Source organism: Oceaniradius stylonematis (assembly GCF_003149475.2).
In the GTDB taxonomy this organism is placed as follows: domain Bacteria; phylum Pseudomonadota; class Alphaproteobacteria; order Rhizobiales; family Rhizobiaceae; genus Roseitalea; species Roseitalea stylonematis.
The window spans coordinates 1-57,040 of the sequence record NZ_QFWV02000001.1 but is presented as its reverse complement, the minus strand read 5'-3'; the positions used below and the strand labels follow the sequence as shown (position 1 = coordinate 57,040).

At 62.4% G+C, this 57,040-nt stretch carries 52 protein-coding genes, 2 tRNA genes and 3 pseudogenes (1 of these 57 cut by a window edge); 24 read left to right on the top strand and 33 right to left on the bottom strand.

All coding sequences use genetic code 11. The features are described from left to right. From DEM25_RS00275 to DEM25_RS00255, 5 genes are all read left to right on the top strand, one after another. Nucleotides 1–1,358, top strand: the 3' portion of a protein-coding gene (locus tag DEM25_RS00275; protein WP_109768754.1) for an ABC transporter substrate-binding protein. It extends 1 nt beyond the left edge of the window; 1,358 of the gene's 1,359 nt are visible here — the last part of the coding sequence; its start codon straddles the left edge of the window (only 2 of its three bases are visible, at nt 1–2); its stop codon occupies nt 1,356–1,358. A 109-nt stretch (nt 1,359–1,467) separates the two neighbouring features. Beyond that, nucleotides 1,468–2,700, top strand: a complete 1,233-nt coding sequence (locus tag DEM25_RS00270) for a carbohydrate ABC transporter permease (RefSeq protein ID WP_109768740.1) — start codon at nt 1,468–1,470, stop codon at nt 2,698–2,700. Beyond that, nucleotides 2,700–3,857, top strand: coding sequence for a carbohydrate ABC transporter permease (locus DEM25_RS00265; RefSeq protein WP_109768739.1), 1,158 nt, complete (start codon nt 2,700–2,702; stop codon nt 3,855–3,857). Before DEM25_RS00270 ends, DEM25_RS00265 begins: the two co-directional genes overlap by 1 nt. Nucleotides 3,858–3,887: 30 nt before the next feature. Next, complete coding sequence (bglA, locus tag DEM25_RS00260) at nt 3,888–5,558, top strand: beta-galactosidase BglA (RefSeq protein WP_109768738.1); 1,671 nt, start codon at nt 3,888–3,890, stop codon at nt 5,556–5,558. Nucleotides 5,559–5,593: 35 nt separating this feature from the next. After that, nucleotides 5,594–6,712 (top strand): ABC transporter ATP-binding protein, encoded by a 1,119-nt coding sequence (locus DEM25_RS00255; RefSeq protein WP_109768737.1) that lies wholly within the window; start codon nt 5,594–5,596, stop codon nt 6,710–6,712. 69 nt (nt 6,713–6,781) lie between these two features. Here DEM25_RS00255 and DEM25_RS00250 read toward each other — a convergent pair. The 5 genes and pseudogenes from DEM25_RS00250 to DEM25_RS00230 form a co-directional block, all read right to left on the bottom strand. Next, nucleotides 6,782–8,510, bottom strand: a pseudogene (locus DEM25_RS00250) (IlvD/Edd family dehydratase). Nucleotides 8,511–8,555: 45 nt separating this feature from the next. After that, nucleotides 8,556–10,137: pseudogene (locus DEM25_RS00245) on the bottom strand (glucose-6-phosphate isomerase). A gap of 75 nt (nt 10,138–10,212) precedes the next feature. Continuing rightward, nucleotides 10,213–10,659, bottom strand: coding sequence for a DMT family transporter (locus DEM25_RS00240; protein ID WP_109768734.1), 447 nt, complete (start codon nt 10,657–10,659; stop codon nt 10,213–10,215). 66 nt (nt 10,660–10,725) lie between these two features. After that, nucleotides 10,726–12,435 (bottom strand): long-chain-fatty-acid--CoA ligase, encoded by a 1,710-nt coding sequence (locus DEM25_RS00235; RefSeq protein WP_109768753.1) that lies wholly within the window; start codon nt 12,433–12,435, stop codon nt 10,726–10,728. Between the two features lie 205 nt (nt 12,436–12,640). Next, entirely contained in the window at nt 12,641–13,186 is a 546-nt protein-coding gene (locus DEM25_RS00230) for a DUF924 family protein (protein ID WP_109768752.1), read from the bottom strand. A 251-nt stretch (nt 13,187–13,437) separates the two neighbouring features. Between DEM25_RS00230 and DEM25_RS00225 the strand changes: the two genes are divergently transcribed. Both DEM25_RS00225 and DEM25_RS00220 read left to right on the top strand, forming a co-directional pair. Next, the gene (locus tag DEM25_RS00225) at nt 13,438–14,364 is read left to right on the top strand and encodes a transketolase (RefSeq protein WP_109768733.1); all 927 of its coding nucleotides are present in this window, start codon (nt 13,438–13,440) and stop codon (nt 14,362–14,364) included. A gap of 11 nt (nt 14,365–14,375) precedes the next feature. Next, entirely contained in the window at nt 14,376–15,380 is a 1,005-nt protein-coding gene (locus tag DEM25_RS00220; RefSeq protein WP_109768732.1) for a transketolase family protein, read from the top strand. A 74-nt stretch (nt 15,381–15,454) separates the two neighbouring features. Here DEM25_RS00220 and DEM25_RS00215 read toward each other — a convergent pair. Next, nucleotides 15,455–15,528 (bottom strand) — tRNA-Gln (locus DEM25_RS00215). A 212-nt stretch (nt 15,529–15,740) separates the two neighbouring features. Between DEM25_RS00215 and DEM25_RS00210 the strand changes: the two genes are divergently transcribed. Further along, nucleotides 15,741–17,267 (top strand): Ppx/GppA phosphatase family protein, encoded by a 1,527-nt coding sequence (locus DEM25_RS00210; protein ID WP_245412700.1) that lies wholly within the window; start codon nt 15,741–15,743, stop codon nt 17,265–17,267. Nucleotides 17,268–17,277: 10 nt separating this feature from the next. Beyond that, nucleotides 17,278–17,970: an RlmE family RNA methyltransferase gene (locus DEM25_RS00205; protein WP_109768731.1), complete on the top strand. Its 693-nt coding sequence runs from the start codon at nt 17,278–17,280 to the stop codon at nt 17,968–17,970. A 66-nt stretch (nt 17,971–18,036) separates the two neighbouring features. Here DEM25_RS00205 and DEM25_RS00200 read toward each other — a convergent pair whose 3' ends face one another. The 3 genes from DEM25_RS00200 to DEM25_RS00190 form a co-directional block, all read right to left on the bottom strand. After that, nucleotides 18,037–18,750, bottom strand: a complete 714-nt coding sequence (locus DEM25_RS00200) for a DNA helicase (RefSeq protein WP_109768730.1) — start codon at nt 18,748–18,750, stop codon at nt 18,037–18,039. Nucleotides 18,751–19,023: 273 nt separating this feature from the next. Beyond that, nucleotides 19,024–20,067 carry a permease gene (locus DEM25_RS00195; protein ID WP_109768729.1) on the bottom strand — a complete coding sequence of 348 codons (1,044 nt, stop codon included), beginning with the start codon at nt 20,065–20,067 and terminating at the stop codon, nt 19,024–19,026. After that, nucleotides 20,064–20,375: an ArsR/SmtB family transcription factor gene (locus tag DEM25_RS00190; protein WP_109768728.1), complete on the bottom strand. Its 312-nt coding sequence runs from the start codon at nt 20,373–20,375 to the stop codon at nt 20,064–20,066. The genes DEM25_RS00195 and DEM25_RS00190 overlap by 4 nt, the downstream gene beginning before the upstream one ends. Before the next feature lie 157 nt (nt 20,376–20,532). On the opposite strand from DEM25_RS00190, the gene guaB reads away from it, so the two are divergent. Both guaB and DEM25_RS00180 read left to right on the top strand, forming a co-directional pair. Further along, the gene (gene guaB / locus DEM25_RS00185; protein ID WP_109768727.1) at nt 20,533–22,035 is read left to right on the top strand and encodes an IMP dehydrogenase; all 1,503 of its coding nucleotides are present in this window, start codon (nt 20,533–20,535) and stop codon (nt 22,033–22,035) included. Between the two features lie 8 nt (nt 22,036–22,043). Then, the gene (locus DEM25_RS00180) at nt 22,044–22,580 is read left to right on the top strand and encodes a hypothetical protein (RefSeq protein WP_109768726.1); all 537 of its coding nucleotides are present in this window, start codon (nt 22,044–22,046) and stop codon (nt 22,578–22,580) included. 5 nt (nt 22,581–22,585) lie between these two features. Here the strand turns inward: DEM25_RS00180 and DEM25_RS00175 are convergent, their stop codons facing one another. The 3 genes from DEM25_RS00175 to DEM25_RS00165 all read right to left on the bottom strand — a co-directional run bounded on the left by DEM25_RS00175 (nt 22,586) and on the right by DEM25_RS00165 (nt 25,594). After that, the gene (locus tag DEM25_RS00175; protein ID WP_120222603.1) at nt 22,586–24,130 is read right to left on the bottom strand and encodes a hypothetical protein; all 1,545 of its coding nucleotides are present in this window, start codon (nt 24,128–24,130) and stop codon (nt 22,586–22,588) included. Nucleotides 24,131–24,202: 72 nt separating this feature from the next. After that, nucleotides 24,203–24,733, bottom strand: a complete 531-nt coding sequence (locus tag DEM25_RS00170) for an ASCH domain-containing protein (RefSeq protein WP_147393249.1) — start codon at nt 24,731–24,733, stop codon at nt 24,203–24,205. Between the two features lie 123 nt (nt 24,734–24,856). Continuing rightward, nucleotides 24,857–25,594: a hypothetical protein gene (locus DEM25_RS00165; RefSeq protein ID WP_109768723.1), complete on the bottom strand. Its 738-nt coding sequence runs from the start codon at nt 25,592–25,594 to the stop codon at nt 24,857–24,859. 74 nt (nt 25,595–25,668) lie between these two features. Between DEM25_RS00165 and DEM25_RS17515 the strand changes: the two genes are divergently transcribed. Next, nucleotides 25,669–26,124, top strand: coding sequence for a hypothetical protein (locus tag DEM25_RS17515; protein ID WP_109768722.1), 456 nt, complete (start codon nt 25,669–25,671; stop codon nt 26,122–26,124). 45 nt (nt 26,125–26,169) lie between these two features. Here DEM25_RS17515 and DEM25_RS00160 read toward each other — a convergent pair whose 3' ends face one another. Further along, nucleotides 26,170–27,009 (bottom strand): hypothetical protein, encoded by an 840-nt coding sequence (locus DEM25_RS00160; protein ID WP_147393248.1) that lies wholly within the window; start codon nt 27,007–27,009, stop codon nt 26,170–26,172. A 204-nt stretch (nt 27,010–27,213) separates the two neighbouring features. On the opposite strand from DEM25_RS00160, the gene DEM25_RS00155 reads away from it, so the two are divergent. From DEM25_RS00155 to guaA, 6 genes are all read left to right on the top strand, one after another. Further along, nucleotides 27,214–27,492 carry a hypothetical protein gene (locus DEM25_RS00155; RefSeq protein WP_109768720.1) on the top strand — a complete coding sequence of 93 codons (279 nt, stop codon included), beginning with the start codon at nt 27,214–27,216 and terminating at the stop codon, nt 27,490–27,492. Between the two features lie 71 nt (nt 27,493–27,563). Further along, nucleotides 27,564–28,856, top strand: a complete 1,293-nt coding sequence (locus DEM25_RS00150; RefSeq protein WP_109768719.1) for an RsmB/NOP family class I SAM-dependent RNA methyltransferase — start codon at nt 27,564–27,566, stop codon at nt 28,854–28,856. Between the two features lie 86 nt (nt 28,857–28,942). After that, nucleotides 28,943–29,467 (top strand): TspO/MBR family protein, encoded by a 525-nt coding sequence (locus DEM25_RS00145; protein WP_245412699.1) that lies wholly within the window; start codon nt 28,943–28,945, stop codon nt 29,465–29,467. A gap of 58 nt (nt 29,468–29,525) precedes the next feature. Next, nucleotides 29,526–30,137 carry a 5'-methylthioadenosine/S-adenosylhomocysteine nucleosidase gene (locus tag DEM25_RS00140; RefSeq protein WP_109768718.1) on the top strand — a complete coding sequence of 204 codons (612 nt, stop codon included), beginning with the start codon at nt 29,526–29,528 and terminating at the stop codon, nt 30,135–30,137. A gap of 37 nt (nt 30,138–30,174) precedes the next feature. Further along, nucleotides 30,175–30,609, top strand: a complete 435-nt coding sequence (locus tag DEM25_RS00135) for a GFA family protein (RefSeq protein WP_109768717.1) — start codon at nt 30,175–30,177, stop codon at nt 30,607–30,609. Beyond that, nucleotides 30,606–32,168 carry a glutamine-hydrolyzing GMP synthase gene (guaA, locus tag DEM25_RS00130; protein ID WP_109768716.1) on the top strand — a complete coding sequence of 521 codons (1,563 nt, stop codon included), beginning with the start codon at nt 30,606–30,608 and terminating at the stop codon, nt 32,166–32,168. Before DEM25_RS00135 ends, guaA begins: the two co-directional genes overlap by 4 nt. Nucleotides 32,169–32,216: 48 nt before the next feature. Here guaA and DEM25_RS00125 read toward each other — a convergent pair whose 3' ends face one another. From DEM25_RS00125 to DEM25_RS00110, 4 genes are all read right to left on the bottom strand, one after another. Further along, nucleotides 32,217–33,542 carry an aspartate aminotransferase family protein gene (locus DEM25_RS00125; protein WP_109768715.1) on the bottom strand — a complete coding sequence of 442 codons (1,326 nt, stop codon included), beginning with the start codon at nt 33,540–33,542 and terminating at the stop codon, nt 32,217–32,219. A 3-nt stretch (nt 33,543–33,545) separates the two neighbouring features. Next, the gene (locus DEM25_RS00120) at nt 33,546–33,977 is read right to left on the bottom strand and encodes a universal stress protein (protein WP_109768714.1); all 432 of its coding nucleotides are present in this window, start codon (nt 33,975–33,977) and stop codon (nt 33,546–33,548) included. A gap of 20 nt (nt 33,978–33,997) precedes the next feature. Further along, nucleotides 33,998–36,634 carry a TRAP transporter permease gene (locus DEM25_RS00115; protein ID WP_109768713.1) on the bottom strand — a complete coding sequence of 879 codons (2,637 nt, stop codon included), beginning with the start codon at nt 36,632–36,634 and terminating at the stop codon, nt 33,998–34,000. 90 nt (nt 36,635–36,724) lie between these two features. After that, on the bottom strand, nt 36,725–37,693 hold the full coding sequence (locus DEM25_RS00110) for a TAXI family TRAP transporter solute-binding subunit (protein WP_109768712.1): 969 nt from the start codon (nt 37,691–37,693) through the stop codon (nt 36,725–36,727). Between the two features lie 313 nt (nt 37,694–38,006). Here DEM25_RS00110 and DEM25_RS00105 point away from each other — a divergent pair. Further along, nucleotides 38,007–38,083: transfer RNA gene (locus tag DEM25_RS00105), tRNA-Arg, on the top strand. 511 nt (nt 38,084–38,594) lie between these two features. Here DEM25_RS00105 and DEM25_RS18400 read toward each other — a convergent pair. The 12 genes and pseudogenes from DEM25_RS18400 to DEM25_RS00055 form a co-directional block, all read right to left on the bottom strand. After that, nucleotides 38,595–39,545: pseudogene (locus DEM25_RS18400) on the bottom strand (recombinase family protein); the annotation flags it as partial. Between the two features lie 29 nt (nt 39,546–39,574). Further along, nucleotides 39,575–39,970, bottom strand: a complete 396-nt coding sequence (locus DEM25_RS17510) for a hypothetical protein (protein ID WP_109768710.1) — start codon at nt 39,968–39,970, stop codon at nt 39,575–39,577. Then, on the bottom strand, nt 39,967–40,698 hold the full coding sequence (locus DEM25_RS00095; RefSeq protein ID WP_147393247.1) for a hypothetical protein: 732 nt from the start codon (nt 40,696–40,698) through the stop codon (nt 39,967–39,969). Before DEM25_RS00095 ends, DEM25_RS17510 begins: the two co-directional genes overlap by 4 nt. 171 nt (nt 40,699–40,869) lie before the next feature. Next, on the bottom strand, nt 40,870–41,535 hold the full coding sequence (locus DEM25_RS17505; protein WP_147393246.1) for a hypothetical protein: 666 nt from the start codon (nt 41,533–41,535) through the stop codon (nt 40,870–40,872). A 442-nt stretch (nt 41,536–41,977) separates the two neighbouring features. Further along, nucleotides 41,978–42,940 (bottom strand): IS1595 family transposase, encoded by a 963-nt coding sequence (locus DEM25_RS00090; RefSeq protein ID WP_109768706.1) that lies wholly within the window; start codon nt 42,938–42,940, stop codon nt 41,978–41,980. A 141-nt stretch (nt 42,941–43,081) separates the two neighbouring features. Beyond that, nucleotides 43,082–43,600 (bottom strand): hypothetical protein, encoded by a 519-nt coding sequence (locus tag DEM25_RS00085; RefSeq protein WP_109768705.1) that lies wholly within the window; start codon nt 43,598–43,600, stop codon nt 43,082–43,084. Beyond that, nucleotides 43,593–44,189, bottom strand: coding sequence for a hypothetical protein (locus DEM25_RS00080; RefSeq protein ID WP_109768704.1), 597 nt, complete (start codon nt 44,187–44,189; stop codon nt 43,593–43,595). The genes DEM25_RS00085 and DEM25_RS00080 overlap by 8 nt, the downstream gene beginning before the upstream one ends. Beyond that, nucleotides 44,186–45,496: a type IV secretory system conjugative DNA transfer family protein gene (locus tag DEM25_RS00075; protein WP_158585121.1), complete on the bottom strand. Its 1,311-nt coding sequence runs from the start codon at nt 45,494–45,496 to the stop codon at nt 44,186–44,188. The genes DEM25_RS00080 and DEM25_RS00075 overlap by 4 nt, the downstream gene beginning before the upstream one ends. 83 nt (nt 45,497–45,579) lie before the next feature. Then, nucleotides 45,580–45,855: a hypothetical protein gene (locus tag DEM25_RS00070; RefSeq protein ID WP_158585120.1), complete on the bottom strand. Its 276-nt coding sequence runs from the start codon at nt 45,853–45,855 to the stop codon at nt 45,580–45,582. Between the two features lie 29 nt (nt 45,856–45,884). Further along, on the bottom strand, nt 45,885–46,265 hold the full coding sequence (locus tag DEM25_RS00065; protein WP_109768701.1) for a hypothetical protein: 381 nt from the start codon (nt 46,263–46,265) through the stop codon (nt 45,885–45,887). Then, entirely contained in the window at nt 46,262–46,804 is a 543-nt protein-coding gene (locus DEM25_RS00060) for a hypothetical protein (RefSeq protein WP_147393245.1), read from the bottom strand. The genes DEM25_RS00065 and DEM25_RS00060 overlap by 4 nt, the downstream gene beginning before the upstream one ends. Before the next feature lie 47 nt (nt 46,805–46,851). Further along, on the bottom strand, nt 46,852–48,135 hold the full coding sequence (locus DEM25_RS00055) for a hypothetical protein (protein ID WP_109768699.1): 1,284 nt from the start codon (nt 48,133–48,135) through the stop codon (nt 46,852–46,854). Nucleotides 48,136–48,249: 114 nt separating this feature from the next. On the opposite strand from DEM25_RS00055, the gene DEM25_RS00050 reads away from it, so the two are divergent. Beyond that, nucleotides 48,250–49,059, top strand: coding sequence for a hypothetical protein (locus tag DEM25_RS00050; protein WP_147393244.1), 810 nt, complete (start codon nt 48,250–48,252; stop codon nt 49,057–49,059). Here the strand turns inward: DEM25_RS00050 and DEM25_RS00045 are convergent. Continuing rightward, a complete protein-coding gene (locus DEM25_RS00045; RefSeq protein WP_109768697.1) occupies nt 48,992–50,068 on the bottom strand; it encodes a hypothetical protein in 1,077 nt (358 codons plus the stop codon). The two genes, DEM25_RS00050 and DEM25_RS00045, sit on opposite strands and share 68 nt — an antisense overlap. 488 nt (nt 50,069–50,556) lie before the next feature. On the opposite strand from DEM25_RS00045, the gene DEM25_RS00040 reads away from it, so the two are divergent. Next, the gene (locus DEM25_RS00040) at nt 50,557–51,468 is read left to right on the top strand and encodes a ParB/RepB/Spo0J family partition protein (RefSeq protein WP_120222599.1); all 912 of its coding nucleotides are present in this window, start codon (nt 50,557–50,559) and stop codon (nt 51,466–51,468) included. Between the two features lie 890 nt (nt 51,469–52,358). Here the strand turns inward: DEM25_RS00040 and DEM25_RS00030 are convergent. Continuing rightward, a complete protein-coding gene (locus DEM25_RS00030; protein WP_109768695.1) occupies nt 52,359–52,655 on the bottom strand; it encodes a type II toxin-antitoxin system RelE/ParE family toxin in 297 nt (98 codons plus the stop codon). Further along, nucleotides 52,645–52,830 (bottom strand): hypothetical protein, encoded by a 186-nt coding sequence (locus DEM25_RS00025; protein WP_109768694.1) that lies wholly within the window; start codon nt 52,828–52,830, stop codon nt 52,645–52,647. The genes DEM25_RS00030 and DEM25_RS00025 overlap by 11 nt, the downstream gene beginning before the upstream one ends. A gap of 408 nt (nt 52,831–53,238) precedes the next feature. Between DEM25_RS00025 and DEM25_RS17690 the strand changes: the two genes are divergently transcribed. From DEM25_RS17690 to DEM25_RS00010, 3 genes are all read left to right on the top strand, one after another. Next, nucleotides 53,239–53,412: a hypothetical protein gene (locus tag DEM25_RS17690; RefSeq protein ID WP_158585119.1), complete on the top strand. Its 174-nt coding sequence runs from the start codon at nt 53,239–53,241 to the stop codon at nt 53,410–53,412. A gap of 279 nt (nt 53,413–53,691) precedes the next feature. After that, on the top strand, nt 53,692–54,792 hold the full coding sequence (locus tag DEM25_RS00015) for a ParB N-terminal domain-containing protein (protein WP_109768692.1): 1,101 nt from the start codon (nt 53,692–53,694) through the stop codon (nt 54,790–54,792). Nucleotides 54,793–54,795: 3 nt separating this feature from the next. After that, complete coding sequence (locus DEM25_RS00010) at nt 54,796–55,887, top strand: hypothetical protein (protein WP_147393241.1); 1,092 nt, start codon at nt 54,796–54,798, stop codon at nt 55,885–55,887. Here DEM25_RS00010 and DEM25_RS00005 read toward each other — a convergent pair. Further along, the gene (locus DEM25_RS00005) at nt 55,884–56,765 is read right to left on the bottom strand and encodes a DNA adenine methylase (protein ID WP_109768690.1); all 882 of its coding nucleotides are present in this window, start codon (nt 56,763–56,765) and stop codon (nt 55,884–55,886) included. The genes DEM25_RS00010 and DEM25_RS00005 overlap by 4 nt on opposite strands. Nucleotides 56,766–57,040: the final 275 nt, after the last annotated feature.

Genomic DNA, 57,040 nt, shown 5'->3' with positions numbered 1-57,040 from the left:
TGAAAAGAACTCTTCTGGCCGGCGTGGCCGGTCTTGCCGTGCTGGCCGCCGGCAGCGTCCAGGCTCAGGACCTCGTTTTCCCCGTTGGGGAAGGCGATTTCAGCTGGGAAAGCTACAATGAATGGGCTGAATCGGCGCCTGATCTGAGCGGCCAGACCGTGACGATCGCCGGCCCCTGGCTGCAGCCGGAGGACGAGGTGTTCCGTTCGGCGATCGCCTATTTTGCCGCCGCCACCGGCGCCGAGGCGATCTACACGGGCTCGGATTCGTTCGAACAGCAGATCGTCATCGATGCCGAGGCCGGCTCTGCGCCGAACGTTGCGGTCTTCCCGCAGCCGGGCCTTGCCGCCGACATGGCCTCGCGCGGCCTTCTGTCTCCGCTGCCCGAAGGCATGGGAGAGTGGGTTGCCGAGAACTACGGTGCCGGCGAAAGCTGGGTCGATCTGGGCACCTATCCCGACCAGGACGGCAACGACCAGCTCTTCGGCTTCTTCTACAATGTCAACGTCAAGAGCCTGGTCTGGTACGTGCCGGAGAACTTCGAGGATGCCGGCTATGAAGTCCCTGAATCGATGGAAGAGCTCAAGGCGCTGACCGAGCAGATCGCCGCCGACGGCGAAACGCCCTGGTGCATCGGTCTGGGTTCGGGTGCCGCCACTGGCTGGCCTGCAACCGACTGGGTCGAGGACATCATGCTGCGCACCCAGCCGCCGGAAGTCTATGACGGATGGACGACGAACGAAATTCCCTTCAACGACGAGCGCGTGGTGGCCGCCATCGAGGAATTCGGCTGGTTTGCCCGCAATGACGACTTCGTCTCCGGCGGTGCAGGCCAGGTGGCCTCGACCGACTTCCGCGATTCGCCGAAGGGTCTGTTTGCATCGCCGCCGCAGTGCTACATGCACCGCCAGGCATCGTTCGTGCCGGCCTTCTTCCCCGAGGGCATCGAGTTCGGTGAAGATGTCGACTTCTTCTACTTCCCCGCCTTTGCCGAAAAGGATCTGGGCAACCCGGTTCTGGGCGGCGGCACGCTGATGTCGATCACCGATCCCTCCGAGGCGACCAACCACCTCATGGAGTTCTTCAAGCTGCCGATCGCCCATGAGATCATGATGGCGCAGACCGGTTTCCTGACGCCGCACAAGGGTGTCAATGCCGACACCTACATGAACGATGCGCTGAAGGGGCAGGGCGAGATTCTCGTCAACGCCACCACTTTCCGCTTCGACGGGTCCGACCTGATGCCCGGCGGCGTGGGTGCCGGTTCCTTCTGGACCGGCATGGTCGACTATACGGGCGGCAAGGATGCCCAGGCCGTGGCCGACGAGATCCAGGCCAGCTGGGAGGCGCTGAAATAAGCGCCGCATCCACCTAAGCTGGGCGGGGGGCGGTTCGCCGCCTCCCGCCGCCAAAGACAACGAGCGCACGCCGGACATCGCGCCGGTCGTCCAGCGCCGGGAGGGCACCATGAACCCAGCATTGCAGGGTCTCATCACGATATTGGTGGGCGTCGGCGGCTGCGTCGGATATTTCTACTTTTCCAACCAGATCCTCGACAAGGTGATCTTTCCCGCCAAGGGACCGAAAGCCGGCGACAACATCAACCGCGCCAACCAGGTGCGCCCCTGGCTGTTCCTGTTTCCCGCCATCTTCGCGCTCGGGCTTTATCTCGGCTATCCCGTCTTCGAAACGCTGCGTCTGTCGCTGACCGACAGGACCCAGGGCGGCGCCTTCGTCGGGCTTGCCAACTACAACCAGATGATGGCGGAGCCCAAATTCTGGGAAGCGATCCGCAACAACATGCTCTGGCTGATCGTCGTACCCGCCGCATCCACCGGTTTCGGCCTTCTGGTCGCCCAGCTCACCGACCGCATCTCCTGGGGCAACATCGCCAAGTCGCTGATCTTCATGCCGATGGCGATCTCCTTTGTCGGCGCCTCGGTCATCTTCAAGCTGATTTATGACGCCCGCCCGGCCGACACGCCGCAGATCGGCATTCTGAACGCGATCTGGATGCAGTTCGACGGCGGCTTCGGCTCGCTGTTCGTGCTTCAGTTGCTGCCGACCATCGTGCTGCTCGGGTTCGCCGGCATTGTCGGCTACACGACCTTTCTGCTGGTCAATCCGATCATCGACCGCGAAGGCAGAAGGGCGGTGCCGTTCATCCCGTTGCGGCTGATCGGCGCGCTGCTCGGCGTCTGGCTGGTCTGGATGTCATTGTCCTCCCTGGTCGGCGTCTGGACGGCCCAGCCGCCCTATGGCGAGCCGCAGCAATGGCTGACGCTGCCCTTCTGGAACAATTTCTTCCTCATGGTCGTGCTGATCTGGATCCAGACCGGCTTTGCCATGGTCATCCTGTCGGCGGCGCTGCGCGGCATTCCCGAGGAGACCATCGAAGCGGCGATCATCGACGGCGCCAATCCGTTCCAGATCTTCTTCAAGATCAAGATCCCGCAGATCATGGGCACCATCGTCGTCGTCTGGACGACGATCACCATCACCGTGCTCAAGGTCTTCGACATCGTGTTCGCCATGACCAACGGCCAGTGGGAGACACAGGTTCTCGCCAACTACATGTACGACAAGCTGTTCCGCGCCAATGACTGGGGCGTCGGTTCGGCCAGTGCGATGGTGATCATGCTGCTGGTGACGCCAATCCTGGTCTGGAACGTCTACAACGCCCGCAAGGAGATGCGCTGATGAGTGACACCGTCGGTACCAAATCCGCTCTGAGCTGGGCCGTTCACCTGTCGGTGGCAGCGCTCGTGCTGCTCTGGCTGTTCCCGACCGTCGGCCTGCTGATCTCCTCGTTCCGCACCGCCGACCAGATTTCGGCATCGGGCTGGTGGGCCTCGCTGTCGACCTCCGAGCAGGTCATCCAGGTGCGCACCGGCGGCCGCGATGCCGCGCGGCAGGAAGACGGTGTGTTCGTCGTCGAGGGCAACATTCTGACCGATGCCGAAGACGCGCCCGGCGCCGTTGAATTGGTCAGCTATGGCGTTTCCTCGCGCGCGGTCAGTGCCTATGAGATCGGCGAGACGGCGGAGTTCGGTGACGGCGAGACGCTGACCCTGAACGCCGACGGCACCTATCTCTACACCAGCGTCGAGGAGCCGGGCCGTCGCGGCCAGCGCGTCTTCGTCACTGCGCTTCTGCCGCCCGATTTCACGACCCAGAACTATCAGACCGTACTGTTCTCCGGCACCGGCCAGGACAATATGGCAAAGGCATTCTTCAACACGTTGACCGTGGTGATACCGGCGACGATCATCCCGATCCTGATCGCCGCCTTCGCCGCCTATGCGCTGGCATGGATGGAGTTTCCCGGAAGAGCGCTGTTGATCGCCGCGGTCGTCGGGCTACTCGTCGTGCCGCTGCAATTGGCGCTGATCCCGCTCCTTCAGCTTCACAATGCGGTGGGCATCGGCAAGGGTTACCTGGGTGTCTGGCTGGCGCACACCGGCTTCGGCCTGCCGTTGGCGATCTACCTGTTGCGCAACTACATGGTCGGCCTGCCGCGCGACATCATCGAAAACGCCCGCGTGGACGGCGCGACCGACTTCCAGATCTTCGTGCGGATCATCCTGCCGCTTTCGTTCCCGGCGCTCGCCTCGTTCGCCATCTTCCAGTTCCTGTGGACCTGGAACGACCTGCTCGTCGCGCTGGTCTTCCTGATCGATGCGACCGGCGAGACGACCGTGATGACCCGGCAGATCGTCGAACTGCTCGGCACGCGCGGGGGCAACTGGGAAATCCTCGCAACGGCCGCGTTCGTTTCGATTTCGGTGCCGCTCGCCGTCTTCTTCGCCATGCAACGTTATCTGGTGCGCGGCCTTCTGGCCGGCTCGGTGAAATAGGAAAATCGATCCGTGAACGTCATATACGACATGCCGGCCGAAAAGGCCCCCGGACTTGTCACGAGCCACGAAACCGACCGCGACTGGTGGCGCGGCGCGGTGATCTACCAGATCTATCCGCGGTCGTTCCAGGACACCAACAATGACGGCATCGGCGATCTGCGCGGCATCACGCGCCGGCTGCCCTATGTCGCCTCGCTCGGTGTCGACGCGATCTGGGTCTCGCCCTTCTTCAAGTCGCCGATGGACGATTTCGGCTACGATGTCAGCGACTACCGCGCCGTCGATCCGATGTTCGGCACGCTCGCCGACTTCGACGCGATGATCGCCGAGGCGCACCGGCTCGGCCTCAAGGTGATGATCGACCAGGTTCTGTCGCACACCTCGGACCAGCATCATTGGTTCCGCCACAGCCGCATGGACAAGACCAACCGCTATGCGGACTGGTATGTGTGGGCCGATCCCAAGGATGACGGCACGCCGCCCAACAACTGGCTGTCGATTTTCGGCGGTTCGGCCTGGGAGTGGGACACCAACCGGCGGCAGTATTATCTGCACAACTTTCTCAAGAGCCAGCCGGACCTCAATTTCCACAATCCCGACGTGCAGGAAGCCCTGCTGGCCGATGTGCGCTTCTGGCTCGATCGCGGTGTCGACGGCTTCCGGCTGGACACGGTGAATTTCTACTTTCACTCGACCGGACTTGAGAACAATCCGCCGCTGGCGCCCGAATTGCGCAACGCCACTATCGCGCCGGACGTCAACCCCTACAATCATCAGGACCATCTGTACGACAAGAGCCAGCCGGAGAATCTCGCCTTCCTGGAACGCTTCCGCGCGCTTCTGGACGAATATCCCGCCGCTGCCGCAGTTGGCGAGGTGGGCGATGCGCAGCGCGGCCTGCAGATCGTCGCCGACTACACTACCGGCAGCGACCGCATGCATATGTGCTATTCGTTCGACTTTCTGTCCTCGACCCGGCTGACAGCCGAACGTGTGCGCGAGGTCGTCCAGGAGTTCGAGGATGCGGCGCCGACAGGCTGGTGCTGCTGGGCGTTTTCGAACCATGATGTGGTCCGCCACGGCAGCCGGTGGGCCGACCATGTCGTCGACCGCAACGGCTTTCTGAAGATGAATGCCACGCTGATCCTGACGCTGCGCGGATCGGTGTGTCTCTACCAGGGCGAGGAACTCGGACTGACCGAGGCGGTGCTCGATTTCGAGGATTTGCAGGATCCTTACGGCATCCAGTTCTGGCCGACCTTCAAGGGGCGCGACGGCTGCCGCACGCCCATGGTGTGGAGCCACAACGAGCCCAATGCCGGCTTTTCGGAGGGCAAGCCCTGGCTGCCGGTGCCCTACGAACATCTGACCAGCACGGCCGACCTGCAGGCGGAGCACGACGACAGCATTCTGCAGCACTATCGCCGGATGCTCGCCTTCCGCGAACGCCATCAGGTCTTCGCCAAGGGCTCGATCGCCTTTGCCGATGCGCCGGACAATGTGCTGATGTTCGTACGCGAGCATCAGGGCACCAGGATGCTTGTCGTCATCAACATGAGCGACCGGCCGCGTTCGGTCGAACTCGACGACAAGGGCTGGCAGGCCGTCGAGAACAGCCCGCACGGCGATGTGCCGCGCGAGGGCGACACACTCGAATTGGCGCCCTTTGGCGCGTTTTTCGCGACCATGGAAGCATAGGAACCGGCGCAACCGGCTGCCGGCGGGAGGAGACTATGGCTGACCTGAAACTGACGAAGATCGTCAAGTCATATGGCGATGTCGAGGTGCTGCACGGCATCGATCTGGAAATCGAGAGCGGCGAGTTCGTCGTCTTTGTCGGCCCGTCGGGTTGCGGCAAGTCGACCCTTTTGCGCACCATCGCCGGGCTCGAGCGGATCACGGCCGGCACGATGGAAATCGACGGGCGCGTCGTCAACAACATCCCGCCGTCCGAGCGGGGCATCGCCATGGTGTTCCAGACCTATGCGCTCTACCCGCACATGACCGTCTACGACAACATGGCGTTCGGCATGCGGCTGGCCAAGAAGTCCAAGCAGGAGATCGAGGATCGCGTCAGGAACGCCGCCGACATCCTGCAGCTCGGACCCTACCTTGACCGGCTGCCCAAGGCGCTGTCGGGCGGCCAGCGCCAGCGGGTCGCCATTGGCCGCGCCATCTGCCGCGACCCCAAGGTGTTCCTGTTCGACGAGCCTTTGTCGAACCTCGATGCCGCGCTGCGCGTTGCCACCCGCATCGAGATCGCCAAGCTGAACGAAACCATGCCCGACACGACGATGATCTACGTCACCCACGACCAGGTCGAGGCGATGACGCTGGCCGACCGGATCGTCGTCCTGCGGGGCGGCTATGTCGAACAGGTCGGCGCGCCGATGGACCTCTACCACAAGCCCGCCAACCTGTTCGTCGCGCAGTTCATCGGTTCGCCGGCGATGAACATTCTCGATGGCTCGGTCGCTTCGGCTTCGAGCGGCAAGGTCGCCGTCGACGTCGAAAGCGGCGGCAAGGCGACGGTGCCGATCGCCGGAACGGGCGCCAAGGCCGGCGATGCCGTCAAGCTCGGCGTCCGTCCCGAGGACCTGCGCATCGCCGGAAAGGGTGAAACGCCGATCGTCAACGGCATGATCGACATTGTCGAGGCGCTCGGCGAAGTCACGCTGCTTTATGTGCAGGTCGAGGGTCACGAGGAAGCCGTGCTGGCCAAGCTGCCCGGCTACCATCAGGTCGAGCGCGGCACCGCCATTTCCCTGACCGCCGATGCCGAACAGCTCCATTTGTTCGACTCCGACGGCCATTCCATGGCGCGCAAGGCCGAGGCCAAGGAAGCGGCCTGACGCCCATCTCCGGGATAAAGCCGCCGTCCCTGTGAATGTGGGAGGGCGCGCCGGTCCGCTAGCAGTCCGTCAATGGCTGTCGCGCGGCAGCCCTTTGGTCTCGTCGATGCGCTGAAATTCAACCGCCGGGTCCAGCACCATGCCCTCGTCGAACTGGCAGACCATTGAGCGCTGGATCGCCTGCCACGGCGTCTGGGACGCCGGATAGGCATAGCCGCCCTTCGCGTCGAGCGCCGCGCGGCGCGCTTCCAGTTCAGCATCATCGAGCAGAACGTTCACCGTGCCGGCTTTCAGATCGACCCGCAGCCGGTCGCCATTTTCGAGCAGCGCAAGAGTGCCGCCAGCCGCCGCCTCGGGCGAGGCGTTGAGGATCGAGGGCGAACCGGACGTGCCCGACTGGCGCCCGTCGCCGATGCAGGGCAGGGAGGTGATGCCGCGTTTGATCAGCGCGTCCGGCGGCCGCATGTTGACCACTTCCGCCCCGCCCGGGTAGCCGATCGGCCCCGCCCCGCGCATGACGAGTATGGTGTTCTCGTCGATGCCTTCGGTCGNCGTCAGGGTTCGACAGAAAGCGTTTGCGGAAGTCCTCGGAGATGACCGAGGTTTTCATGATCGCCGAGCGGAACAGATTGCCTTTCAGGTTGATGAAGCCCGCTTCGCTCTTCAGCGCGGTCGCGACCGTCCGGATGACGTCTTCGTTCCGGTTCTCGGCATCGGCGCAATTGTCGGCCATCGTCCGGCCATTGACGGTGATCGCGCCCGGATGCGGCAGAAGATCGTTGCGGATCAGTTCGGCCACCACCGCCGGCACGCCGCCGGCGCGGTGATAATCCTCGCCCAGATACTCGCCGGCCGGCTGCAGATTGACGAGAAGCGGCACGGCATGGCCGAGCCGCTGCCAGTCGTCCGGCGTCAGTTCGAGACCCAGATGCCGAGCCAGCCCGTTCAGATGGATCGGCGCATTGGACGACCCGCCAATCGCCGAGTTGACGACGATGGCGTTCTCAAAGGCTTCCCGCGTCATGATGGCCGAGGGTGTGCGTTGTTCAAGCACAGCCTCGACCGCCATACGGCCGGTCTCGTAGGCCATCTGGCCGCGCTCGCGATAGGGCGCCGGAATCGCCGCCGACCCGGGCAGCTGCATGCCAAGCGCTTCGGCAAGCGAATTCATCGTCGTCGCCGTGCCCATCGTGTTGCAATAACCGACCGACGGCGCTGAGGCCGCCGCCGCGTCCATGAACTGGTCATAGTCGATCTCGCCGGCAGCGAGCTTTTCGCGGTACTTCCAGATGATCGTGCCCGAGCCGGCCCGCTCGCCCCGATGCCAGCCATTGAGCATCGGCCCGACCGACAGCGCGATGGCGGGGATGTTGACGGTCGCGGCGGCCATCAGAAGGGCAGGCGTGGTCTTATCGCAGCCGATCGTCAGCACCGCCCCGTCGATCGGGTAGCCGTACAGGACCTCGACGCAGGACAGATATTGCAGATTGCGGTCCAGTGCCGCGGTCGGCCGCTTGCCGGTCTCCTGGATCGGATGGACCGGGAATTCGAGCGGCACGCCGCCCGCCGCGATGATGCCGTCGCGCACCCGCTTGGCCAGTTCGATATGGTGCCGGTTGCATGGCGCGATGTCAGAACCCGTCTGCGCGATGCCGATGATCGGCTTGCCCGACTGCAGCTCCTCGCGCGTGATGCCGTAGTTCAGATAGCGCTCCAGATAGAGCGCGGTCATGTCCGGATTGTCCGGATTGTCGAACCAGGCCTGGCTGCGCAGTCTGGTGGTGCGCTTGCTGTTCATATGCGTTCCCCTTTGCCCTACCGGTATGGGCAAAGGGGACGCCGATCAAGCGTCGGCTTGCCCGCCCGCCCGCAAAGCCCGGACATGGGCCACCAGCGCGGCGGTCGACGCGTCGCGCTGGTCGGCTCCGTCGCCGGTTTCGACCACCGGCAGCAGGGCGGTCGCCAGTTCCTTGCCCAGTTCCACACCCCACTGGTCGAACGCGTTGATGCCGAAAAGCTGCGCCTCGACGAAGACGCGGTGTTCGTAAAGCGCTATGATCCGTCCCAGCGTAAAGGGGTCGAGCCGGTCATAGACCAACGTGGTCGAGGGCCGGTTGCCGGTGAACACCTTGTGCGGCGCCAGCGCATTGGCCGCCGCTTCTTCCATGCCGTTGGCCAGCAATTGGTCGGTCGCTTCCTTCAGCGTGCGGCCCTTCATCAGCGCCTCGGACTGGGCAAGACAGTTGGCCAGCAGCAAATGGTGATGATGGGCCAGATCGTCCTCGTGCCCGTTGGCGGCGACGAGGAACTCGACCGGGATGATGTCGGTGCCCTGGTGCAGCAGCTGGAAGAAGGCGTGCTGGCCGTTGGTGCCCGGCTCGCCCCACACGANGCTGCAGATAGGCCGGCAGGCGCGCCAGCCGCTGGTCGTAGGGGATCACCGCGCGGGACGGATAGCCGCTGATCGCCCTGTTCCAGTAGCCGATCAGGCCGGCCATGACGGGCAGGTTCTGCCGCATCGGCGCGGTCCTGAAATGGGTGTCCATGGCGTGCGCGCCGTCCAGAAAACGGCCGAACCGCGTCGGTCCGATCGCCATCATGATCGGCAGGCCGATCGCGCCCCACAGCGAATAGCGCCCGCCGACCCAGTCCCAGAAGCCGAAGGTCCGGTCGGCGCCGATCCCGAAATCGGCCACCTTGTCGAGCGCCGTGGAGACCGCGCAGAAATGCGCCCCGACGGCATCTTCGCCAAGCTGGCCGACCAGCCATTTGCGGGCGGTCGCCGCATTGGTCATCGTCTCAATGGTGGTGAAGGTCTTCGAGGCGATGATGAAAAGGGTGCGGGCCGGGTCGAGCCCGGCGAGCGTGTCTCCAATGTCGGCGCCGTCGACATTGGAGACGAAATGACAGCGCGGTCCGTCATGGAAGGGCGAAAGCGCGCGCACCGCCATCGCAGGTCCCAGATCGGAGCCGCCAATGCCGATATTGACGACGTCGGCGATCGGTTCGCCGGTGGCGCCGCGGATCGCGCCGTCGCGCACGCCATGGCAGAAATCGGCCATCGCGGCGAGCACGGCATTGACGGCTGGCATCACGTCGGCGCCGTCGACCATGACCGGATCGCCGGACCGGTTGCGGAGCGCGGTGTGCAGGACCGCGCGACCCTCGGTCGTGTTGATCGCTTCGCCGGCGAACATCGCCGCGCGCCGGCCGTCGACGTCACAGGTATCCGCAAGTCTTTCGAGCAGGTCCAGCGTCTGACCGTTGACCCGGCATTTCGACCAGTCGAGCAGCATGTCGTCGAGCCGGGCGGAATGGGCCTCGAACCGGTTGGCGTCGCGGGCGAACGCGGCGCGCATGTCGGTCGGCGCGCCGGTCGCGGCGTGCGCCTTGAGGGCCTTGATGGCGTCGGTCTTGCTGGTCATGGCGGTGTCCCCTTGTTGCACAGCGCTTTAGCAAAAGGGCGCGCGGAGGTCACCGGTCCTGGCGTGACAATCCGGTCACAGCCGAGACAGCAAAACGCCGCCGAACACCATGGCGACGCCGGCGATCCGCACCAGCGATATCGGCTGAACCGGAACGCCGAACGCGCCTATCGCATCTAGCGCCAGCGCCGCAACGAGCTGGCCGAATACGGTGGCGCTGACGACGGTCAACACGCCGAGCTTGGGCACGGCCCACAGGATGGCAAAAACGTAATAGGCGCCGAGAAGCCCGCCGGTCCATGCCCACCAGGGCATCGCGGCGAGGGCCGATCCGGCGGGGACGGCCCCGCGTGCGACCGTGACCGCGGTCAGGATAACGAAGCCGACACCGAACGAGATCGCGGCGGCAGCGACAGGATCGCCGGCCAGCCGGCCGAGCGTCGCATTGATCGGCCCTTGCGTGGACAAGAGCATGCCGCCGAATACGACGACGGCGATGGGAAGCAGATAGTTCAACGACATGGCGGGCCCTCCGGCCCGCCACCTATCGCGATTTCCGTGCGTTTGGCCAGCGCGTGCGGCCGGGCGTCAGCGCAGTTCGCGGCGCAGGATCTTGCCGACATTGGTCTTCGGCAATTCGTCCCGGAACTCGATGTGCTTGGGCCGCTTGTAGTTGGTCAGATGCTGCGCGCAGTGATCCTTGACGTCCTTTTCGGTGACGCCGTCATGGGCACGCACGACGAACAGCTTCACCGTTTCGCCGGAATGTTCGTCCGGCACGCCGACGGCCGCCGCCTCGACCACGCCCTCGCAGCCGGCCGCAACTTCCTCGATTTCGTTGGGATAGACGTTGAAGCCCGAGACCAGGATCATGTCCTTCTTGCGGTCGACGATCTTCGTGTAGCCGCCCTCATCCATGAAGCCCATGTCGCCGGAGCGGAAGAAGCCGTCCCCGGTCATCACCTTTTCGGTCTCGTCGGGCCGGTTCCAGTAGCCGGCCATCACCTGCGGGCCGCGAATGCAGATCTCGCCCACTTCGCCTAGCGGCAGCGGCTTGCCGTCATCGTCGCGGATCGAAATGTCGGTCGACGGCATCGGCAGGCCGATCGTGCCGGTGAACTCGGTCGCGTCCAGCCGGTTGCCGGTGGCAACCGGCGAGGTCTCCGACAGGCCGTAGCCTTCGGTGACCATGCAGCCGGTCACCTCGCGCCAGCGTTCGGCAACGGGCTTCTGCACAGCCATGCCGCCCCCGAAAGTCATGCGCAGATGGCTGAAGTCGAGCTTGTGGAAGTCGTCATTGTTCAACAGCGCGTTGAACAGCGTGTTCAAGCCCGGAAAGAAGTGAAATTCGTGATTGCCCAGTTCCTTGACGAAGCCCGGAATGTCGCGCGGATTGGGGATCAGGATGTTGTGCCCGCCCTCCTTGATGCCGACGAACGCGTTCACCGTCAGCGCGAAAATATGATAGAGCGGCAGCGCGCAGACATAGTTGATGCTGTCCGGCTTGCCCTTGGCGCGGTAGCCCACATCGAGCCAGGTCGAACACTGCTCGATATTGGCCAGAATGTTCGCATTGGTCAGCGTGGCGCCCTTGGAGACGCCGGTCGTGCCGCCCGTATATTGCAGGAAGGCGACATCCTCAGGTCCGATCTCCGGCCGGTTCGGCGTCTTGCCCTTTGCTTCTGCCAGAACCGCCTTGAACGATTTGTGCCCGTCAATGTGCCAGGCTGGCACCATCTTCTTGACGTGGCGGACAACCAGATTCACGATATGGCCCTTGAATCCCATCATGTCGCCCATGGTGGCGACGATGGCATGCTCGACCTGGGTGTCGTCGATCACCTGCTGCAGCGTGTTGGCGAAGTTTTCCAGGATCACGATCGCCCTGGCGCCGCTGTCGTTGAGCTGGTGCTCCAGTTCGCGCGGCGTGTAGAGCGGGTTGACGTTGACGACCGTCATGCCCGCGCGCAGCACGCCGGCCATGGCCACCGGATACTGCAATATGTTGGGCATCATCAGCGCGACGCGGTCGCCCTTCTGAAGTCCCAGCGACTGCAGGTGTGCGGCAAAGGCGTTCGAGGCGGCGTCGAGTTCGCCATAGCTGATCGCCTTGCCCATGCAGGAGAACGCGCGGCGCTCGGCGTAGCGTGCAAACGCATCGTCGAACAGGGCGGCGATGGATGTGTGGCTGAGCGCGCCGATCTCGGCGGGTGTGCCGTCAGGGTATGATTTCAGCCAGATGCGGTCGTTGTCCGCATCTGTTGGTGCGGGTGCGCGCTCGGCGGCAGGTTTTGCCATGGTGTCCTCCCAGACTGTGATGTGACACGCAGCACCGCGATGCCGGACCACATTGTGGTTTCGGGTGCCGCGTCCGGCCGCCCGATCTTCCCGCATGGCGGGAATCTGTCATGGATCGGTCATAATGAACTTAGCCGAAAGTCGCAAGCAATTCTAACGTATACGTCAATGTCACCATGTCGACTTCTGGCCCGCTTCGCGCCGGTCAGAATCCGCCGTGAACATCGAGATGTTTTTGTTCTTCGTCTGTGCTTTGCCGGCCCAGAACCGCATTGCGGTGCGGGAAACGTCCGAAGCGGACGATAACGTCGCGGTGCAGGTGCGCATACTTGATGCCGTCCTCCTTGCCCAGCGCCTGAAAGAGTTCGATCGCCCGATCCTGGTCGGCCAGCTCTTCCGAGTGCATGAACGGCATGTAGAGGAAATGCCGTTCGTCACCGGTCATTGACGCGTCGTGACCCGCCGAAATGGCGCTATCGGCGACGGCGCGCGCGTGGGCATCGCTTTCGAACGCGCGCGGGCTGTCGCGGAACATGTTGCGCGGAAACTGGTCGAGCACGATCACCGCGGCGAGCGTCGTGCGCGGATCGGTTACGAGTTCGGCCGAAGGCATGGCGCGCAAGCCCTCATAGGTCTCGGCGAACCGGGTCTGGATGGCCTCGTCGACTTCATCGTCGCGCTTGAACCATTGGGCGGGTTCGAGTTCGCCGAACCAGAAGTCCAGCACCGGTTCGATCCAGTCTTGCGCCATCGTGGGGCCTCCCCTTTCGGCGCCGGAAGCCGGCGCGTTCAGGCTGGACGAAAGCACAGACCGCGCCCTTCGGGCAATCGCAAGTGTCAGCCGGATCAAAGGCGTTGAGCGCACCTTCCCGGCGATGCGGTGCCGCCGCCCGTTTGGCCCCGTTGCGGCCTGCAATACGTGGTGCACACAGGCTTTGCGGCGAAATCGAGTTTACATGTGACAAGGGCAGTGACATATGTAAGGTCATGAGGAGGGTTCTCATGCGGAATGAACGATCGTCCGAGGATGTCGCCTTGGGAATCCGGCGGCGCGTCTTCGAGCACGCCATGCGCAACAATGGCGGATATTTGTCGCAGGCCTGTTCGGCCGGTGAGCAGTTGGCCTGGCTCTACAATGAAGAGCTCAATCTCGGGCCGCCGACACTTCCGCCCATTCCCGAGCCGTTCGGCGGCGTGCCTTCTGCCGGCAATCCGGGCTATCACACAGGCGCCGGCTACAACGGACCTGCCGAACCCGGCTACGACCGGCTGTTCATCGCGCCCGCCCACTATGCGCTGGTCGCCTATGCGACGCTGATCGAGGTCGGCCGCATGGCGCCCGAGGGTCTCGACATGTTCAACAAGGACGGCTCATCGGTCGAAATGATCGGCGCCGAACATTCGCCGGGCATGGAGGTGCACAACGGCACGCTCGGCATCGGCCTGTCGACCGCCGCCGGCCTCGCTTGGGGCCGGACACGCAAGGGCGAGCCGGGCCGCACCTGGGTCTTCATGTCCGACGGCGAGGTGCAGGAGGGGCAGACATGGGAAGCGGTTCAGGCCTGCGCCCATCACGGCATCGACAATCTCTACGCGATCATGGACGTCAACGCCCAGCAATGCGACGGCGCCATGGATTCGGTGATGGAAGTGGGCGACATCCGTCAGAAATTCCTCACCTTTGGTGCCGCCTGCGTCGAGATCGACGGCCACGATCTGGGCGCCATGCGCGATGCGGTGCGCGAGCCGCATGAGGGCAGACCGCTGATCATTCTGGCGCACACCAGCCCGTTCCACACGATGAGCATTCTCCAGGAACGGTTTCCGCGCCTTCACTATGTGCGCTTCAAGTCCGAGGACGAACGTGCGCGCATGAACGCATCGATCGCCGCCGATCTCGGCGTCGAGCCGATCAACTATACGCATTGAGGAGCGCGATCATGGTTGAGATGGTGAACCGCCCCTATGCGTCGGCCTTCGAGAAATTCGCCGCCGGCAATCCGGATATTTTGTGCCTGTCCGCCGACCTGACATCGTCCTGCGAGATCGACGGTTTCCGCGACCGGCACCCCGACCAGTTCGTCTCTCTCGGGATGGCAGAGCAGAACATGATGAGTTTTGCCGGCGGTCTCGGGCTGGCCGGCTTCCGGCCTTTCATCCACACATTCGGCGTCTTCATGTATCGCCGGCCCTACGACCAGCTGATGGCCTCGATCGCCTATCCAAGGCGCAAAGTCCGGCTGATGGGGTTCCTGCCGGGCGTCACCACGCCGGGCGGCATGACCCACCAGTCGATCGAGGACATTTCGGTGATGCGCTCGATCCCGAACATGACGATCCTGGAGACGGGCGATGCCACCGAGGTCGAAAGCATCTGCGAGGCCGCCGACACGATTGACGGACCCGTCTGGTGCCGCGTTCTGCGCGGCTCGGTCCCGCGCCTGTTCGACACGCCGATAAGGGTCGGCGAGATGCGCGAACTGGCGGATGGCGATGACATTCTGGTCGTCACGTCCGGCATCTGCACCGAAGAGGCGCTGCGTGCCCGCTCGGCGCTTAAAAAGGCCGGCCTGTCGATCCGCCACCTTCATCTGCACACGATCAAGCCGTTCGACCATGGAGCGTTGCTCGACCATATCGGCTCGGTGCGGCACGGCGTGATCACGCTGGAAAACCATGTCACCGAGGGCGGCGTCGGCAGCCTTGTCGCCGAAACCATGGCCGATGCCGGCGTCGGCAAGCGTTTGGTGCGGCTTGGTCTCAGGGACACCTATGCCCATGGCGGATCGCGCGCCTATCTGATGCGCTATTACGGGCTCGACGCGCTCGCCCTTGTGCGCGGCATCGAAGACCTTGTGGGCCAGTCGTTCGGCATCGGCGAGGACGATCTGGACGCGGCGCGCGTCGATGCGGTGCATTCGCTGGTCAAGGCCGAAGCGCTCTGATCGGGCGCTGGCCCTTCAAAACCGGACGCTCGGCGAGACCGGCGACCTGCAAGACGCTTGAAGATTTGGAGAGATGGCTGGGGAACCTGGATTCGAACCAGGACTAACGGAGTCAGAGTCCGTGGGTCTACCGTTAACCTATTCCCCAACAGGCCGCGCCGGTGGCTGACCGAACAGGCGGACAGGCGCCGATATATGGCGTTTGGCGCGCCAATGCAATTGTCTTGCGCGCATTTTGCCTTGGCGTTTTTCCGCGCCCCTGATACGCTTTGCTCAACTTCACACACAGCGCGCGAGCTGCGCCCCAAGGCTGCGCCGCGCGGGAGAAATGATGTGACCAAGCCTGGTCCGGACACTGACGTGTCCCACTCAGGCCCCCATGTCCGTGGCGAGACAGCCGCCGATGGACCCGGTGACGGCCCTGTCGAGACGGGCGCCCATGCGGCGCCGCGCTCCGCCACATCAAAGCCTGACGGCAACCGGGAAACGTCGCCGAGCCACGAGGCCGCCCGCCCGGACGATCACGATCCGTTCGCCAAACGGCCCTCCAAGCGCGGACGCCGCCGCCGCCGCAGCGACCGCAATGGCGCGGCGAAAAGCGCCGCACCGGACACCACGCCCGACGATGGGCGTGATCGTGCGGCCGGCGCGGCCGACGAAAAGCCGGTAGCTGGCCGCGGCAAGCGCCGGCGCGGCCGCCGCAAGCGCAATGCCGCCCGATCCGACAATAACGCCATGGCGACGACAGCCGCCCAGCACGGAACGCCGTGCGGCCAGCGCAAGGACAAGCCGTCGCCGCCGGCGCCCGCCATCCGCCGGGAACGCGAGGCGCCCACCGCCTATGCCGCGCTCGATCTTGGCACCAACAATTGCCGCCTTCTGGTTGCCGTGCCGACCAAGCCCTGGTCGTTCCGCGTGGTCGATGCGTTCTCGCGCATCGTGCGTCTGGGCGAGGGGCTGGGCGCGTCGGGCCGCCTCTCGGACGAGGCGATGGACCGCGCGGTCGGCGCGCTCGCCGTCTGCCGCGACAAGCTGACCGCCCGGCCGATCGGCCGCACCCGCCTGATCGCCACCGAGGCCTGCCGCTCGGCCGAAAACGGCGCCGAATTTCTTGATCGCGTCCGCGACCAGACCGGGTTGAAACTGGAAGTCGTCGACCGCGAGACCGAGGCACGTCTGGCGGTTGCGGGCTGCGGATCTCTGGTCGACCGGTCGGCGCGCTCGACCGTGCTGTTCGACATTGGCGGCGGATCGTCGGAGATTGCCGTCATCGATCTGCCCCATGCCGGCCGCCGCAACCTCTCCGACAACATCGTCGCATGGACGTCGCTGCCGGTCGGTGTCGTCACCATGGCCGAGCGTTTCGGCGGCACCCATGTGGATGCCGAGAGCTTTTCGGCGATGGTCGCCCATGCCGAGGCGCTTCTGGGCGAGTTCGCCGAAAAACATCGGCGTGGCGGCAACGGCGTCTCCGACGACGCGTTCCACCTGATCGGCACCTCGGGCACGGTGACGACGCTGGCTGGAATTCATCTGGGCCTTGCCCGCTACGACCGCCGGCGTGTCGATGGCCTCTGGATGCGCGACCACGAGGTCGACCGCATCAACGACCGGATCCTGTCCTGGTCGTTCGACGAGCGCGTCGCCAACCCGTGCATCGGGCGCGACCGCGCCGATCTCGTGCTGGCCGGCTGTGCGATTCTGCAGGCGATCCGCAATGTCTGGCCGGCGCAACGCCTGCGGGTGGCCGATCGCGGCCTGCGCGAGGGCCTTCTGACCGAGATGATGGCCGCCGACGGCGTCTGGCGCCGCGGCCGTCACCGGCGCGGACGGCCTGACACGGCGCCCAAGCCGCGCCCCGCCGGCGGGCCGGGCGGGCAGCGATGAGGGGGCGGCCATGAAACGCAAATCGGCAAAGCCCGGCGGCCGGTCGATCAACCAGCATGTGCGCCGCAAGCAAAAGCTCAAGCCATCCTCGCGCCGCTGGATCGAACGCCAGCTCAACGACCCCTATGTGCAGCGGGCCAAGCGCGAGGGCATGCGCTCGCGCGCCGCCTACAAGCTCGTCGAGATCGACGACAAGCACGGTCTTCTGGCCCCTGGCAAGCGGGTGATCGATCTGGGCGCCGCGCCCGGCGGCTGGTGCCAGGTCGCCGTCGAACGCACCGGCTCGACGCCCGAAAAACCGCTTGTCGCCGCGATCGACTATCTGGGCATGGACCCGGTGCCGGGCGTGACGATCCTGGAAATGGACTTTCTCGACGAGGATGCGCCCGAAAAGCTGATGGCGGCGCTCGACGGCGCGCCCGATATCGTGCTGTCCGACATGGCCGCGCCCACCGTCGGCCACCGCAAGACCGACCACATGCGCACCATGTATCTGGTCGAAGTCGCCGCCGAGTTCGCCATGGAGGTGCTCAGGCCCGGCGGGCACTTCCTGACCAAGACGTTCCAGGGCGGCACCGAAAAGGCGCTGCTCGACCGGCTCAAGAACCATTTCGCCAAGGTCATCCACGTCAAGCCCGACGCCAGCCGCGCCGAATCGGTGGAGCTCTATTTGCTGGCGAAAGGGTTCAAGGGGCGCGCGTGAGGTAGGGCTGCCAGATGTCCGCTTTGCGGACACTACCGAATGTCCGCAAAGCACTTGGTCGAGCGATTAAGCAGCCTGATCGAAACGGATCTTGCCGTGGTGCAAGAAAAAGCTCTTGCTGAAGACAGACATATCGAGCGGGTTGGGCAAACGAACATCTGAGATGTCCGGCATGGACTTCTCAACCAAGTCGAACGACCGATCAATTTGAGAGATGACGGCACAGATGGCGCCTGCACCAATCACGTATCTCTGTAGAGATTTGATCTGATCATCAAGGCTCGGATTGCTGCGTTTCTGGTCGAGCAGTTGAAGGTAGTCAACGACGACGAGCGCCGGTTCCTTCTCGGCCTCGAGGCGATTGATGATATAGTCCGCAGACACATAATCAGATGTATCGATCACCACCGATTTGTTGATGGAACTTGGGTCCATGCCTATCGTCGAGAACCGATCGGCAATATCGCGCTCATGGTAGTCGAGCGTAAAGAAGAAGCCTTTCCGGCGGAATTGCGATGCCTTTGCCACCAGTTCTAGACCCAGAAGCGTCTTGCCATGTCCTGGCCGCGCCCCAATGAGCGCCAAGTCGCCGGATTCCAGTAGCGACAGAATTTTTCGCGCCGGACTTCCGCTCGCTGATGACGACACCAGATGGCTCCAGCTGGTGAACCCCTCTGCGACGGCAACTCTGTTTAGTGCCTGGTGCAGGGAAACACCGTTTCCCCGGGTCAAGAGCTTAGCCTTACGCTTCAATACGTAAATGGGAGCAGACAACTGCATGTGACTTCCTCCTCTTTCGAGCCGCTTCTGCAATCCCTCCTTATGCGTGCGCTCGTACGAGAAAGGTTGAGACGAATTCGCTCAGCATGACTGATGCTTCCCGGATGGAGGGCGGAGGCCCGAGCAAGGCCTGTCAGCAATTTGCCCGAATTAAACCGACGACTCAAACTGAAAAGTGACCGTTAGCCGCATTCCGTCGACTGATCAGTTTGGGCTCCTAGCGGTCGGTCGACATGGCCTGTCAGGACGCTCGCTTTGGGCCGAGCGGACCGCTCACACCACCATCTGAAAGACGATGCCCGAGACGATCGCGCCGGTAACGCCAAGCGCGATATAGGTGGCGAACACCGGCGCTCTGACCAGCGACCAGACCGCCGCCATGGCGGGGATCGAGCTGACCGCGCCGGCCACCAGGAACGCCATCGCCGCGCCCGGGCTCATGCCCTGTTCGGTCAAACCGGCCAGAAGCGCCGGCGCGACATAGGAGTTGAGGTATGCCGGCATGCCGACCAGCGCCGAGATGACGATCGGGCCGAGGCCCTCGCCGCCGACAAGCCCGGCGATCAGCGAAGCGGGCACATAGGTCACCAGCAGCGCTTCGAGCACATAGGCGAGCGCCAGCCATTGCGCCAGAAAGGCGGCGTTGGCGCGCAGTTCGGCACTGAAATTGTCGATGCGCTGGCCCTCGGCCCAGAAGCGCCAGACCGGGCGGCCATCGAAGGGCGAGGGGCCGCAGCCGCAGCCGCGCTTGATGGCGCCGCGCGCAACGTCTTTGAACAACCCGCCCGCCGTCAGCGCCTTGACCGCATAGCCGCCGGCCAGACCGATGCCGACCGCGGCAACCGCCTTGCCGATCGCATAGGGCCAGCCGAGCGCGGCGGCGGTGATCAGAAGCGTCGGCGGGTCGATCAGCGGCGACGCCAGCCAGAAGGCCATGATCGCCGACAAAGGCGCTCCAACCGCCAGAAGGCCGGCAATGAAGGGGATCACTTCGCACGAGCAGAAGGGCGCCAGCCCGCCGAACAGGGCGGCGAGCACGATGGCGCGATTCTCGCGGCCCTCGAATGCCCGGCCGATGCTCGCCTCGGCGCCGGCTGCCTTCAGCCATGCGATCAGGATCACGGCGAACGCGATATAGGGCAGTGTGCTCAGAAACGCGCCCGCCGCAAAGCCGACGATCGCTTCGAAACGCTCCGGATCGAGGATCGAGATGATCAGCGGCACCGCGACCACGACGGTCCACGGCGTCGCCAGCACCGATAGCGGGTTTGTCGTCCGGCCTGGTCGAGCCTCCTGAGCGGTATCGAGCGTTGTCATGCCGCTTCTTCCTTCCCGGCGGCGCTGTCGGCACAGCATTCGCGCAGCAGATAGGCGCCCAACTCTTCCAGATGGTCGAATTCGGCGCGGTTGATGACGGAGCGACCCTGCTTTTCCTGGGAGATCAGCCCGCCCGACGCCAGAAAGCGCAGATGATGGGCGAGCGTCGATGCGGCCATCCCCGAACGCGCCTGAATGTCGCCGACCGTCAAGCCGTCCGGGCCGGCCTTGACCAGCGCCAGCAGCACTTCCAGCCGCGGTTCAGAACCGATGGCGGCAAAGCCTTGCGCGGCGCGCTCTATGTCCATGGTGTTCTCCTATAAAACTAGAAATCTAGTTATATAGAGATGAAAGCGGTGTCAATCCGTGCCAAGGGTCTTTTGATCGCCCTCAAGCCGTGTTACGGCCCACTGCCAACGTGACCGGGCGGCGCGCCTTTCCGCGCCCCAATCCAGGACCCCAACGATGGCCAAGATCATTGATACAGCGAGCGGCGCCTATGCGCTGACGTTCGACGACGTGCTTCTGCAGCCCGGCGCCTCCGAGATCATGCCGGCGCAGACCGACATCACCACGCGCATCGCCCGGGACATTGAACTGTCCCTGCCGATCCTGTCTGCGGCGATGGACACGGTGACCGAATCGCGCCTTGCCATCGCCATGGCCCAGGCCGGCGGCATCGGCATCATCCACCGCAACCTCAACCCCGAGGAGCAGGCCGAGGAGGTCCGCCAGGTCAAGAAATTCGAAAGCGGCATGGTGGTCAATCCCGTCGTGATCGGTCCCGACGCGACGCTCGCCGACGCCAAGGCGCTGATGCGCGCGCACCGCATTTCCGGCATTCCGGTCGTCGAAGACGCCGGCATCGGCAGCCAGAGGCCGGGCCGTCTGGTCGGCATCCTGACCAACCGCGATGTCCGCTTTGCCGATGACCCGGGCCAGAAGGTCTATGAGCTGATGACGCGCGAAAACCTGGTGACGGTGCGCGAAAATGTCGGCCAGGACGAAGCCAAGCGGCTGTTGCACACCCACCGGATCGAAAAGCTGCTGGTAATCGACGAAAAAGGGTTCTGCGTCGGCCTCATCACCGTCAAGGACATGGAGAAGGCGCAGCTCAACCCTCATGCTGCCAAGGATGCGCAGGGACGCCTGCGCGTCGGCGCGGCCGTCAGCGTCGGCGCCGATGCGCTCGACAGGGCCGACCGGCTGACCGAGGCGGGCGTCGACGTGATCGTCGTCGACACGGCACATGGCCATTCGCGCCGCGTGCTCGATGCGGTCGGCGAGGTCAAGAAGCGCTCGAACGCGGTGCGGATCATCGCCGGCAATGTGGCGACCGCCGACGGTGCCAGGGCGTTGATCGACGCCGGTGCCGACGCGGTCAAGGTCGGCATCGGGCCCGGATCGATCTGCACGACGCGCATGGTGGCCGGCGTCGGAATGCCGCAGCTGGCCGCCGTGATGGCCGCGTCCGAAGAAGCGCAAAAACAGGACATTCCCGTGATCGCCGATGGCGGCATCAAGCTGTCGGGCGATCTGGCAAAGGCACTGGCCGCCGGCGCTTCGGCGGCGATGGTCGGCTCGGTTCTGGCCGGCACGGACGAAAGCCCGGGCGAGGTCTATCTGCACCAGGGCCGCTCCTACAAGGCCTATCGCGGCATGGGCTCGGTCGGCGCGATGGCGCGCGGCTCGGCCGACCGCTATTTCCAGGCCGAAGTGCGCGACACGCTCAAGCTGGTGCCCGAGGGCATCGAGGGTCAGGTGCCCTACAAGGGCCCCGTCTCGGGCGTGCTGCACCAGCTCGCCGGCGGTTTGCGCGCGGCGATGGGCTATACCGGATCGGCGACGCTCAAGGATCTGCATGAGCGAGCTGCATTCGTGCGCATCACCAATTCGGGCCTGCGCGAAAGCCATACCCACGGCGTCTCCATCACCCGCGAAAGCCCGAACTATCCGGGCGGCAACTGACCGCCGCCATGTCCATTCAGACCAAGGCGCTGATCGCGCTCGCCATCGTCTGGTTCGCTGCCATGGCGGGCATGCACGTGTTCTGGTTCGAGCCGATGACCGGCGGATTGCGGGCGCCCGATTCGCGCCCCTTGGGCTATGCCGCCGATGATTTCGCGGCTTGGCAGGCAGCGCTCGGCGCCGACGGGCAGGCTGCCTTCCTGCGCTGGCATTCGGGCTTTGCGGATTTCGTCTTTCCATGGCTGCTGATGGCCGCGCTCTTCCTTGCGATGCGCGAGACGCTCCGCCGGCTGCCGCGTTACAGGCATCTGCCGCGCTGGACGCAGATCGCCGTGCCGCTTGCGCTGGTCGCGCCCTATGGTCTGTTCGACGTGCTCGAGAACGGCCTCGTCGCCGACATGCTCACCGGTGCCGTGCCGGTCAACGACGCATCGGTCGGGCTTGCGAGCGCCTACACGCTGCTCAAATGGGCGTTCGTCGCGCTGGCGCTGGGCGCGCTGTTCGTGTTCCGCCTGGCTGCGTCGCGGCACGCACGCCGCACCTGATCGCCTCAGGAGCCGGCCGGCACATGCACCACGGCATGCTCGTCGGTGTGAAGGCGTACCCAGTCCTCGCGCGCATCGAGCAACGCGATCGCCGGATCGCCTTGCGGCAGCAGCGTCCAGCCGATCCCGTGATCGACAAGCGTTGCCGCCAGCGCATCCGCATCGCCCGCTTCCTGGAAATGCGCGGCAATGAACGCGCCATTGTCGAACAGGCGGTCGGCCCGTCCGTCGATGAATGTCGGTATGCCCTCGAAGATCAGCGCGCCGCCGAACCCGTAGCCGTTCAGCACATTGCCGGCGATCCCCGCATCGCGCACCGCCTCGAGCGCCGCGGAGGGATAGGTGCGCGCCGCCGGTGAGAGACGGTCGTTTGCGACCGAGGGCCCCATGGCCAGCACGACGCCGGCAACCGCCGCCGCCATAAGCGCTCGGGGATGACGGCCGGCCAGCGTTTCCAGCCCGTCGCGCACCTGTTTTTCGCGCCAACGGTCAAGTGATAGGGCCGGAAAGGCGCGCGCGATCTCACCGGCAAGAAGAGCGACCGGCAGCAGATACAAAAGCGTGACGAACCGGATATGCGCCAGGCTCAGATAGATGAGGAAGGCGATGAACACCGCCTTGGCCAACGATGTGCGCAGGCCAGTCGTCAGCAACAGCACGAACGCCGCGACCAGATGCAGCGTCAGCACCCTGTCTTCGCCAAACGCATAGGACCGCCATTCGCGAATATGGGCGAGGGCCGGATTGTCGGCGATCACGAAGGTCGAGGCGATCGACTGCCACCCATAGGGATGGATGCATGCCACGACCGGCAGAAGCGCCAGAAAGACGATCCAGCGGCGCACCGTGCGATGCCGCCAGATCAGCGCCGGTGTCCACTTGCGCCAACGCGGCCACAATGGATCGTTCATAATGAAATGGGCGAACGCGGCGGCGGCGGCGACGAAGCCGAGTGTGAAGCCGCCATGCATGTTGGCCCACAGCGCCATTGCGCCGAGCGCCGCCCAGCGCGGCGCCGTCCGGCGTGCGGCCGCGTCCCACACGTGGATGATGAACCAGACCGCCACGGGCAAGGCCAGCGCATGCGGCCGCGCCAGAAACGTGCTGCTCGCCATGGCGAAGAACCAGACGCCAAGCAGCAGCGTCGCGACCGGGTTCAGATGCCGCGCCAGCGCCCGGTGCACGATCGCCATCGTCGCCAGCAGCGCGCCGATCGTCAGCGCCACCACGCCGGTCCAGCCGGCGGCCATGTGCGCCACCGCCAGAAGCACGCCCGAAAGCCATTGCTTGGCGATCCACTGCTCACCGTCAAAGGTGTGCGAATAGCTGTCGGCGACGGGGAAGACGCCGGTGGCCAGAATGTCCCGCCCCAGAGCGATGTGCCACAGCGTGTCGGGATCGTTGAGCAGCTTGGGCGCGGCCAGCGCCAGCATCAGCCCGGCGATCAGCAGTGCCAGCGCGCCGAACCCGGCCATGATGCGCCCGGGCGCGACGGGCCGCGTCGCGGTCGATGGAGCGGCCGTTGGGCCGTGATGAATGATGTCGGACATGGGGCGGTGGCCTTGATAGCGGTCGGCCCATTGTGCCCGGCCAGTGCTTGCCAAGGGCTTAAGCGGTGCCGGTCAGCGCTTGAACGGCTTGGCAGGCGGCGTCTTGAAGCCGGTCGGCAGATCGTCGAACAGCGCCAGCGTGCCGCCATCGCCGCCGGTCCGGCCCCAGCCGGTCATCCAGGGCAGGGTGGGCGCGACCGCGCCCGCCCGTTCCCAGGCGAAGTAGCCAAACGCCCCTGTGGCCGGGATCGGCGCGATCGCTTCGGGGTTGTCGAGCACCAGCCCGCACGGCCCGCCGAACCATGGGCTGTCGCTTTCGGTGACGATGTCGATCACGTCCACCGTGCCGATGATGGCGCTGCGCACCAATGCGTCGGGCGCCGGCGCTCTCACGCCAACCTCGGCAAGCTTGTGAACGGCCCAGCGATATTCGGATTGGCGCATGCCGGAGGCCGCATGGATGCAGATGCGCCGGCAATCCATCCCTCCGGCGCGGATCGAACCGGCGGTGCGGTTCTCGATGTCCTTGCCGCCATGGATAATCGCCCATGCCCATGGCTGGCGCACGGACAGGGCGAGGGATGGCAGTGAGTCGTTTGGCATGGTGGGCAACCGGTCGGTGTGAGGCGCCGAGGGCGGCCTGATCCTCATTCACCTAAGCCCGAAACCCGGCCCGGCAAGCGCCGGTCACTGCGCATCGATTGAGGGCGGAAAATCCTCGCGCGGCTAACACGGTTCCGTCGTGTCCAGGATCGACTGGTAGTCGCCCGTCTCCACCGCCGCCATCACCTCCGCCCTTCGTTCGGGTGAAACCGCATCGAGCCGCAGCCGCGCACGCCCTTCCGCGTCGGCGAATTGCGTGGGATGGACGCCGAATTCAGGCGCCGCGAGCAAGACGACGCGTTCCACCAGAAAAAGGGCCACGTCCGGGTTCATATGGATCGTGGCGTAGCGCCCGGTTTCGTTCGCTGATGCCGTTCTGGATGTGAAGATGATCTCGGCGGAGGGCATGCCATGGTCGAAGGCAAGCGGCACCAGGCCGGCTATGGCTGCCTTGAGTGACGCATCGACCGTATCGTCCGACCAGCGGCCGCACCAGACCGGCATGCCGCTGTCATCCTCTGAATGGAACCGCGCCCGTTCGGCACGCTCCAGCGTTCGCCGGAGCGGCACGATGAAATGACAGCCCAGCTCTTCGCGCAGCGTGGTCAGCGCAAAGCGTTCCAGCCAGGCCGCCCGCCAGTCCGGATCGTCCCGGAACGGGGCATAGGCCCGATAGCGGCGGACATAGCCGTCAATATGGGCATCGACCTTGCCCGCACAGGCCCGCTCGGCTCCGTCATACTCGGCTTCGCGAACCGCGTCGAAAGTCTCCGCGTCGATGCCGAACATGGATTGGAGCGGGTAGGGCAGGAAGAACTGCGGCGGCTGGTTTTCGGCGCTTTCAGCTGCCTCGCCGACCAAAGTGGATTGGGATAGGGCCAGTATGGTGAATCCAACTAAGTATCGGAACAAGTTTATCCAACGGTTTGCGTTGCATGAGATCATCTGGTTGTCTCTATGAACTGGATTACATTATGCAACCTACAGCAACCGAAGCAAAAAACAATGAATGCGGCGTCCTTGCAATGTCGATTGATCGCTCGAACGACGAATTATCCGGCTTGCAAAGGCAGGAATCTGCACTGAAGAATCGTCGAACCAATCGTCGAGGAGAAATTGCGCAAGCCGAGAACCGCATCAACCAACTCGAAGCCATGAGAGGAGCGGCGCAAGGCTCTGCCAACATTCGACATCCGACCGCGCGGATCGTCGCTCCTTTGACGTCCGCGGCTGTTTCAGCAGCGATCCGCGTCGAACGAGACAAGATCAGACGCGCCGAGATCGCCGTTGGCATCCTCGATTCCGAAATCAAAACAACGCGTCAGCGGATCAACGCGACCAAGAACAATATTGATACCGCGCGTCGCCGCCGAAGGGATCTTGGCTGCTGACGTGGGATTTTGTATTGCCGCCCGAACTTCCTGCCAAGTCTACGTTCAATAGCGCCGCTGCGGCAGGCCGGCCTCCCGCATCACCACATCGCGCGGCCGGCAGGGGCCCGTGGTCTCAAGGATCGACCGCCAGTCCCCGTTCCATGCCGCCTCTTTGACCTCGGCGCGGCGCGCGTCCGGCACCATGTGCAGCATGCCATAGCGGCTATCCTCCTCGTTCAGCTTGAAAGCGAAGATGAAGTTCCGCCGGTCGGCCATCACTTTCGACCGCTCCATCAGCAGCAGCAGCACGTCCGGGTTCATCGCGACCAGATGCCCGTAGGACCGGAAGTGCGATTGGGACATCACATGGAGTTCGCTTGCCGCCGCCGGAATGGCGTCTTCGAAGGCCAGTTCGATGAGCGCGGCGACCGTATGATCCTCTTCGATCGTCGGCTGCCCGTCCCGCCAGCGGCCGCACCAGCGCGGTATGCGGTCGGCCGGTTCGACATCGGTGCGATACGTGCCGTCCCGGCGTAGAAACGCCACGATGGGATTGACGAAATGGCAGCCGATTTCGCCGCGATAGACGGTCTTTCCGAAATAATCGGCCCAATAGTTCCGCCAGTCGGGATCATCCGCCCACTGCGCGAACTGCGGCCATCGTTCCACATAGACATCGAGCAGAATGTCGATCCGTTCCGCGCAGCCCGCATGGTCGATGCCCATCCCATAGTCGTCTGCGTGGAGCAGTCTGATGCTGACAGAATGGCTCAGTTCGCGGACTTCGGGCGCGGGAAACTCGGAAAAATCGGGGACCTCAAGGAGCCGCGTTTCGGCCACGGCTACCCCATGCGTCCACGCGAAGATCATGAAGAACAGGCCGAACGTGTACAACTTATCCAACGCGGTTCCCTGCATGCCAATATTGCGGACGACACAATGAGTTAAACGAAAGTATGGAAATGCCTACTCTCGATATCAAGTCCCGCCGCTGCGCTGAATTGAACGCTGACCTGAGGCAATTTAACCACGACCTCCATCGAGCCGAGTTGAATGCCAGCGACAAACGCAACCAGATCACGCGCAAGCGCGGCGAGATCTCACAGCATGAAAACGAAGTTGCTCGGCTGGAAGCTTTGGCCCTGGCTCCGGGCTCTGGCGGGCTCTGGCGGGCTCCTGCCCCTGCCGGGTCGTATCGCGGTCGGAATTGTCGGCGCCGCCAATCGCGCCCAATTGGAAGCAGCGAAGCGGCGCCTGGCACAACTGCGCGACCGCGACCTGCCGCGACTTCGCGACGAACTGCGTGAAATCAACCATCGCATTGGCACAATCGAGCGCAACATCGCCATCGTCAGGGAAGAACGCCGGAGTCTCGGCTGTGCCTGAGGGACGTGCTTTCCAATCGGCCCGCCATCGGCTAAGCCGCGCCGCACGCCCTGAGACCGGAGACAGATTTCATGCGCCTTGGCGGACGGTTGGCTGCCGCGATCGACGTGCTCGCCGACATCGACACCCATTTACGGCCCGCTTCGGTGGCCCTGGCCGACTGGGGCAGGGCGCACCGTTTTGCCGGTTCGGGCGACCGCGCGGCGATCGGCAATCTGGTCTATGACGCGCTGCGCCGGCGCGCCTCGCTTGCATTCCTGATGGATGATGACAGCCCCGCTTCGCTCGCTTTCGGCGCGCTCGCCGTCTCCTGGGCGATGGCGCCGGACAAGATCGCCGAAGCGCTCGACGGCGACAAGTTCGCGCCCGAAATGCCGACGGCGCGTCTTGAAGCCATCGCGGAGCACGATCTGGCGCTTGCCGATCCCTGGGTCGAGGCCGATGTCGCGCCCTGGTGCGGCGACCTGATGGCCGAAAGCTTCGGCGAGGAATGGGTCGAGGAAGCCAAGGCCTTCACCGCGCGGCCGCCGCTCGATCTGCGCGTCAACACGCTCAAGGCCGACCGGGACAAGGTGCTCAAGGCGCTGGCCAAGGCGGGCGCCAAACCCGCCGCCATCGCCCGTCACGGCATCCGCATCAAGCCGCCGCGCCGGGAAGGGCGCCTGCCCAACGTCCAGGCCGAGCCGGCATTCCAGAAGGGCTGGTTCGAGGTTCAGGACGAGGGTTCGCAGGTCGTCGCCGATCTGGTGTTTGCGCGGGCCGGCGAGCAGGTGTTCGATTTGTGCGCCGGCGCTGGCGGCAAGACGCTGGCGCTCGCCGCTGCCATGGAAAACAAGGGCCAGGTGCATGCCTGGGATGCCGACAAGCAGCGCCTTGCGCCGATCTTCGACCGGCTCAAGCGTGCCGGCACGCGCAATGTGCAGGTCCACGCCGCCGATGCGGATCTGGCGCCGCTGGAAGGCCGGTTCGACCGGGTGATCGTCGATGCGCCGTGTTCGGGTTCGGGCACTTGGCGCCGCCATCCGGACGCCAAATGGCGCCTGACCCCGCAACAGCTCGAAAAGCGCGTCGCCGAACAGCGCGCGATCCTCGACGATGCGACGCGTTTCGTCCGGCCCGGCGGTTACCTGTGCTACATCACCTGTTCGGTCTTTGCCGAGGAGAACGAGACGCAGGTCTACGCCTTCGGCGACCGTCACGCCGGCTGGTCGCTCCTGTCGGCGGGCGAGGTCTGGCAGGATCTGTTCGGCTTCGACAAGCCGCAGCCCTGGTCGGCCGATCTGAACAGCATCACGCTGACGCCGCGCGCGACGCAGACCGACGGCTTCTTCTTTGCGGTAATCCAGCGCGAGGGGCAGGGGTGATTGGCGGTTGTGGGCTTCCGGCCGATGGCGTATGGCCGGGCCGAACGTGCCCGATGTGCGTTGTGCCGCAATTCCGGAGCTGAACCGTGACCGACACCAATTCCCTTGATGATCTGACCGGCGGCGACCATCGCGGCACGGGCGGGGCGTCGGGCCCCGGCGGGCGCTGGCTTTCGCTGGTGCTGTTCATTGCGTTCACGCTGGGCGGCGGAACGCTGATCGGCGCCGTCACCGCGCCCGGCCCTTGGTACGAGGCGCTGGAAAAGCCCTTCTTCAACCCGCCGAACTGGGTGTTCGGGCCGGTCTGGGCGGTGCTTTACGTGATGGTCGCCATCGCCGGCTGGCGCACATGGCTGCGCGGCTATCGCGGCCTGCCCATGCAGCTCTGGTTCCTGCAGCTCGCCGCCAACTTCATATGGTCACCGGCCTTTTTCGGCATGCAGCTGCCCGGCCTTGCACTTCTGGTCATCGTCGTCATGGGCGCCCTGACCTTTCTTTTCATCCAGTTGACCTGGAAACCCGACCGCACGTCCGCCCTTCTGATGTTGCCCTACATGGCGTGGGTGACCTTCGCCGGCTTGATCAATCTCGCCATCTGGTGGATGAACTGACAGGCGCTGACATCGCGGCAGGCAGCGCGCCAGGGTGGCTTGAAAGGCGGGCAAGGCGATGCTCAAGACAGTCGGATCGAGATCGATACTCTATGTCATGGCCGCCGATGCGGAATATGGCCCGCACCTGCAGGCGCGTTTCACGCCGCTGGTGTGCGGTGTCGGACCGGTCGAATCGGCCGTCAATCTGACCCGTTCATTGGCGTCCGAAAGACCCCACATCGTCATTTCGCTGGGCTCGGCCGGCTCGCGCACGCTCGAGCAGGCCGAGGTGTACGAGGTCGCCTCTGTCAGTTACCGCGACATGGACGCCTCGCCCCTTGGCTTCGAGAAGGGCCGCACGCCGTTTCTCGATCTGCCCGCCGAGCTGCCGCTGACGGTCATGGGCGACATACCGGCCAAGCGCCTGTCGACGGGCGCCAACATCGTTTCGGGTGCGGCCTATGATGCCATCGATGCCGACATGGTCGACATGGAGACCTTTGCCTTGTTGCGCGCCTGCATGATGTTCGATGTGCCGCTGGTCGGCCTGCGCGGCATTTCCGACGGCGCCGACGATCTGCATCATTTCGATGACTGGACCCAATATCTTCACGTCATCGACGAGAAGCTGGCAGGCGCGGTCGACCGGATCGAGGCGGCGATTGAAAGCGGTGCCGCGTTCGCGTAAGCGGTGGACCTGATCACCGATCAAGGGAACCACGCCAATGAGCGATGACAGCCAGCGCACGGGCCATTGCCTGTGCGGCGCCGTGCGCTTTTCCGCAACGGTGAACAAGCCGCATGTGGGCGCGTGTCATTGCTCCATGTGCCGCCGCTGGAGTTCGGCGCCTTACATGGAAATCGAGTGCGCCGGCGTCCGATTCGAGGGCGAGGAGCACATCACGCGCTTCCGCTCGTCGGACTGGGCCGAACGCGGCTTTTGTTCCAAGTGCGGCTCGAACCTGTTCTATCGCATCATCGACAGTAACGATTACCAGATGGCCGTGGGCCTTTTTGACGACCAGTCCGGGTTGCGGTTCACACTTCAGGTCTTCACCGACGAGACCCCGGACTTTTACGCCTTCGCCAACGAAACCAAGATGCTCACCGGCGCCGAAATCTTCGCCATGTACGCGCCAACGGACGACGAGACAACATGACCGACACGCCCCATCCCGACACTGTCCTGATCGTCGATTTCGGCTCCCAGGTGACGCAGCTCATCGCGCGTCGGGTGCGCGAGGCCGGCGTCTATTCGGAGATCGTGCCGTTCCAGTCGGCCGAAGAGGGCTTTGAGCGTCTCAAACCCAAGGCGGTGATCCTGTCGGGCGGGCCGGGGAGCGTACCCGAAGAAGGCAGCCCCCGCGCGCCGGAGATCGTCTTTCAGTCCGGCCTGCCGGTTCTCGGCATCTGCTACGGCCAGCAGACGATGGCGGCGCAATTGGGCGGTTCGGTCGAGAGCGGCCATCATCGCGAGTTCGGACGCGCCTTCATGACCGTCGATGCGCCAAGCCCGCTGTTCGAGGGCGTGTGGAGTGTCGGCGAACAGCATCAGGTCTGGATGAGCCATGGCGACCGTGTCACGCAACTGCCGGACGGATTTGAGGTGATCGGCTCGTCGCCCAATGCGCCGCTGGCTGCCACCGCCGACGAGGCGCGCCGCTACTATGCCGTCCAGTTCCACCCCGAAGTGGTGCACACGCCCGACGGCGCGAAGCTCCTGTCCAACTTCGTGCACAAGATCGCAGGCCTGAAGGGCGACTGGACGATGGCCGCCTACAAGGATCAGGCGATCGCCGCGATCCGTGAACAGGTCGGCGACGGCAAGGTCATCTGCGGCCTGTCGGGCGGCGTCGATTCCTCGGTCGCCGCGCTCTTGATCCACGAGGCGATCGGCGATCAGCTCACCTGTATCCTCGTCGATCACGGGCTGATGCGCCTGAACGAGGCGGCCCAGGTCGTCGACATGTTCCGCGAGCACTACAACATCCCGCTCGTCCATGTGGATGCGTCCGACACATTCCTCGACGCGCTCGAAGGCGAAAACGACCCCGAGACCAAGCGCAAGACGATCGGCAGGCTCTTCATCGACGTGTTCGAAGCCGAGGCGACCAAGCTCGGCGGCGCCGATTTCCTCGCCCAGGGTACGCTTTACCCGGACGTGATCGAGAGCGTCTCCTTCACCGGCGGTCCGTCCGTGACCATCAAGAGCCATCACAATGTCGGCGGCCTGCCCGAGCGCATGAACATGAAGCTGGTCGAGCCCTTGCGCGAATTGTTCAAGGACGAGGTGCGCGCGCTCGGCCGAGAACTCGGCCTGCCGGAGCAGTTCATCGGCCGCCATCCGTTCCCCGGGCCCGGCCTCGCCCTGCGCTGCCCCGGCGGCGTGACGCGCGACAAGCTCGACATCCTGCGCCAGGCCGATGCGATCTATCTCGACGAGATCCGCAAGGCCGGCCTTTACGACGCGATCTGGCAGGCCTTCGCCGTGCTGCTGCCCGTCCAGACGGTGGGAGTGATGGGCGATGGCCGGACCTACGAATTCGTCTGCGCGCTGCGCGCGGTGACGTCGGTCGACGGCATGACGGCCGACTTCTACCACTTCGACATGGCGTTCCTCGGCCAGGCGGCAACCCGGATCATCAACGAGGTCCGCGGCATCAACCGCGTGGTCTACGACGTCACATCCAAGCCGCCCGGCACCATCGAGTGGGAATGATCCCAAATCGCCGATTGGCCGGGCGCCTTCCTCGGAAGGCATTCCGGATCAAGCGGCCAGTGCCGTGTCGATCGCCCGGCCGAGCTTGCCGACCAGTTCGCCGATCTGGTCTTCGGTGATGATGAAGGGCGGTGCCAGCAGAACGTGGTCGCCGCGGCGCCCGTCCACCGTGCCACCGGCCGGGTAGCAGATCAGGCCTTCCGCCATCGCCGCCGCCTTGATCTTCGCGTGCAGCTTGCGCGCGGGATCGAAGCTGGTCTTGATCGAGCGGTCCTCGACCAGTTCGATGCCCCGGAACAGGCCCCGGCCGCGAATGTCGCCGACATGCGGATGCTGGCCGAAGGCCGCATTCAATGCCGCTTCCAGTGCTTCGCCTCGCGCGCGGACCCGGGGCAGCAGGTCGCGGTCCAGAATGGCATCGAGCACCGCCTTGCCGGCGGCTGCGGCCAGCGGATGGCCGTGATAGGTGTGCCCGTGCTGGAAGCTGCCCGAGCCGCTCGCGATCGCCCCGTAGATTTCGTCCGAACACAGCATCGCGCCAATCGGCGCATAGCCGGCGCCGAGCCCCTTGGCGATGGTCACGATGTCGGGCGCGATCCCGTCCTGCTCGCAGGCGAACAAGGTGCCGGTCCGGCCCATGCCGCACATCACCTCGTCGAGGATCAGCAGTACGCCGTGACGGTCGCAGATTTCGCGAATGCGCCGGAAATAGCCGTCAACGGCCGGCACCGCGCCTGCCGTCGCGCCGACGACCGGCTCGGCGATGAACGCCATGACGGTCTCTGCTCCGAGCCGTTCGATCTCCGTTTCCAGTTCGTTGGCGACGCGCTGGCCATAATCGAAGGCGCTCTCGCCCTCTTCACGGAAGTGATACTCAAAGCACGGCGCGACATGATGGGTCTCGACCAGAAGCGGCTGGTACTTCTCGCGCCGCCAGGCATTGCCGCCGGCGGCCAGCGCGCCGAGCGTGTTGCCGTGATAGCTCTGTCGCCGGGCGATCAGATGGCGCCGCTCGGGCTGGCCGATCTCCAGATAGTATTGGCGCGCCAGCTTGATCGCCGCTTCGACCGCTTCCGATCCGCCGGATAGAAGATAGACCTTGCCGATTCCCTCCGGCGCGTTCGCCACCAGGCGGTCCGCCAGCTCTTCGGCGGCCTTCGATGTGAAAAAGCCGGTGTGCGCGAAAGCGATCCGGTCCAGCTGGTCGTGAATTGCCGCCCGCACGTCGGGATCGGAGTGGCCCAGACAGGAGACCGCCGCGCCGCCCGATCCGTCCAGATAGCGCCGGCCGGCCTCATCGACGATGTAGCACCCCTCACCGCGTACGGCGGCGGGCAGGGCGGCGGCCCCCCGCCCGAAGATCCGGCTCGTCATCGGTCACTCCCCGCGAACCACGAACACGGACTGCTTGGCGTGGCGGACGACACGCGCCGAATTCGGCCCAAGCAGATAATCGCTCAGCTCCGGCGTATGCGAGGCCATGACGATGGCATCGACGCCCAGCTTGTTCGCCGCCGTGATGATCTGGTCGTAGACCCTGCCGTGCATGACGTGCGGGTGCACTTCGATATCGTCGGGAACGTTGACGCGCACCCATTCGGTGAGCTTCTCGCCGACCTCACGCAGCGCCTTGTCCTCGAAATCCTTGTCGAAATAGCCGCTGACCACCGACATGCCGAAGTCCGGCATGACGGTGACCACGTGCAATACCGGGTTTTCCGGCTTGCTGAGCCGCAGCGCCGCGGGCAGCGCCTTCTTCCAGGAGGCGTCGGCGGACAGGTCGATGGGCAGCAATACGGTCTTGAACATGGCTCGTGATCCTCAAATCGTCAAAAGGCCGGCTGGGTCTGGCGGCGGCGCTGCAACATGATGACCACGCCAAGCAGGAGCAGTGCCGGAATGTAGAAGACCTGCGCCGGCATGCGCTGGTTGGGCACCTGCACCGAGGCCAGTTCCACCGGCGTGTCGGAATAGAAATCGAAATCGGCGAGCTTCTCGGCGGTGGTGGTGCCGAACATCGGCTCGTCCATACGCACCGTGTCGCCGTCGGGGATCAGCAGCAGGCCCGAATTGGCGACCCGTTCGGCCGCCGTTGCGCCTTCGGCATACATGACCAGCGTCGTCTCGGCCGTTTCGCCCGTGTTGAAGTCGGGACCGCGCACCAGAAGCCGGATGCGGTCGCCTTCCGCCACATCGCCGACCACCTGTTCGAACTGCACCGGAGGCACGTCGCGATAGGGGCTCTGCACCATGTTGAGCCAGACATTGGGCACAAACAGGGTGAAGGCGACCAGAAGCAGGGCCGCGCTCTCGTAAATGCGCGACCGGGCGAGGAAATAGCCCTGTGTCGCCGCTGCGAAAAGCAGCATGGCGAACGTCGCCGTTATGAAGACGAACACGGCCTGAGCGATTCCCTCCCATGTCCCCAGATCGACACCGTAAAGGATCAGTGTCGGGTTGAAGATGAAGAGGAACGGCAGCGCCACCGTCCGCAGGCTGTAGAAGAAAGCGGTGAAGCCGGTCTTGATCGGATCGCCGCCCGAAACGGCGGCCGCCGCGAAGCTGGCAAGACCCACCGGCGGCGTCACATCGGCCATGATGCCGAAATAGAAGACGAACAGATGCGCCGCGATCAGCGGCACGATCAGGCCTTCCTGTGCGCCGAGCGAAACGACGACCGAGGCCATCAGCGACGAGACCACGATATAGTTGGCCGTGGTCGGAAGCCCCATGCCGAGGATCAGCGAGAAGATCGCGATCAGCACCAGCATGACCAGCAAAATGCCGCCCGACAGCTGTTCGACCAGGCCGGCCAGTTCCGTGCCGATCGGCGTCTTGGTGACCGTGGCGACGATGATGCCGGCCGCTGCCGTTGCGACGCCGATGCCGATCATGTTGCGGGCGCCGGCGATCAGGCCCTCGCGCAGATCGACCAGGCCGGCCATGAACTCGTTCACCAGCTCACCGCCTTCGCCCCGGAACACCGTCTTGAGGGGCCGTTGCGTGACGATGATCAGCAACATCAGCGAGGTGGCGTAGAAGGCCGACTTGGCCGGGCTCTGGCGCTCGACCATCAGGAACCAGATCAGGACGACGATCGGCAGCACATAGTGCAGGCCCGTCGCATAGACTTCGCCCACCGTCGGCAGCTTGAATTCGCTCTCGTTCGGGTCGTCGATCTCAAGGTCCGGCCGGCGCGACGCGACCATGACCAGGCCGACATAGAGCGCGATCAGAACGATCATCATGATCGGCGCCGACAGGTCCGGCAGGGCCGTCTCCAGCGCATCGACGCCGTAGATCAGCGCGGTGAAGGCGACGCCGGCAACGATGAAACCGGCAAGGAACTTGGCCAGCATGCCGGTCATGGACTTGGATTCGCCGAGCGCCGGCATTTCCTTTTTCAGCGCTTCCAGATGCACGATATAGACGAGCGCGATGTAGGAGATCACCGCCGGTATGAAGGCGTGCTTGATCACCTCCACATAGGGAATGCCGATGAATTCGACCATCAGGAACGCGGCTGCGCCCATCACCGGCGGCATGATCTGCCCGTTGACGGACGAGGCGACTTCCACCGAACCGGCCTGTTCGTTGGTGAAGCCGACCCGTTTCATCAGCGGGATGGTGAAGGTGCCGGTGGTGACGACATTGGCGATCGACGAGCCGGAAATCACGCCTGTCATGGCCGAGCCGACGACGGCGGCCTTGGCCGGACCGCCGCGCAGATGGCCAAGCCCGGCAAAAGCGAGCTTGATGAAGTAATTGCCGGCACCGGCCTTGTCGAGCAGCGAGCCGAACAGGACGAAGAGGAAGACGAACGCCGTCGAAACGCCCAGCGGAATGCCGAACACGCCACCCGTATCCAGCCATTGAGCGTTGATCAGAGCCGTGAACGACAGCCCCTCATGCTCGATCAGGTCCGGGATCAGCAAGCCTTGCCCGAAATAGGCATAGGCGAGGAAAAGCGAGCCGACCACCGTCAGCGCCGGGCCGAGCGCGCGCCGGCTGGCTTCGAGCAGGACGACAAGGCCCACCGCGCCGATGATCACCTGCGCCTGGGTCGGCAGGCCGGAGCGGGCGGTCAGCGCCAGCTCGTCCGAGAACCAGAACACGTAGAAGGCACAAAACCCCGCAATCGCCGCCAGAACCCAGTCGAGAATGGGAACATGGTGGCGTGGCGAGGATTTGAGCGCCGGATAGGCCAGGAACGCCAGCACCACGGCAAAGGTCAGGTGGATGGGCCGGGTTTGCGACGAGTTGAGGACCGGCAGATACTCGCCGAACCACAATTGAGGCTGCGCGATCCAGAGCTGGAACAGCGACCAGACCAGCGCGAGGCCGGCGATCAGGCCGGCGACTGTCTTGTTGGTCGGGACCCGCGCGCCGCTGTCGGCACTGGCCACCAGATCCTGCAGTTCCTCGTCGGTATATTGCCTGCCTTGGCTACCGGTCGCTTCACTCATTGCGCGCCCCCGCAAAAATCGATCCCAAAAACAAAATCCGCGGCCGACGGGCGCCGGCCGCGGAAACCAATCAGTCCATGACGGGGGTGATCACTCGATCAGGCCCGCTTCGCGGAAGTAGCGCTCGGCACCCGGGTGCAGCGGCGCCGACAGGCCGTCATTGGCCATTTCCTCGGCGGTCAGGTTGGCAAATGCCGGATGCAGACCCTTGAACTGGTCGAGGTTCTCGAACACCGCCTTGACCACGACATAGACGGTCTCCTCGGGCACGTCGGCCGAGGTCACGAAGGTTGCGCCGACGCCGAAGGTCGTCGTGTCCTCGTCATTGCCGCGATACATGCCGCCGGGGATGGTCGCCGTGCGATAATAGGGCCGCTCTTCGACCAGACCATTCACCGCGTCGTTGGAGACGTCGACCAGCACGCTGTCACAGGCCGTGGTCGCTTCCTGGATCGAACCGGACGGGTGGCCGACCGTGTAGATCATGGCGTCGATATTGTTGTCGCACAGCGCCTGGCTCTGTTCGGCGGCCTGCAGTTCCGATGCCAGCGCGAAATCGTCCATGGTCCAGCCCATGGCTTCCATCACCACTTCCATCGTGCCGCGCTGGCCGGAACCGGGATTGCCGACATTGACACGCTTGCCCTGCAGGTCCTCGAAGGTTTCGATGCCCGCATCGGCCCGCGCGACCACGGTGAACGGCTCGGGGTGGACCGAGAAGACCGCGCGCAGGTTTTCGAACGGTCCCTGCTCTTCAAAACGCGACGAGCCGTTATAGGCATGGAACTGCCAGTCGGACTGGGCCACGCCGAATTCCAGTTCGCCATTGCGGATCGCGTTGATGTTGAAGACCGAGCCGCCGGTCGATTCCACGCCGCAGCGAATGCCATGCTCCGCACGGTCGCGGTTGACCAGCCGGCAGATCGCGCCGCCGGTGGGGTAGTAGACCCCGGTCACGCCGCCGGTACCGATGGCGATAAAACTATCCTGCGCAAAGGCTGCGCCGGCTGCGAGCGCTGTCGCAGTTGCAACCAGCACGCCTATCATCTTGTTTCTCATTGCGCGAACTCCCTGTTTTCTTGGCCGCCACTTGCGATGGCGGTCCCCAGACAACACCGAATAACGGATGCGCCGTCAAGTCGCCCGGGCCGATGAAACGGTTACCGGGACTGTGCCCCGGTTTTCCTCACGTTACGTCATGCGGCCTGCCGCCTGGCCCAGGCTTGGCCGGCGCGCCAACATCAGGCCGTGGCGCTCGCTCGTGCCCGCCGGCGCGGCGCCTTGCGGCCGTCCGGCAGCCGGGCCGCCCCGTTGGTCAATTTGCGTTGGACGCATGCGCAGCGCTTTGATATGGCAGAGCCGCGCCGGTAAAGCACCCGTAGCTCAGCTGGATAGAGCGCTGCCCTCCGAAGGCAGAGGTCACAGGTTCGAATCCTGTCGGGTGCGCCATCTCGCATTTTTCCATCTCGATACCTCCTAACATATTGAATGGTATGGCTTTTTTGGGGTTCGAAAACCCCTTCTCCCGGTGGTAGCTTATCCGCTCGGCAAAGGCCAAACGAAGGACCATTCTGCGCAGGTGCGATTGCCCGCTTTCCCAGAGTTTCCAGGGGTTTGCGAGGAACTGCATGGCGAGTTCGAACATTTCGTCGAAGGCATGCAACGGCGCACCCGATTTTGCCTGATTTTCGGCGATCAGCAGACGTTCCTTTTCCAATCCGGCGATCTTCTTCTCGTAGGCCGATGCGATGGATGAGTTGTCCGCATCAACGATCCGGTCGACGAGGGTTTCGATCTTCGAATCGATTGTCTTGATCTTGCGCTGAAGCGAAGCTTTGTCCTCTTTGGCAAAGGCCAGACGCTGGTTCCAGACATCCTCGAACATGGCGCGTGCAATCTTGAACAGGCTCGGTGTCGGCTGGAGCGCACGTACGATCTTGCCAAAGTCACCCTCGATCTGGTCGCGCCGTATGGATTTGCGATAGCTGTCACAGCCCTTGGTGAAGCACAGATAGTAGGGGTGCTTCTTGCCGGTCTTGCTCTTCGACCAGCAGGCGGTCAGAGGGCGAGAACAGTCGGCACAGCATACAAAGCCGCGCAGAATGAAGTCTTCATTGAGGTCTTTGCGGGCCGGTGCACGCGCGCCTTCCTTCAGACGGTTCTGGATCTTTTCGAACGTCGCCAGATCGATCAGACCTTCATGGTGGCCCTTTCGCAAAGACACGCCCCAATTGGATGACTCGACATAACCGGCATAAACCACACGGGTCAGAAGCTCGGCAATGCGCTGGTTCCGGATCTGTCCGTCCGGCAGGTCTTTGGGGTAATCGGGCTGGCTTTCAAGAAAGCGCTTCACTTCGACCTGGGTGTCAAAACGGCCCGAGGCAAAGCCTTGCAACGCTTCCTTGACGAGGGAAGCGACGGGCTCGTCGCGAACAAGCATGTTGCCGTGCCCAGGCATACGCCGGTAGGTGTAGCCGATCGGTTTGGCGAAGCACCAATAACCGTTCATCAATCGTGCCCGCATCCGGTTGGTCGTCTGCTCGGCGTTTTTCTGGCGCTGATGCTGGGAGACCGACGCCAGCATGTTCTCAACGAGGATCGAATCGGAGTCTTCGCCGAACTCGATTGTCGGACTGCGAAGCAGGCCGCCGGCTTCACCGATGGCCGAACGCAATTGAAGATGCGCTTCCATGCCGCGCGCAAGGCGCGAGATGTCATCGATGATCACGATGATCGGCTCGGCTCCGCGATTGGTCTTCAGGAACGAGAGCATGTCGATCATACCGGGACGGCTCGTCAGAGAACCGGACGCGTCGTCCTCGAACGTCCTGATGACCTCCAGCCCCTTGTAGCGGGCATATTCCTTGCACCGTGTCAGCTGAGAGCCGATTCCGTCACCGCGCTTCATTTGTGCAGCCGACGACACGCGCGCATAGATCACGGCTTGCGTGCTGGCGGTGCCATTTTCTTGCGGTCCGAGCATGACTCCCTCCTTTCTCCGGCGGGTTTCCTTGAATCCCGAACGGCGCAGTCGAACATCGGTTTTGAAGATGCGTCCGAGGATACCATATCGGCCAGCGCCGTTTCGAGCGTTTTCGAAGCGGTATCGCCTGATGTGTGGACAGATTGGAGCGGGTGGACGCCGAACCCCAGATCGACGAATTGCACGACGATCTGCCACAGCGCCTCAAGGAACTGTTGCTTCTCAGCGTCGGACAGATCGTCATCATCCAGCATCGCCTTATAGCGATCCCAGTCGATGTCGACCTTGCGCTTCGGCACGCCGTCATCGACCGATGACGGCGCGGGTGCTTGGGTGACTGGAGCGCTCATCGGCGCATCTCCGGTCCACGTGTCCGTGTGCGCGGTGCCGATGAACGGGCGCGTCGTTCGGAACCGGCTTCCCCCGATGCTTCCGGAGAACGCGATTTGGCTTGCGCCCGTTCTTCCTTCTCCGCTTCGATCTGCGGCCGGTAGATGTCCTGGTCGAGTTGCTTGCCCCAGTCCCACAGCGATTGCTGTTCGACGGCCTCGAACTCCTCAGCCATGATGGAACGTGCCGCGGCGTCGGTGATGCCAAGCTCAGCGGCCATCTGCTGGGATTGATGGGCAACCGCCCGGCCAAAGCTCATCTTGGCGCCGTTTTCCATCAAGTCCCCGACAGCGGCGGCGAAGTCATAGCCGACACGCCTTTGGTCCTCGGTCAGCTTTTCCTGGATCTCGACATAGCCCTCACGCATCTGGTTCATCGTCTGGCCCGTGCGCTCCTTGAACAGGTCGCGCAGAACGCTTTCGGCTTTGACCGCATCGAAGCGCTCGGAGCGGGCAAAAGCGTAGGCATAATCGCCAAGCTTGTCCTTGAACGCGCCCGACCTCTGAATTTCGCGTTCGAGAATGTGCGTCAGGGCTAACGCTTCTTCGAACTGCCGGTTGGTGAGCAACCGGCCCGAGAAGCTCTCCCTGGCGTTGGCAACGCGTTCGTTTTCTCCAGGCTCATAGTAATAATTCATATCAATATTCCTTTCATCAAATGAGTACATAAAGTGAACAATATAGGACAATATTCCCAATTATATACGTGACGTACCAAGAAATGTCTGATACTGATTCGCACGACAGGCCGGCAAAAGATTGGGGCGCGCTAGGTGGTCTTTCGGGGCCGCAAGCAGATGCGATGGTGAGGCAGATAGAGGCGGAAGTGACGGACCTTAGGAACCTCCCGTGGTTTGATGCTATCCCAGCATCTGAGATAGCCGAGCGAATTTTTCGGCGTGCCATTTCCGATCGTTATCGCGAATGCGCACACCTAGAAGGAAGTTGAACTCTACAAACAGCTTTGCGGTGTCTGCGATTTGCCCTGATATGCGATTAAGTTCTTCTAAATCGTAGGCTTGGGAACTGTTCAGCAATCGCAGTAGAGCTTCATCTAAGTCGGACGGCGTTCCTTCTCCGGCGGACATTTTGTTAGTTACAGAACGCCACTTGGCGTCGAAACGAATGTACTCCTTGGCATCTGTAGCAATCAACAGTTCGGGGTATGAATCAGAATGACCTAGCACCCAATGGGCGATCGGGTTGCGGAGCTTGTACACAGCCTCCTTTTTTCGAAGAAGTTTTTCAAATACATCCAGCTCTCTCTCGTTAAGGCCCGCAATAGCTAGAGCATCTATCATAGACTTTTTTGGGCTTTGAGCCGAATATTGAATATATCTATTTGCCAATATTTCAATACTTTCGGGAAACATAACACCAAAGGTCCCGATGACTTGAGAATCCAAGTTTGACCATGACGAAATGATTTGAAGCGCCGCTGCGCAAATCATCGGATTGTCGAATGGAAGCGAATTTTCATACCCGATACGCTGCCCATTTGTGATTCTGGAAAGTGGTTGAGGCATGTCAGACACCTGTAGAGAAAACGACCAGGAAAAGGGCGACGCGGTTTTGCGCCGCCTGTTGAAAACCCCGCCCCAGCCGGGCAAGCCTCGCACAAGCGAAGCCAACCAAGATGAGAAACCGAGCGACACTCCCGCTAAGAAACGCCGCTCGGAAAAGTCCTAACGGCCTAGGCCGCTATTTCTTTTTGATGGTCTCCACTACATGCGTCTTGCTGTAGCGTTCCGCTTTCTTGACCGTTGTGAAACGGCCAGTGATTGCGGAGCGACCCACTTTGATCTTGCGCATATCGAACACCTCCTTTCCCGGGCAGTGGCCCGGCTTAAGGCGTACCGGGGAGGTGTGGTGAGCGATTCGCAAAACCGCCAAGAGGATTCCGGCGGTTGCCGCTGGTGTCCAGACTATTTCCGCTTGCGCTTGTGGAGAATTCGTCGCGCTTTCTGCTTAAGCGTGCGCGGCTTCACCAATCCGCCGATAGGTCAGGCGCTTGCCGCGTGCATGGCGTAGAAGATCAGCGGCACGTTCGCCGTCTGAAATCTTGAGCGATGCACGGCGATTGTAGCGGAAATCGAACTCGGCAAGGTAGCGATGCAGATGCGCTTCGCCGCAATGCTGGTAAACGCCGATCATGCCGCGCTTGAAGATCGAGAACACGTTCTCGATTGTGTTTGTGTGGACGGTGCCGCGCACATACTCGCCAGCCGAGTGCTTGACGGTCTTGTGCTTGGCGTACTCGCGGCCAGTGTCGGGATAAAGGCGCGACTCGTCGGTATGCAGGATCGACTTGCGATCAACGTTGCGGACCAGAATGTCGCGCACGGACGCCTTTGTGGCGTGCTTGACATGGAAGGTGCGAACACGACCGCCACGCTCGACCAGACCGACCACAGAGCGCTTGCCGGGCTTCTTGCGCTTGAGGTAGGGGCGGCCCTTGCGCTGCGGTGAGACATAACCGTCCTCGCGGCGGCCGAAATAGGTTTCGTCGGCTTCGACGGTCTTGCCTTCACCGCCCATCGGGCCAGACGTGGACACGTCCTCTTTCATGGCCTCGCGGATACGATGGGCCATGAACCATGCGGTCTTGTAGGTGACGCCGAGCATGCGGTGAAGCTGGTGCGCGGACATGCCCTTCTTTGACGCGGCTATGAGATGCGTTGCCAGAACCCATTTGTTGAGCGGGACCTTGGAGCGTTCAAACACGGTGCCGACAGTCACCGAGAAAGGCTTGCGGCAGTCATTGCACTTGTAGACGCCGGGACGGGTGGACTTGCCCTCAAGCTTGCGGATGCGGGCCGGATCGACGTTGCCGCAATGCGGGCACACCGGGCCATTCGGCCAGTGGATAGACTCCAAGTGCTTACGGGCCTTGTCGGCGTCTTGGTAGATGGGATTTGTCAGGTCAAACATGGCTAAACCGCTGGATTCGTTCGTTGAATCCTTGATAGCCCATCACCGTTAGTACGTCAAGTATATAAATAGGACAATATTCCTAGCTTTTTCAATCGAATTCTGCGCAATATTGTTTCGTTTTTCCTCCTCTGCTCTTTCCTAACGCTTGCGGGCACGCACCTGCGCCCAAGCCTGTGATGCCGTATCGCTTGGTTGGCGCCGGTCATGGCCGGATCGCCGATCGGCCGCCTTCTCGAAGTCGGGCTTCATCGCTTTTGCCGGCGTGCGGTCTTCATTGGCCTGGTTGAGAAGCATGGACATTTCGGCGATCTCAGCCGCCTCGAACTTGGCCATGACCTTGTAATGCTCTTCCCGGACGAGACGCTCCGCCCGTTTTTCGAGCCTTTCCGCATCGAACCGATCATGACCGAACCAGCGATGGACCAGTTTCCGGTTTGGAGACCCGGCCTCGTCGATCAGCTTGCGAAGAGCCAGATCGACACGGTCCCGATAATGTTCGTTGAAGGATCTGACTTCCTCTTCACGGGCCTCCGCATACCGGTTGCGGACCGATTGGAAACGCTCCCAATCCTTGCCGGACAGGCGCGCACCTTCAGCCCTCAGGGAAGCGAGCGCGAATGTGCGGTCGAGCTCAGTCGATATGCGGAACTCAGACATGGCCGTCACCTGCGGACTGGTCAGATTTGCATCGCGTCAAGCCGCTCTGGTAGACTTGCGGATGACGACTTTTCGAACCAAGAACGACATCGCGGACTGGCTGGCCCCGATGGACTATCAGGGCTTTTGGGCGGCGATCGCACCCTACGGCCTCACACTCCAGCCGAGACACCATTGCGACCAGCAAATCCGGGACGGGGAAGCCGACCAGGCGCTGGTGCTGGATGTCGTCAAGCACATGGCGGTGCTCGAACTGGGTCAACGGCTCGGTCTCGGTTACAAACGCGCCCATCCGCATATTCGGCTCGTTTCCGGCGGCAGGTGAACCGGCCTCGCCGAGCCTGCCTTTAAAACGGACCCATCCGCATTTGCCGTCCGTCGGGTATTCGGTGATCAGTCCGGTCGGACCCAGATAGGAACAGCGCACGTAAAAGCGCTTGTCGATCTCGCCATAGCCATGGCCATTATGTTCCCAATCGTAAGACCAGATCACATAGGGCAGGCCGAACAGCGCATAAGCGCCGACAACAAGTCCGGCCGGCACGACCCAGGCAAAATAGCTCAGTCGAAGGAAACGCACTTTTGTCATCGCTCGCTCCCATCGGGCGTCGGCAAGACCACCTTCGGATCGGGCTCAAGCCTGCCGCCCTCCAGCGGGTTGGGCGCCAATTTGAAGCAGGTCGGTGCGATCTGGTTCTGCCTGACCTTCTTGCAGTAGAGGAAACCGACACCGGCCACATGAAGGACTTGGTTTTCCGCCGGCATCGCCATCAACTCATGGGGCGACATCAGCGGTTCGCGGCCTACCGCCATACTGTCATTCAGATCCAACCGCTCCGATCCGGTGCCGAGCGTGCGGGCGACATGGAGTGTTTCGCCCATCGCCTTGCTGACCCGTTCCGCATCCTCGAAGTTGGAGAATTTGAGCCATTGCTTGATGGCGCAATTGTCTTCGAGAACGGCCGTTTCCTTCTCGCCATATTTGCGAACCACATCCTGACGGCTCTGCGTGATGTAGAGTGCCGAGGCATCAAAGGCCCTGAAGACCGTGATCCGCTCGACAAGTTCGCGCAACGGGGCATTGCAAAACTCGTCCAGCACATAGACCGCGCGGCCGGCGCCCGACAGTTGGGCGCCCATGAAGCTCAATAAATGCTGCGCGAAATAAGGCCCAAGACGGTCCGCATAGCGGATCGGATTGACCAGACACACAATCCAACCATCTTCTACCAATTCGCGATGCGTGATATCGGCACGCATGCCGTCATCGCGCAGTTTGCCGAACGAAAACAGCTTCAATGCCGTCAGGGCGGCACGAACATGCTGGACATAGTGTTCGGCATTGTGCTCGCGCATGTCGAGAAGCTGAAGCGCAATGTCGCGCACCGGCGACTCTGGATCGTCCGCCTCCAGTTCCATGGCGCTCGCCAAGGTGCGCGGATTGGATAGGAAAGCACAAAGACCGCCTGGCGTGCACAGACGGGGGCTATGGCGGTGCAACGTCTTGACCCCGAACTCGCAGATCTCTCGCGGGCCATCGCGCCAATATTTGTTCTTCGCATCGTCCGCGGGTTCGTCGATCAAGCTGAACAAGATCTTCTCAACCGCGAACGGAAAATCGTCCGTTTCGTCTTCGCCAAGATCGACGGCCGAGCCGAATGCGTTCAGTTCAATCCGGAACGGATAGTCCGCACCCATCACATGGAACGGATCGATGACGCCGAACTTGCGGCCGTACCGGGCACACATCTCGGCGATCTGGTGCGCGATCTCGCCCTGCTTGACGTCGTTGATAACAAGGCTCAGCGTCGTGCTTGCCAAGAGGCTCTGGATCGTCGTGCTGGACACGCACGTGGTCTTGCCCCCGCCCGCCGCCGCGTAAATGATGCTCGACATTCCCGGGCTGGGTTCCAGGATGGGCGCATTGTCAAGTGTGAAGCCGAGCAGGCGGCGGCCTTCATTGTCCAGAAAAGGCGCCGTCATTTGATCATACCCGCCTTCTTGAGCGTCTCATTGCTCGCCACGTCAGACGATTTGGGATCGCCGCCGATAATCCGGAATTCAGCGACCGCCTTGTCATGCTCGTAGAGTTGCAGGCATCGCCAAATGGCATCGGACAGGAACGACACGGCACCGGCGATCATCAGCCCGCTAAAGACAAAGAACTGCCACCACTCGACCGAACTTGGCCACAACAGCCACGCCAGCGCCCCAAAGACAAAGGCGGCAAAGACACGCGCATTGATGGCGGCCACCTGCTTGAGACGCGAGAGCGATCGGCGCCTCATCGGTCCGCCTCCTGCCTGGCCGTCATGATCGCATCGACGATCTCACGGCGCTTTGCGTTCAAGGTGGCATAACGGCCATAGATGACGCCCGACAGTTCGCTCTGGCGCAGGTCGCGCGACAGGAGCTTCAACTGACCGACCTGCCAGCCGACCAGCATGACGCCGATCGCAATCAAAAGCGTCGTGGTGATCTCCCAAGGATAGAGCAGATCGGCGAACGAGGCGGTAAAGCCCAGCAGGCCGATGCCGAGCGTCGCGCCGGCGGGAAGACCGATCCGGCGCACCGAAACCACGGTCAAATTCTTGGGCAGGTAAGAGTCCCGATGCGTGTTCACGGTCCCCGTCTCGGGGTCGATGTAGAGCTCTCCGACAATCATGACCGGCCTCCCTTCATCGCGCATGCCGACGCGTTGAGGTTGGTTGCGAGCTCACTTTTGAGGTTCTTGATCGCAGGCGGCTGAACCAGCCGCCACGTGCCGGCATAAAGCGCGATCGACAGGCGGTTTTCCTCAATGGTCGTGGTCACCGCGCAAGCGCACCGGTCGGGCGCCCGTTCGGCGGCATGGCGAAGCCGGTTCTCCTGGGCCTGGCGCGCGGCATTCTGCGTCGCCGTCATCGCCTGGTTGAGCGGATTGTTGTCGAACAGATGCCCATGCATCCGGCAATAGGCGTCGCCGTCCGGGCCGAGCCAGCCAAAGATACTCCGGCACCCCAGCGTCGGCATTTGCGGCGCGGGCGCCTCATTGCGACGGACTTCGGTCGTGATGGTTCGAACGCACTGTTTGGGCCAATCGATCGTCTTTTCCGTCATGCGGTCGATCATTGTCGGGCCGGTGATGAAGCCTGAAACCGCCCCGTAGATCAGACCGGCGACGATCGCCGAACTCCCCAGAAGCGTTGTTGTCGTGTCACCCAACATGGCGATCTCCTTTCATTGCAGGGGTGCGGTATCCGGCGGGCGCATCAGGCGCCCGGCCATTTCTCGACGGTCGGCTGGTCGTCCGGCTTGCCATTGGCGCGCACCGGTCCCTTGCCCTTGAGCCTGATGGCGTTGCGGCGCGCGCCCGAGCCGCCGGAGACGGCCCTTGGCCGATCGATCAGCGCGTCGAACGTCTCGTCATCTTCGCTCGGTCGCGCGTGGCGCAGTCCGCCGCGCCGGTAGATGTCCCAGTCCAGAAACGCCGCCGCGTAAATCCAAAGGCAGATCGGAACCACCAGATCGATGGCGGCCGTCACAGCCGCAACGGGCAGGAAATGGCCGATATGGGCAAAGGTGTCCGAGACGCCGGCCTTGGGCGGCAGGGCGGGCAAGCCGGTCGGACCAATCGGCAGATCGGCAAGCGTCTTGGACAGCGTGTCGCCATGTCCACGCATGACTTTGGTCAGGCGTTCCGACGCTTCGATCCGGCCGGCAATCACGGTCCCGGCCTTTAATGTCTCCGCATAGCCGGACAGGAGCCCGAGCGGCAGGGTCGATCGCAGATCGCCGATGGCATCGGCCAGCGTTGCGTGTGCGGCGTGCAAGCGTCGGCGCCGTTCGCCAATGCCGTCGCCCTGATTGCCGATCAGCTGCTGGTAGGCGCCGAGAGTTTCGCCAAGTGCGCGATCGCGGACTTCAAAGACGATGCGTGCCTCGTCGATCTGACCGGACAGCGTTGATGCCTGTGCAAGCAGGGCACCGATCTCGCGGGAGGTTGGGCCTTCGCCGGACCCACGCCCGCTCACACAGGCGCTGGCGATCTCACAGGCATATTTCTGCCCGAAATCGGAGCTGATCCCATCGACAAGAAGGCCGGCTTCCATCCGTGCGCGCATGGCGGAACGGACATCGCCGACATGACGCGCAACGTCCGCGCCATGTCGGTCAAGGCGCAATTGTTCGACATCGCCACGCGTAAAGCCCGAATAGGTTGCGGTCCAGATTCCGGCGCCGACGGCCAGAACCGAAAGAACGGCAACCACGCCGACCGCCACATAGCCCTTGGCGAACAAGGGCGCCCCGCGCCGGATGGCAAAATGGTTCACGCCCCACGAGACCACCGCGCCGCCGACGGCAAGGATGAAACATTTGGCGACGAACATCATGCCCGTGCCTGTGACCAAGGTCGGTGCGGCAAACGCCAGAAGGATGGCCGAGACGATCGCGCATGTGATGATCAAGGCATCGACCGTGTCGCGCTTGCGCTCGGTCGTCTTTCGGTCCGGCGCGGCGCCACTGCCTGTACCGGTCCCCTGAAACTGTGACATGATTTGTCTCCATGAATGAACTGGACCCACCAAAGTGGGCACCGACTTCATGGATCGAGCGGTTCGAACCCCTAAGGGAATATGCAGGGAAAGCTTCCCTGCCAGGGCATGGGCATGGCAGAGCGGATCACCGCCTTACGCGAGAAGTTCAAGCACCTCGTCGCGCTCGGGCATATTGACGACATGATGGCGATCGCGCGCCATTTCGGGGTCGCCAAAAAGACGCTCGACAATTGGCTGAGCGGAGCGAACGGCGCCGAACCCGAAAGCCTTCCGCGTGATCGGCTGAGGGCCTATCGCGGACTTGTCCGCACGGGCTTGCCGCCACCGGTTTCCGACGCCGAACTGGACGCCATCGCCTTTGGGTCGCTCGACGGCTTCAAGGCCGCTTTCATGCACCGAAGCCACAGGCCGTTGGATAGGGTGTTGCGCGAACAAGCCACGGAAGGACGCCTCGCACTGGTCAGTGATGGGGGCGGGCTGGTTCAGACCGATTTGCGCAAGACACCCAAAGGCGCGATTTCCATCAAGCCGCGCGCGCGTTTTCATCTCACCCTGTCTGCCGTCCGTTTGCGGCACACGCTCTGCCTCCAGTTCGATGGCGCGCAATGGGCCGGCTTGCCGCTCGGGCTGACCGATGACGGGCGCACGCTCGCAGTCCCGGGGTTCCTGGACGACGGCTCACACGCCAAAATGTGGCTTGGCGGCCCGGACGAGACACTGGCGGTCTTTGTCTGTCAGTTCAGGTTTGCCCTTGCCGGGCCCGTGTCGGCCTTGATCAACACCGGCGCGCCGCTTGATCCCATCAGCTTGAGCGCCCTGACCGCCGCGATCGAGACGGTCGACGCGGATGATCTTATCGTGGACGTGATCGATCTGCAGACAGGGTCGGGCGGTCCTCGCGAAGGCCCGAAAGACGCATGATGGCTTCGTTGACGCCATAGAGGCGGCGCCATTCCTGCGCCGCCCTGGTTTCGAGCACCGCATCGTTCAGGTTTTCAGCATATTGAATTGCGTACAGATCGGCGAAAAACGGCTTGCCCTGACCCATATCATCGATGAATTCGCGCGCATCGGCAAACAGCGCGATGGTGATCAGATCGTTGAGCGAGAGAGCAAGCACCTCTTTTGCAAAACGCATGAAGCCATCTGTGTCCCGTGACCGCGCCGAGACGACTAAGCTCTCGCCATCCCGTTCGACCAGTTCGGCGTCTTCGTACAGCCAATACTGGAACAGTTGCGAGAAGAGCGTGAAGAAGCGCGTTGCAACCAGCGGATAAAAGCGTTGCTCGGATGGGTGCTGTTTCTCGGTCCGGTCCATCAACGCCATCATCACGAAGATGCAGGCCGCATCGATCCTGAACGCGATCCAGCCCTCTTCGGTCAGATCGCCAAGCAACAAGGCGCTGGCATCGTTGTCAGCCTGAAGCTCAAGGCAAGGCCGGACCAGGGCACGATGGTCGGTGTCGAGCTCTTCCACCCACTGCGGACGACCGGCCTTCGTCTTTTTGCCGTCTTCTGCCTTCTCGAACTCGGCGAGATGCGCCCGCCCGATCAGATCAAGATGACCCAGATGGGCATGCATCATTTCGTGAAGACACATCCATGTCAGTGACCGGACGGCCAACTCCTCGATCGGCGGGAACCCGTCCGGCGAGGCGATGGCAAGGCGATTGCCGGACCCGTCGATGAGTGTCTTTGTCGCCAGCGCAAGATCCCACAGGTCGATGGTTTGGCGCGCGATCTCGACACTTGCCGAGATCTCGAATTCACCGACACCACGCTGGGTGACAAAGGCCTCAAAGCGATCACTGTCCGACCAATTGAACAGAAAGCTGTTGCCGCTATCGGCATGCAGATGTCCCTGATAGGCGTCCAGGGCCCGCTTTGCGGCCACGGAAAGAAGCCGCTCTTCGTTCCGCCGATCGGACATGCGTTTGAGTCCCTTTTTCCCGCCGGCTGTCCGCGCCCTGCGCGCCGGGCTGTCGTGAACCGAGCCGCGCCTTCACAGTGTTGCGGCGGGTCTCGGCCATTCGGCGTCCATCCCTGACAGAAGGATAGATGGAGCGGCAGAGCCGCGCTTGTTGATCCTCGCGCGTGGTCACGCGCTTGGAACCCTCTTTCCAGCTTATATCAAAACCGGCGACGCCACGGGCTGTGGGTCAACGGCTTTTACCCGCAAGTCCGTCCGGCCGCTCCGATGGCGGTCGCGGGGACGGTCTAGCGGTCCCCCACAAAAGCCGTTGACCCATCGCCGGTGTTCGATCTCACGTCCTTGAATGGTCGGCCCGCGGTCTGCGGGCCGGCTTTTTGTTGTCCGGTTTCGGACGCTCGCCGCTGGGCAAGGGTTCATGCGCGGGGTTTTCCGAACGGAACGCTTCGCAACCCATTCACCAAACCCATTGGAAAGGAAACAGAACCATGGAACTCAAACACATCAATCTCGACCAACTCACACCTGACAAACACAATGTCCGAAAGCATGGCGGCAAAGCCTGTGACGATCTCATCCCGAGCATCCGATCGCTTGGCATCATCCAACCATTGCTGGTGCGTCCGAGTGACGAGAAAGGCCGCTACGACATCGTGGCGGGACAGCGGCGCTATCACGCCCTGAACAAGATCGCGGAAACAGACGATGTCGATCCCGTGCCCTGCATCGTGATGAAGCACACGGACGATGCCAGCGCCATCGAAGCGTCACTGGCCGAAAACATCGCCCGACTGCCGATGGACGAGATCGACCAGTACAAGGCCTTCGCCGCGCTTGTCGGACAAGGCCACACGGTGGAGGAGATCGGCACTATCTTTGGCGTCACCGAGCGTCTCGTCAAACAACGCTTGGCCATTGCCAATCTGATCGGGCCGATCCTGACCGCCTATCGCAAAGGCGACATTAACGCCGATACCGTCCGCATTCTGACCATGGCGAGCAAACAGCAACAGAAAGACTGGTTGGCGCTCCACAAGTCGGACGACTACGCGCCGAGCGGCAGGCACCTGAAAGCATGGCTGTTTGGCGGGGCGGACATTCCGACCAGGAACGCCCTGTTTGATCTTGAAGGCTATCGCGGCACGATCACCACCGACCTGTTTGGCGACACATCCTATTTTGACGATGCACAGGCATTCTGGGAACGCCAGAACCAATCCATCGCCGAAGCCAGGCAGACCTATCTGGACGCGGGATGGAACGCGGTCGTCATTCAGGACATCGGAGACATTTGGTGCTCATGGGAGATGAGCAAACGCGCCAAGTCCAAGGGCGGCAAGGTGTATGTTCAGATCGCCCATGATGNGCACCAAGGACAAACCGACCAACCACACGCCTGAACTGACCAAGGCCGCGCAGAACTATCTGGCGCTTCATCGCCACGCCGCCGTGCGCGCCGATCTGTTGACGCATCAGGGTCTGGCGCTTCGGATCGCGGTCGCCCAAATCATCGCCGGATCGGACCTTTGGGACGTCAAACCCGATCCGCAGAAGGCGTCCAAGCCGGAGATTAAGGAGAGCCTTGCGACCAACACGGCCGAATTGCTGTTTCAGACGGAGCGGCAGACGGTCATCGATCTGCTCGGTCTGACGGATGAGCCCGAGAGCGATGAGGACATCACGTCATGTGAAGAGGACGATGACGATCTTTCGCAGGACGAAACCGAAACGGTCGTCCAGCGCTACAGCCATTGGGAGATGGGCCGCAATCCCGATGCCATCCTCGCCAAGCTGATCGCGCTTGACGACGACACCGTCACACGCGTCCTGACTTTCGTCGTCGCCGAATGCCTGCCCTGCGGGACGTCATGGGTTGAAGCCGCGGGCATGGCCATGAAGACGGACATGAGCGCTTGTTGGACACCCGATCAAACATTCCTCGATCTGGTCAGGGACAAGAACACGCTCAATCTCCTGATCGAACAGGTCGCCGGCAAGGATACCGCAGATGCCCACGTGACATCGACGGGCAAGGTTCAGCGCCAAATCCTGACCAACTGCATCAAGGGCGAACGCGAAACAAAGGAAGGCGCGTGGGATTTGCCCTATATGCGCTTTCCGATGAAGGACTACACCGACCAGTTCGGCATCGACGCCATCGACGCATGGATCAAGGTCAGGCACCACTATGAGGCCTGACCGCGTGAGGCATCAAAAAAATCGCCCGACGGCGCCAGCGCCGTCGGGCGTCTTCTTGCGTGAGCGCAGGTAACAAACGGATGGCGAAGCCTTAGGCGTTGCCACCATCGGGTGGATATTTTTGCCGGCCATGGATCACACGCAGAACCCAGATTTCAAAGGCATCCGGCTCGCTGTAGACAACGACATAGGGCGTGTTCGGAACCGCGATCTCCCGCGTCTCCTCAACAAGCCCGGTGCGGCCGATGCGAGGGAACGATTCCAGCAGTGAAATCGACTGATCGATCCGAAGGATCACATTGTCCGCCGCGCGCGGGCTATCCTCGGCGATCCAGTCGTGGATGCTTTGCAGATCGGAAAGTGCGCGGCTGTGGAACCTAACGTTCAAGACCGAAACGGCGTCTCATTTCCGCGTGGGAAACAAGCTGATCGGGATTGGCCTTGGCATCGGTGAGCGCGCGCGTGACCGTACGTTCTTTCCACGCCAGATAATCGGGATCGGTCGACGGCTCGCAGGGGCGCGTCTTTTCATCCAGCGTCGGTTTTTGGTCGATTTCACTCATATCATTATTTTACCGGATTCCGCCCCAGCTATTCAACAACAATCCACCCGCGACTCCCACAACCGATCTTGTCCGGCCCCTTCGCCGGTCGGGCGAAACCCCATCGGAATCGTGTTGCCGGCATAAACACACGCTTGGGCCTCGGCAAAGTCTTATCTCTCGTCCCCGCGCTCATGCCGCTCGCAATCCCGTCATCAACGAGCTTTGGCATCGCCGTGATCTTGTCGTTGTGCTCCTGATCCCTGCGATCAGATCACGCACACGATCACTTGCGTTGGGGTAGCGTCCTATCCTCGCCTGCGCGTTGCCCAGTCCTTCGTGGGATGGGGGAGCGATACGCTCATCGTTACCAAGGCAACCCTTGGCCCACCCACTATGGCGGACATTGGCAATGATGGTCAGAAGAAAATGGCCATCACCATCGAGGCTACAGGTCTGGTGTTGCGCTTAGATGGTGGCGAGAATGCGGGTCCAAGCTGGCTTTTGTCAAAGCTCACATCCAGCGGTTTAATGCGTTTGAACAATTCAACTCAAACAGTGGAGCGCATGCCTCGTTCGATTTTGCTCGTTCTGAATTGGTGAAAGCATCAGTTATGATTGTGGCTGCAAATCCGCCACCTGTGCGGTCTGAGTGTTCAGCCCAAAGCGGGCTTTCGTTGCGACCGAGACTGTTGTTATGTGGCTTCCCAAGAGTCACCAATGGTTTGGCAGGCGGCGAGTTTCGAGCCGGACAACGCAATGGGATGTGCTTTTCGTGCATTTAGGGCAACGACCTTAAGCAGATGCGGTGATAGCAGAAAAATTGACTCTCCGGATCATGGCAAACATACGTTTCTTTGATCAAATGAGGGAAGGGGCGACGTGATCGAGCCAGCGAAAGAAATAGATCTGGATTGCCTGCATCTCGACGTGCGAAATCCTCGCTTTGGCTTGCTAAAGGCCCAAGACGAAGGGGAAGCGCTTGCGATTCTCATTGACGCGGCCAACATCAAAGAGCTTTGGGCGTCGATCGCCGCGCGTGGATTTGAGAGATTCGAGCCGCTAATCGCAATTGCCGATGAAGAGACGCCGGGACACTACATCGTAATAGAGGGAAACCGGAGACTGGCAGCCTGCAAGACGCTCAGTGATCCTGACAGCCTCGGCGCTCGTCGGATAAAGCTGCCGGTACTCCGTGAAGAAGTACGCCGACAAATCTCCACACTCCCGGTCGTCGTGGTTGCGAACCGAGAAGAGGCAGAGGCCTATATCGGCTTTAAGCATGTCAATGGTCCTCAGACTTGGGACTCTTTGGCGAAGGCGCGGTTTGGCGTGCATATGCTCGAAAACGTTGATGATCACCGCCCACTGCGAGAGCGCATGCTCGAGCTCACGCAGAAGTTGGGCGATAGCCGAGGCATGCTTCTTCGCGTTTTCGTGGCCTTCAAGATCTATGAGCAAGCGATATTGGAGGGCATCGTAGAAAGTATCAGCATCAACAATCAGAAGCTGGAGTTCTCTCACCTCTATACAATGCTGAACAATCCACCGTCTCGCGAATTCATAGGTTTGCCGATAACAGCGCTTTCGGAAGAGAGCGTGGTCGACAATCCCGTTCCAATGACCCATTTGGACAATCTCCGCGACCTTTTCGGCTGGCTGTTCGGCCCAACTTCCGTGATCAAGCGCCAAGGTAGCGATCGCCCACGCCTCCAGAAAGTGATGGCAAGCAGGGAGGGGATTGAAGCGCTACGCTCGTCCAATGATCTCGATTACGCGTTCGCCACAGCTGGCTTGGCCCGTGATGACTGGACCGAGCAAACGCATCGATGCGCCGCAATCGCAAAAAACATTGATGCTGACGCGCTGGAGGTGCTCGAAGGCATGGATGAGGAAGAGGTCTCGCAAACTCGGGCAACACTCGCTAGGGCCAAACTGTATCTCGACTCGGTTCTTGCCAAGATGGGCCCTGGCTCGGGGTAGTTGGTGAGCTATTTTCAAATAAAGGAGCTGGAGCGGGTTGAGGATGATGACATCCATCTTGCCATTGCAGAAATCATGGCCGTTTGCTTGGGCGAGTGCGGGATTGAGGACATACCTTGCGACAATGACGAACTGGCGAAAAACTACGCAAACTCGCGACCGAAAGACCAGAGACTCGGCTATTTAGAGGAACCGCAACTCGCGCGAAAAGAGGCGCTGGACAACATCGAAGGATCGATTCGGATCCTCGCTGAAAGCCGTGCAGAACAGCTGGGGCGCTGGTATCCCTTCGTCGTTGCACCGAGAGATGGCGTACTCTTGGCAAGAAAGGCCGGTCTGCGCGAAAACGTCGAAGGCACGTGTTATCTTTGCATGCAGCTCCACTTACTCTACAGCGCAGACCGGATCGAGTTCGGCATGCTGCCTGGCGGGCGAGAGGAGAAGCCGCATCTAGACTTCACTCAGCCATTCCAAAAGCTGTTCGAAATCATAGCGGGGATCGCTATCGCCAACGAAACAGGTGGCCTTCCAATACTTCTAGGAGAGAGCCGGTCAACAAAACGACAGCTTCTAGCGCGACTTAGCAGTGTTTGCCGGTGCGCTGAGAGAGGTGCGGCCAAAGCATTCGATCAACTGAACTTGAATCAACGCCAATCCAATGATGGCGGCATTGATGCAGTAATTCTCAAAAAAAAAGAAGATGAACTTCAAGAGACTATTCTTGTCGGCGCTACAATCCAAAAATCTCATTTACGCAAAAAGATGGTTGACCCGCAAGCAATACACCGGTTCAGGGGCTTTCTCATAGACGGTGATGCGCTCTCCCCCTATCGGGGTTTCTTCGCGCATCCGATGCCTTATGACATCGGTCGGCGAGGACTTTGCGGGGAGACGAACTGCCGGTATTTTCACAAAGATGACATTCTTAGAAACCTCCGGCCACTTAGCGACGCGCCACCGATCGCCAGTTACCGCAAGACATCGGCCGAGCGATCCGCAATCGTCCAGTTGCGGAGGATTGGCCAGTTGACCTTCCGGCTTGAGTTTGACGACTATCGAATTGATGACGCTATCGTCAATGCGGAGGTAGACTAGCCGTTCTGCCGCGGTGCAATAAGGAGCTCCTTTTCCTTACGGGCTCGACTTAAGCTATAATTTACTTGGAGGTAACGTATCTCATATTCATAATATAGATCACGAACCAAGGGGTGATCATCATAAGTCATAACCCAATATTTTGGGTACCCCTCGCTGAGATACTCCGCCAATGCTTTATGGCCACCATTGAGCATGCCGTCTAAATACAGGCGCGAACCAATCTTTACGTAAGGTGGATCGATGAAGTACAGGGTTCGCTCATCATCCAACGTTGTTTGACATTCGGACAGAAACTCGATCGCTGGTAACCGCGATAAGCGTATGCGATGACTGTTCAAACCGATCCATTCGACCCGCTTGACAATGGTCGATCTGTAGAAGCGGGCATCGAGCTTCCATTTCCCGCTTTGACTGTAGCCCCCAATCGGCCCTGATCCGGTAACAATACCCGATCTTGATGTTCGGTTCATAAAGAAAGTCGCGAAACCTAGGTCAAATGAATATGCCTCGGCGGGTGCTTCGACGACCCCCTTAGCCCATTCCCATGTTTTTAGAGAGACATCACATGTTTGGATTGCTTCGGCGAAGCGCTCGTTCTCTTCCAAAATTGCCTTCCAAGCAGAATAAATTCGAATATCAAGGTCATTCAAATGTACGGTTTCTACCTTCCCTGAGAAGAGTAGGTTCATCGCTGCGCCGGCTCCTCCCGCAAAGGGTTCGACGTATCCCTTGTGTCCTTTGCGTAGACCGCTGAGTTGAGCGGCAAGAAAGCCTGTTAGAAAACCTTTCCCGCCGGGATAGCGGAATGGTGACGCCGCTTCGGCAGGCCTCCAAGTCGGATGGTCACCAAGATTTATGGTTTCAAGGCTGTTCATAAGCGCCCTCTTAGCGATAGCCGAGGCGCAGGACCAGCGCTAACGATGGCCATGACAGATCGAGTTTGTTGGCCTCGCACCAGTTGCCACCCGAATCCTACGATTGGCCTCCGCGAAAGCACTCACCCACGAACGCTTCAAATTCACGTCTCCCACCGGCTGAGGCGCTTCGACGGCAGATCGGAGCAACTTCTTCGAATGTCTAGCAGAGCCAAGCGAAGACATGGCCAGTGACCTGAGCCCCATCTCTCATCCAGCTGAGTGAAGAGCCCGGG

Coding starts and splice junctions, on each gene's coding strand:
- DEM25_RS00005 (WP_109768690.1), bottom strand. CDS start 56,765: ATGAACAGCCTTGAAACCATAAATCTTGGTGACCATCCGACTTGGAGG.
- DEM25_RS00225 (WP_109768733.1), top strand. CDS start 13,438: ATGCGGAATGAACGATCGTCCGAGGATGTCGCCTTGGGAATCCGGCGG.
- DEM25_RS00125 (WP_109768715.1), bottom strand. CDS start 33,542: ATGACGAGCCGGATCTTCGGGCGGGGGGCCGCCGCCCTGCCCGCCGCC.
- DEM25_RS00180 (WP_109768726.1), top strand. CDS start 22,044: ATGTCCATTCAGACCAAGGCGCTGATCGCGCTCGCCATCGTCTGGTTC.
- DEM25_RS00265 (WP_109768739.1), top strand. CDS start 2,700: ATGAGTGACACCGTCGGTACCAAATCCGCTCTGAGCTGGGCCGTTCAC.
- DEM25_RS00155 (WP_109768720.1), top strand. CDS start 27,214: ATGAAAACGAAGTTGCTCGGCTGGAAGCTTTGGCCCTGGCTCCGGGCT.
- DEM25_RS00115 (WP_109768713.1), bottom strand. CDS start 36,634: ATGAGTGAAGCGACCGGTAGCCAAGGCAGGCAATATACCGACGAGGAA.
- DEM25_RS00230 (WP_109768752.1), bottom strand. CDS start 13,186: ATGGCGCAAGACTGGATCGAACCGGTGCTGGACTTCTGGTTCGGCGAA.
- DEM25_RS00135 (WP_109768717.1), top strand. CDS start 30,175: ATGAGCGATGACAGCCAGCGCACGGGCCATTGCCTGTGCGGCGCCGTG.
- DEM25_RS00140 (WP_109768718.1), top strand. CDS start 29,526: ATGCTCAAGACAGTCGGATCGAGATCGATACTCTATGTCATGGCCGCC.
- DEM25_RS00050 (WP_147393244.1), top strand. CDS start 48,250: ATGGCAGAGCGGATCACCGCCTTACGCGAGAAGTTCAAGCACCTCGTC.
- DEM25_RS00170 (WP_147393249.1), bottom strand. CDS start 24,733: ATGCCAAACGACTCACTGCCATCCCTCGCCCTGTCCGTGCGCCAGCCA.
- DEM25_RS00085 (WP_109768705.1), bottom strand. CDS start 43,600: ATGTCTGAGTTCCGCATATCGACTGAGCTCGACCGCACATTCGCGCTC.
- DEM25_RS00120 (WP_109768714.1), bottom strand. CDS start 33,977: ATGTTCAAGACCGTATTGCTGCCCATCGACCTGTCCGCCGACGCCTCC.
- DEM25_RS00195 (WP_109768729.1), bottom strand. CDS start 20,067: ATGACAACGCTCGATACCGCTCAGGAGGCTCGACCAGGCCGGACGACA.
- DEM25_RS00025 (WP_109768694.1), bottom strand. CDS start 52,830: ATGAGTGAAATCGACCAAAAACCGACGCTGGATGAAAAGACGCGCCCC.
- bglA (WP_109768738.1), top strand. CDS start 3,888: ATGCCGGCCGAAAAGGCCCCCGGACTTGTCACGAGCCACGAAACCGAC.
- DEM25_RS00075 (WP_158585121.1), bottom strand. CDS start 45,496: ATGTCGAGCATCATTTACGCGGCGGCGGGCGGGGGCAAGACCACGTGC.
- DEM25_RS00200 (WP_109768730.1), bottom strand. CDS start 18,750: ATGCAGTTGTCTGCTCCCATTTACGTATTGAAGCGTAAGGCTAAGCTC.
- DEM25_RS00190 (WP_109768728.1), bottom strand. CDS start 20,375: ATGGACATAGAGCGCGCCGCGCAAGGCTTTGCCGCCATCGGTTCTGAA.
- DEM25_RS17690 (WP_158585119.1), top strand. CDS start 53,239: ATGGCCATCACCATCGAGGCTACAGGTCTGGTGTTGCGCTTAGATGGT.
- DEM25_RS17515 (WP_109768722.1), top strand. CDS start 25,669: ATGAGATCATCTGGTTGTCTCTATGAACTGGATTACATTATGCAACCT.
- guaA (WP_109768716.1), top strand. CDS start 30,606: ATGACCGACACGCCCCATCCCGACACTGTCCTGATCGTCGATTTCGGC.
- DEM25_RS00055 (WP_109768699.1), bottom strand. CDS start 48,135: ATGTCACAGTTTCAGGGGACCGGTACAGGCAGTGGCGCCGCGCCGGAC.
- DEM25_RS00080 (WP_109768704.1), bottom strand. CDS start 44,189: ATGACAAAAGTGCGTTTCCTTCGACTGAGCTATTTTGCCTGGGTCGTG.
- DEM25_RS00175 (WP_120222603.1), bottom strand. CDS start 24,130: ATGTCCGACATCATTCATCACGGCCCAACGGCCGCTCCATCGACCGCG.
- DEM25_RS00235 (WP_109768753.1), bottom strand. CDS start 12,435: ATGGCAAAACCTGCCGCCGAGCGCGCACCCGCACCAACAGATGCGGAC.
- DEM25_RS00205 (WP_109768731.1), top strand. CDS start 17,278: ATGAAACGCAAATCGGCAAAGCCCGGCGGCCGGTCGATCAACCAGCAT.
- DEM25_RS00045 (WP_109768697.1), bottom strand. CDS start 50,068: ATGTCCGATCGGCGGAACGAAGAGCGGCTTCTTTCCGTGGCCGCAAAG.
- DEM25_RS00150 (WP_109768719.1), top strand. CDS start 27,564: ATGCGCCTTGGCGGACGGTTGGCTGCCGCGATCGACGTGCTCGCCGAC.
- DEM25_RS00270 (WP_109768740.1), top strand. CDS start 1,468: ATGAACCCAGCATTGCAGGGTCTCATCACGATATTGGTGGGCGTCGGC.
- DEM25_RS00220 (WP_109768732.1), top strand. CDS start 14,376: ATGGTTGAGATGGTGAACCGCCCCTATGCGTCGGCCTTCGAGAAATTC.
- DEM25_RS00090 (WP_109768706.1), bottom strand. CDS start 42,940: ATGTTTGACCTGACAAATCCCATCTACCAAGACGCCGACAAGGCCCGT.
- DEM25_RS00255 (WP_109768737.1), top strand. CDS start 5,594: ATGGCTGACCTGAAACTGACGAAGATCGTCAAGTCATATGGCGATGTC.
- guaB (WP_109768727.1), top strand. CDS start 20,533: ATGGCCAAGATCATTGATACAGCGAGCGGCGCCTATGCGCTGACGTTC.
- DEM25_RS00240 (WP_109768734.1), bottom strand. CDS start 10,659: ATGTCGTTGAACTATCTGCTTCCCATCGCCGTCGTCGTATTCGGCGGC.
- DEM25_RS00110 (WP_109768712.1), bottom strand. CDS start 37,693: ATGAGAAACAAGATGATAGGCGTGCTGGTTGCAACTGCGACAGCGCTC.
- DEM25_RS17505 (WP_147393246.1), bottom strand. CDS start 41,535: ATGCCTCAACCACTTTCCAGAATCACAAATGGGCAGCGTATCGGGTAT.
- DEM25_RS17510 (WP_109768710.1), bottom strand. CDS start 39,970: ATGAGCGCTCCAGTCACCCAAGCACCCGCGCCGTCATCGGTCGATGAC.
- DEM25_RS00065 (WP_109768701.1), bottom strand. CDS start 46,265: ATGATTGTCGGAGAGCTCTACATCGACCCCGAGACGGGGACCGTGAAC.